The organism is Pedobacter sp., from assembly GCF_040513095.1.
Lineage (GTDB): Bacteria > Bacteroidota > Bacteroidia > Sphingobacteriales > Sphingobacteriaceae > Pedobacter.
Genome location: NZ_JBEVDX010000144.1, coordinates 1 through 57,671, shown reverse-complemented (window position 1 = coordinate 57,671; position 57,671 = coordinate 1). Strand labels below are relative to the sequence as shown.

The following is a 57,671-nucleotide window of genomic DNA, read 5'->3' as shown; positions in this document are numbered from 1 at the left end:
GATTGATGTTCTGGGAATACACCAGCGACCAGAAGGAATATTTGCTGGATGAGGTGAATAAAGCATTTAAGTAATATGGTAGTGTAAATGTTACCTTATTTCCATTGAACTACAGCCAGTTTAAGGAAAAGGTTGAAAACATGACTGATGATAACGTTTACAGTGCAATGCTGATTAACTTATGAACAAGTTGCAGAAAAATATGACCATGCCTCCGCAAAAGAAACCAGGAAATGGCAGCAGGCCCCGCTGATCGTTTGGATGTGGGAAAGCTACCAGATCAGCAGCAAGCTGTATGCAGAGGTGGATCAGATGAAAGACCGGACGCTTGAGGCAGATTACTACGAAAAACATTACCCGATTATCGGGAAGAGATTACAGCAGGCTGGATTACGTCTGGCAGGATTGCTGAACGGCATTCTTTAGGGACAAGTTTTTATTTATCTTTATGCACTAATCATAAATAGGGGAATAGGGCGTTCTGTCATTGTTACCTTATCACGCTGAATCATGAAGAAATTCGTTTTAACCTCTCTGCTCTGTACACTGATCATTACCGCTGTCAGTACTTCTGTTACTTTAGCGCAAACAGCAAATAAAGCTAAAATCGACAGTTTACTCAAAGCCGTTTCGGCCGATAACCAGGCCATGGGCAGTTTAGCCATTGCACATAACGGCAGCATGGTATATCAGAAAGCTATAGGTTACAGCGCTGTTTCCGGTGCAAATCACACCGAAGCAAACCTGAAAACACATTACCGTATAGGTTCTATCAGCAAGATGTTTACTGCTGTCCTGATATTCCAGCTGGTAGAAGAAGGTAAGCTGACACTCGATACAAAACTCGATGCATTTTATCCCCAGCTGCCAAACGCTGGCAAGATCACCATCAGCCAGATGTTATCTCACAGAAGTGGATTATATAATTTCGTGGTAGATACTGCTTACCAGACGTATATGTCCAAACCGCGGACTTCAGAAGAAATGCTGACTGCCTTCGCAGCTCAGCCCTCTGTTTTTGAGCCGGGCAGTAAAGCAGAATACAGCAATACCAATTACGTGCTATTGGGTTATATCGTCGAAAACCTGAGCAAAAAAACTTATGCTGAGGTACTCAAACAAAAGATTGCACGTAAATTGGGACTTTTAGATACCTATTACGGTGGCAAAACAAGTACCCTTAAAAATGAAGCATTTTCATATGTGCCCGGTGATGGCTGGCAGCAGATGCCGGAGACGGATATGAGTATCCCAGGCGGTGCAGGTGCTGTAGTTTCCACGCCGGCTGATCTTGTTAAGTTTATTGACGGTTTATTTGCCGGCAAGCTGATCACTGAAGCAAACCTGAGCCTGATGAAAACACTGAATGATGGTTTCGGAATGGGCTTGTTCCAACTCTCTTTAGGACCAAAAAAGGCCTATGGACACAATGGTGATATTGATGGATTCTCATCAGTAGTGGGTTATTTTCCCGAAGACAAGGTGGCATACGCATACTGCGCCAATGGAATTGATTATCCCCTGAAAGACCTTGTGAATGCTGCGCTGAAGATCTATTTTAATATGCCCTATACCATACCGGTATTTAAAACTCCGGTCTTAACAACTGAAGACCTGGATAAATATGTAGGAAATTACTCCAGCCTGCGGGTGCCGATAAAAGTAGTTGTAACCAAAAAAGGCAATGTGCTGGTTGCACAGGTTACCGGTCAGCCATCATTTAACTTAAAACCTGTGGCAAAGGATAAATTTGCTTATGCCCTAGCCGGGATTGTAATGGAGTTCAGACCGATATTTGGTGAATTCACGCTAAAGCAGGGTGGGGGCGTATTTCCCTTTACCAGGGATGATAACTAATTTGATGAAGCCGGATTTGCCAGCATGCTAAACCGGCCATTTTTCCAAACGGTAAGCGCTGTCCCAGAACATCCACTCGAGTCTTGAAGCCATTACAAAAGCCTTAGTCATTTGTTCCCGCTGCGAAACAGAACATGTTTCCGCAACATCATCACAAATGGCAATTGCCTTATCAACCAGCAAGCTAAATTCTTCGCCTGCATAGGTATTGATCCAATCCTGGTAAGGATTTGAGCCTTCACGCTGGTTTGCATAGATGTAATCACCTACTTTTTTGTAGATCCAGAAACAGGGTAACACTGCTGCCATCGCTACCTCTACCTGATCAAGACTTGCTTTGGTTAGTAAGAACTGCGTGTAATTCTGGCAGGTAGGGGAGGCCTCCGAAGCGCCGGTCACGTTAAACTGCTTAAAATAGCCTTCATGCAAAGATCTTTCCACTACAACGGCTCCTTCTGCAAACCTTATGAAATCCAGCGTGTAAGAATGGTTAAAACATCTTGAGGCAATGAGGGATAAAGCTCTGCTGAATTCTACGAGATAGATGCCGTCCTGCTGCATATAGAACTGAAAACGTTCCAGTAACAAGGTGCCGGATAGCAGTTCCTGGTTAAACGGCATTTCTATAATACTGGTATAAATATTCCCGATTTCATTCCAGGCGCTCTCAGTCCATTTCATGTATATGTAATTTAAAGGGATTAAAAAAATGATTCAAAGGACCGTGTCCATGTCCGGTTTTCACGTCCTTACCATGTAATATTGCATTGTGGACGTAGGTTCTGGCCAGCGCGATTGCTTCCGGCAGCTCTTCACCCAGTGCCAGGTATGCGGCAATTGCCGAAGACAATGTACAGCCTGTCCCATGTACGTTTTCGCTCTCAATAAAATCCGATTCAAAGATCTGTTCTTCGCCCTGCGTGCTGACATATACATCGTAGAGTCTGCGTCCTTTCAAATGTCCGCCCTTCAGCAACACAGCAGTGCATCCGGTTTGTAACAACGCTTTTGCCGCAGTCCGCATCTCTTCCAGATTTGTAATCCGCTGTCCGGTCAGGATTTCAGCTTCGTCCAGATTGGGAGTAACCAGTGTCATCAACGGAAATAATGCTGTCTTTAAGACGGAGACCGTATCTTCCCTGATCAGTTTATCCCCACTGGTAGCTACCATCACAGGATCGAAGATGACCGGTGTATTTTGATAGGCTTGTAAAGTATCACTGATGGCCTCAGCCAGTTCAGTGCTGTGAACCATCCCGATTTTAATGGCAGAGGGTTTAATGTCATCCATTACTGCAACGATCTGGCCCTGTACAATATTAGCAGGAATACTGTGTATACCAGTTACGCCCATTGTGTTTTGTACAGTAATTGCAGTAATTGCCGATGTTCCGAAACAACCGAGTGCAGAAAAAGTCTTCAGGTCTGCCTGAATACCTGCACCGCCACCACTGTCAGATCCTGCAATAGTAAGTACAGATGGATAATGGCTAAACTTCATATGGCTCTTTCAATTTCATTTCTGATCACTGATGCTGCTCTCTCGGGATCATTTGCAGAACAGATTGCAGTAATGATTGCCAGGCAATCGGCACCGGACCGGATGACTTCTGCAGCGTTGCCGGCATGGATGTTCCCTATGGCCACCAGCGGATGTTTAGTGAGGCCTCTGACTTCCCTGATGCCTTCGAGCCCCCATTCTGTTATGGTATCGGTTTTTGTAGCAGTATGAAAAACGGGACTGAGGGCAATGTAATCAGCTACCATCGCATGCGAGGTGCTCAGCTGGTCGATATGTTCCAGTGAATAGCCCAGAATAGATTCCGGCCATTGCATCCTGATCATCACCGGCGATAAATCGGAATTGCCCACATGGATGCCGGCAGTCCGGCCATGCATCGCTACCGACAGCATATCGTTTACGATCAGCGGAATACTGTGTTTATCCAGCAGCTCTTTTAACCGGAGTGTTTTGCTCAGAAAGTCCTTTTCCGGCAATTCTTTTTCTCTTATTTGTACGACATCTACGCCGCCTTTGATGGCCGCTTCGACTACCTTGAAGAAATCTCTTCCAAGGCAGGCACGCTCGTCAGTAACGAGGTATAGCTTATGTTTGAATGGTGGCATATGTTTCTTCCAGCGTGAGTCTTGCGTTAAATTCTTCTTCAGTAAGGGTTGACAGTATATCTAAAAAGTGCATTTGCAGACTTCCGGGGCCAGAAGACACGGCTGCGGCCATTTCACCTGATACCCCCATTAAGGCCATTGCAGCTGTTGTAGCCTCAAACAGGTTTTCAGGGTTCAGGGCACAGAATGCAGCGATCAGCGCTGTTGCTGTACATCCCATCCCGGTTATTCTTGACATCAGGGGATGGCCGTTTCTAAGTGAAATCCTTTTAGCCTGATGAACAACCGTATCAGTAGCTCCGGAAACGCAGATTACTGCACCTGTTGTTGCGTTCAGATGCATTGCGGCTCCTATTGCCTCCTCAGTTTGATGGACGCTGTCTACACCCTTGGTTTGTACACTCACTTGTGCCAGTGCCATAATCTCTGAAGCATTGCCCCTGATCACAGAAGGATGGTATATTCCAATCAGTTCCTTCAGCACTGCATTACGGTAAGGGCTTGCGCCCGCTCCTACGGGATCAAGTATCCAGGGTTTCTTTAAGGCCTCAGCTTGTCTGATGGCAAGGCGCATACTTTCCACCCAATATTCGTCAAGCGTCCCGATATTGATCACCACTGCGCCTGCAATATTCACCATATCTTTCATTTCCTGATGGGCATGTGCCATGATAGGGGATGCCCCGGCAGCCAGAAGGGCGTTTGCCGTATTGTTCATCACCACATAATTGGTAATGCTGTGCACCAATGGTGATGCACCTCTTAAACCCGCTATAGCATTCCAGATTCTCTGTTTCATTGGCTAAAATTTACAGCAATGTGAGGCTTTCTGACCGGAAAAGAAGATAAATTCATTTGCTTTTTCCTACGCCGGTATAAGCCGGATCAGGTGCAAAGTGTGTAATCTCAGTCCGTTTCAGGGGACACCACTAAAGCTATTACAAGTTTAACGATTTTTTGTCACATTAGGTAGGAGTATACAGGGAGATTCGGTAGCAGGATTGCATTGCAAGGCCATGGGAAAGAAATAGCTGCGCTGCGACTGCGCTTTTTCGCCGGAAATAGCGCAGTCGCAGCGCAGATATCCTCTATTTATAGTGCTGCGGTATAAAAACTGCATGCATTCTTTACTCAACTTAGTGGGGACCTGCCTGGTTTTCTGCCAGAACAACCGGACTTCGGAGGCCATGACTGGACTTTGCTGGACACAGGTTTGGAGTATATAAAGCGTTGTATTACTTTAGGTTATAAATCTTAAAAACCAAATATTATGGCCAGAGTAACCGGAAAACACGTCACAGGCGTATTGGGCCCTGTAACGCTAAGAAGATACCGCAAAAAGCAAACGATGTCCATCAGGAGCGGTGAAAAAATTAAGCAGACTGTAGCAACAAAAAAATGCTCCAGTACCTTTGGAAAAGCAAACATGTTGGTCCAGAGTGTCAGAAGCAGATTTGCTCCGTATACAAGGGATTTCTGTGATGGAACGATGTACAACCGTATGAATTCAGTCATGAGTATGATATTTTATGAATCAATTGATACGGAGACAATGGAATTTTCATTTACAAAAAAGAGCTTTGATAAATTGTCTGGTTTTGATTTTAATATCAAATCCCCACTCATCCACAGTTTGCGTGTAAAGCCTGAAGTAAGCCTGGATGAGCATGACATTGTGATCAAAATGGATGAACTAAAAATTCCCGTACAACTGAAATTCCCTGCTAAAAGTCAGTTTTGTAAAATTACCTTCAGTATAGTGCTTTACAGGCTTAAAGAGGCGCTCATGATTGATATACCTGAAGAGCAAAGCCTGGTGATTTCAAAAAACCAGAAAGTTTTTGAGGCGCAGGAGTTCCGGTTTAGGGTTCCCGCCGGCTGTCTTTGCCTGCTGGGTTGTTTTCTTGATTTTTATTGTAACAGTGGTGAATTCCAGCTCCTGCAGAACAACGAAGTATTTAATCCTGCGGCTATCCTCAGCGCCCTGATCAGTACGGGTGAATATCAGAAAATTGATAACCGAAGATGGAGAAAAATGCCAGGATTGGACTGGAAACCCCGCAGAAACAGGTACTGATCAATATGTTAATCCTGCTCAGCTAATTCCCAGTTCATTAAAGCCATTACCCTTTTAAACTCGTCATGCAATGGAGCGGTCAGGTGTAGAGGTTCCATGGTTACCGGATGTCTAAACGAAAGTTCCGAAGCATGCAATAACATGGTTGTCATGTCCCATTGCTCCTTGAAAAACCTGTTCTGTTTATTGCAGCCATGTTTCCTGTCGCCAATGATAGGATAAAAAATATGGGCGAAATGTTTCCTTAACTGGTGCATCCGCCCTGTGGTAGGGCTGGCTTCAACCAGTGAATATCTTGAAGTTGGATGTTGCCCGAGGGGAATATCCAACTCTGCCTGTTTTAAGGTCACAAAGGAAGTAAAAGCATCCTGGATCATGCCGTTTTCCTTCACCAATGGGTAATCAATATCCATGCTGTCGGGAGAGTAACCTCGTACTACAGCTTTGTATTTCTTTTTGACGAGACCTTCCTGGAACTGTTTGTGCATGGCAATTTCCACATCTTTTTCGAAAGTAAAAAGGAGCAGGCCGCCTGTTTTTCTGTCAAGGCGGTGTACCGGACTCACATACCTGTTAACCTGGTCTCTCAGCAGCTGCAGCGCAAATTCTTTGGCATCAGTAGCAATTGAAGAGCGGTGGACCAGCAGGCCATGGGGTTTGTTGATCGCGATTAAATGTTCGTCCTGGTAAACAATATCCAGCATAAATTTTTTTGGCAAAGATAACATTCTGCTACCTTTTAAACATCAAATGCTCAAAAACTGGTTTATTACATCAAAATATTAGTATTTTACTATTTAGTATCATTATAAATAATAACTTTGCGATATTTGTAGTATCTTACGTACTTTATATGCGTTGTGGCACATAAAGAGTGACGATTTAAAACACCATATCTTAAAAGATTTATAAATGTTTCAGAAAGATGACCTGCATCACTTAATAGTTGTGAGGGTTGGATTATCTTCGAATTTTCGTTCTCAAATAGATCTAATAAGATAATAACACTATATATGACATTGACCGACATCAAATTTTCAGAGTTCCTGAAAGATTTTGAAAAAACACTGAAGTACTTATTTCACGAAAAAGAAGATATCAATAAACTGAGTTTAGAACGCGGGCTGCCACCGGAGTTGTTAAATGATATCCTTGCTGAAAGACCGCTTTCGGTAGCAATACCCGAGCAATATGGCGGACGCGGCAGTAAAGTGAAAGAATGCCTCGGTATTTTGGCTGCGGCTTCATATGAGTCTCTTCCTTTGTCGCTCACCTTTGGAATTAATATCGCCTTATTCCTGGAACCGGTTTCCAAATATGCAGATGAATCGGTAAAACAGGGAATTTTCAGCCGCTTCCTGGAAAACCAGAATATGGGCGGACTGATGATCACTGAGCCTGACTATGGCAGTGATGCCCTGAACATGAAAACCATGCACCAGGAAGTTGAAAAAGGTTACCGGATCAAAGGAACTAAACACTGGCAGGGCTTAACAGGTTTAGCAGACTACTGGATCATTGCTGCACGTAAAACACTGGACAATGGTGAACTGGGAAGGGATATCGATTTCTTTATCAGTGATAATACGGTAAAAGAACAAAAAGTTGTTGTAGAAGAGTTATACGACAATGCCGGATTGTATATGATCCCCTACGGTTTAAATAAATTAGACCTGGAAGTTCCGGCAAACTTCAGGTTAACCCCCGAAACAACCGGCATCAAAATGATGCTCGATATTTTACACCGGAGCCGCATGCAGTTCCCGGGAATGGGTATGGGCTTTATCAGGAGAATGCTTGACGAAGCAATTGAACACTGTACCAACAGGATGGTGGGCAATGGTAACCTGATGGCAATTGACCAGGTACAGTACTCCATCTCAAGAATGCAGTCGGCCTACACAATTTGTTCTGCCATGTGTGCCAAAAGCAGCGAAATCAGCGGAATTGCACATAATCTGGCAACAGAGGGTATGGAAGCCAATACCATGAAAGCGGTTGTGACCGACCTGATGCAGGAATGTTCACAGTTGCTGGTACAGCTTTCAGGTGCAAATGGTTACAGAATAAGCCATATCGGTGGCCGTGGGATTATGGACAGCAGGCCTTTCCAGATTTTTGAAGGCTCTAATGAGATGTTGTATGCACAGATTGCCGAAATGATCACCCGTACAATGAAGAAGCAGAAACAACTGCACTTATTTGATTTTCTTAAAGCGCTTGCGCTCACTTCAGAAGCCTGTCTTTATTTTAAAGATGATTTGAGCTTTACCATCAGCCAGGTGCTTTCTCAGCGTAAACTGGTTGATCTGGGTAAAATCCTGGCAAGGATCATTTGTATCAGTTATGTACTTGACCTGGGTAAAAAAGGATTCAGAAATGATCTGGTGCAGAATTGTATTGATACAGTGCGTCATGAAGTTGCCGCCCTGATGTGTTCATTTAAATTTGACAATACTGTTCAGGTTGTAGAAGGTTATACTGACCAAAGCTCATGGCTTAAATTCGCATAAGTAATGATAAAATATCTGAAGCTGGTTATCTCCTGAAATGGAGATAACCGGCTTTGTTGTTTATACGCGACTCTGCGTATTTATTACATAACTTATATGATTTCGTCTGTAGCGGTCAGCTACGCTTCCCCTGATACAAATTTAGGCTTCTGTGGCATCGTAAACAATCACCTTTTCCCAGAGGTGGCTGCAGTTTTTAATAAATTCCAGATGAATAGGGTGGTTCTGGTAAGTGGCTTGTCCGGCAAGATCTTTAAAGAAAATCAGCTCTGATACTGCCCAGCTGTTATCCACCACTTCGCGTTTTTCTGTACTGGCAACCACGCCCACACGAAGTTCATGTACGGTTTCGATTTTAGACAAGGTTTTTACGCCAGCAATGAGCTGATCTCTGTCTGCTGCTGATCCCGGGTTTTTCAACCAGAAAAACACGTGGTGTACTACAGGGTATTTTGTTTCCATATTTTCAAGGGGGAATGCTGATGCTGCTGTTGCAGCCGATAATATTGCAGCGGTTCCAATAAATTTTCTCCGGGTTGTTGTACTCATGATTATATATTTAGCTGCATGAAGTTAATAAATTTTAGTTGAGTACAAAACCGGAGGAGGGATAGCTGCGATCATCAAAAACCTTTTTAACTGTTTCCGGATGTGAAACCCGGTCAAAAACCTGGATAGACCTCGTTTCATTCGTATATAAAGCCCATTGGGAAGCATTGATTTCACCAGGATTTTTTCCCCTGATAAAATTTACCCATGCCTGGTGTATCTGCTTTGCAAGCGTAACTTCTTCTGTGTTGAATGAAGGATGATTTCCTGAAAACCACACATATTCCAATTCGACGCCATGATTGGCTCCGGAGTGGTCCCTGCTGTAATCAAACCTGTAGACCCAAACGGGCGTCCGGTTTGCAACCAGTACCTTTGCCAGCCGATAGGAGTGCATCTGATACATATACTGGGTAAACAGATTGGTTTCGTAACTGAGATGATCGGGTAGAGCCAATGCTTTCCGGTCTGCCGATTTGAGAAACCTGAAGTTGCTGCCAAACCAGTCCTTAAGCACACGGTCATCAGGATGAAAAAGCCTTTTATCAGCATCCAGAAACATTTTGCTCTCTGCACTATTGGTGCCTATCAGGAGTTTGATATCGCGGTTGGGATGGGCCTTAAGATAGAGGTACGGATCTGTTGTAATCACTTTACCGTCCTGTACAGGGCCGAAATAATTGGTTCCCTGGGCACCACTGCATACTTTATTCTGTGCTTCTATCAGCTGTGAAGTACTGAGTGATAACAGCTCGGAAGGATTTTTTAAGCCCAGGGTATCCAACAACCTTTGTCTGATGTTTTTGGCAGTGGTACTGTCCCGGATGCATTGTACTGCTCCGCTTTCAAGGATCAGCTGATGAAAATAATCTTTTGCCTCTGGGGCCACCAGCAGTGTGCTTACAAGTTTTGCTCCGGCAGATTCGCCCATCACAGTAACTTTTGCAGGATCTCCCCCAAATGCGCCTATATTTTCTTTGATCCATTTGAGGGCCATCATGCAGTCAAGTAAACCATTGTTTCCTGAACGCTGATAAGCTGCCTGCTGATCGCCCATATACAGGAAGCCGAAAACACCTAGCCTGTAGTTGATGCTGACCGTAACGATGCTGTCCTGATCTGAGAAGGCATGCCCGTCTTTGCCTTTCCCCGCACCTGAGGTCATGGCACCACCATGCACCCACACCACAACCGGGAGTTTGAATTTTGTAGAGGGCGTGTAGATATTCAGGCTCAGACAGTTCTCGTCGCCCGTGGTACCATTCCCGGTACCGCTGTATTGTGCAGCTATATTGCCAAACTTTTCACAGGATAAGGTATCAGCCCATTGATCAGCCGGTTGAGGCGCTTTGAACCTTAGTGCTCCTGAAGGGTCTTTTGCATAAGGTATGCCTTTGAATACCAAAATTTTGTTTTCCAGGGTTCCACGGATATACCCTTTCCCGGTTTTCAGGACGGTTGTTTGTGACTTAGCTGGTATTGCACAGCAGGAAAAGAAAACTGAGAATAGTCCTGCTTTGAGGATCATCCTGATGAAGTTATGCTCCTTAATTATTTTTTTGGATGTGATTAACATAGGCTCAATAATTTGATCTCTAAAGATCAGTTAAATCCCGGTAATAAGGGCAGGGCTAAGCCTGCCGATAATTTTAAACTAAATAATTTTGTATTTTAGATGAACAACGCAACAACGTGACTGTTTGAGCGGATTTTATTTAAGTTTACGCCAAAATTAAAACCTTATGCCTAAAAGATTACCCTTATTATTGCTTTTAACCTCATTTGCAGGCTATGTACAGGCACAAAATTCGGATAGGCTAAAGTCATCCGCCCGTCAAAACTTTCCGGACAGCACCGTAGTAAAAGTTCATCCTTCCTATGCAGATGTTACTGGTGTACACAATTGGTTTTTTGGAAAAAATTACAGAAAAGAATGGGCGGCAGCAGTAAGGTTGCCCCTGATTAAGATATCAAAAGTATACGGTGGTTTGTTACCGGTAAAAGAGGGTGGGGGTATGCAATCCAAATCCCTGCGTCTGGCCGATAAAAAAGGAAATGAATATGTGATCCGTAGTGTAGAGAAGACGCCTGATAAACTGCTTCCTGAAGGCCTCCGCGAAACCTTTGCACTCGATTGGGTCAACGATGCCATGAGCGGACAGCATCCCTTTTCTGCACTCATAGTGCCACCACTGGCAGCGGCAGCAAATGTAAACCACACCAATCCGGTAATCGGGGTAATTGCGCCTGACGATGCCCTGGGAGAATATAAAAAGGAATTTTCCGGTATGGTGGTACTGCTGGAAGAACGCGAACCGGGAGGCGAATCGGACAATACGCCTAAAATGATAAAGGAGCTGAATGAGGATAATGACAATCACTTTGACGGCAAGCAGTTTCTTAGGGCACGCTTACTTGATCTGCTGATTGGCGACTGGGACAGGCATGAGGACCAATGGCGCTGGCTTGACGTAAAGGACGGCAAGGAGAAAATGTATGAGGCTGTTCCGCGTGACCGTGACCAGGTATTCCACGTTAACCAGGGCTTGTTTCCATCCATTGCAGCCCTGCCATGGATAGATCCCCTGCTGGGCGACTTTGGACCTACTCTTCCGGCTGTAAAATATTCATTGTTTAAAACAAGGTTTATGAAGGGATTTCCGGATGCACAGCTCAGTTATACTGAATATATGCAGGTAGTGAACGATTTTGTGAAAGCTGAAACAAATGAGGTACTGGAAGCCGGACTGAAAATGCTGCCTGCCGAGGTATACAGGATACGGCATGATCAGCTGCTGTCTGAACTAAAACAGCGACGCGATAATATTCCTGCGGCAATGGCCGGATTTTACCGTTTCACCAACAGGATAGTAGATATCAAAACCAGCGATAAAAATGAAAAAGTAACCCTGACAGATGCGCCCAACGGAGCTACAAGGGTGCTTATCAATAAAATTGATAAGGACGGACAGGTAAAGGAAGTTTTGATGGACATGACCTACGATCCTGAAATTACAAAAGAGATCCGGCTGTATGTGTCTGAGGGAGATGACCAGGTAACCGTTGATACAAAGGACCAGCCCATAAAAATCAGAATTGTGGGCGGTGAAGGTAAAAAGTTATACGATGTGAAACAGGCCGGCCGGAAGATCAGGCTGTATGAGCAAAAAGATAATGCCCGCTTCACAGGGGATGCCGGCCGGTTAAAGACCCACCTTTCCAATGATACGCTGAATACGAAATTTATACCCACAAATCTTTATAATGTTTGGGTACCGCTGGCTACAGCAGCCATCAATAAGGACGATGGATTCCTGTTGGGATTGGGACTGAGGTTTATAAAGAAAGATGGTTTCAGAAAACTGCCTTATTCCAGCTCTCAGCAGATCATGGTTACCCATTCTTTTGCCACAGAAGCCTTCCGCATCAAGTACAACGGAGAATGGATACAGGCAGTTGGAAAGGCCGATATTACTTTGCAGGCTGTAGCACAGGCCCCGGACAATACCATGAATTTCTTTGGCAGGGGAAATGAATCTGCGTTGGTTAAAGGGGATAATTACCGGAGATTTTACCGTACGCGATTTGATACTTACCAGGTTGACCCGGCTTTGCGCTGGCACGTGGGTAATGGAAATACGCTGAGTGCAGGGCCTTCCATCCAGTTCTACCACCTGAATTTTGATGACAATGGGGGCAGGTTTATCAACCAGCAGTCGCTGATTAAATCTTACGACAGTGCTACTGTAAACAGGGACAAGGCTCATATAGGATTCCTGGTAAACTTTAACAGTAACCACAGGAACAGCAATATCCTGCCTACAGGCGGTTATTATATGAATGTTACCCTGCAGGGATATACAGGGCTCAACCATTATTCCAAATCATTTCTGCAGATCAGACCAGAGTTTAGCTATTATCAGAAGCTGAATGCCAAAGGCACAATTGTGCTTTCAGACCGTGTGGGTGGTGGCGTAACAGTCGGACAGGCCGCCTTCTACCAGTCGATGTTCCTTGGCGGGCAAGGCAACCTGCTGGGTTACCTGCAATACCGTTTCGCCGGTGAACAAATGGTCTATAATAATCTCCAGGCCAGAGTTAAACTGTTCAATGTAGCAAGTTACATCCTGCCGGGGCAGCTGGGCTTATCCGGTTTCTATGATGCGGGCAGGGTTTGGGAAGAGGGAGAACATTCAGACAAATGGCACCAGGGAACAGGCGGTGGAGTATACTTCTCACCGGCCGGCTTAACGATCATACAGTTGATGGCAGGCCATTCGACAGAAGGCTGGTATCCGTTCTTTTCGATGAACTTCAGGATCTAATGGGATCTGATTGATTTGCGACCGAATGTGTATTTCGAGAATTTTGTATGCAGGTAACCTCTTTTCTGCTGCGCCTGCAGCAATGTCTTTTCGTCATCAGCTCCTTCAAATTTGGGAACAGCAATAGTCTGTGCAGAGTAAATACCTGAATGACCGCTAAAAAAATAGGCCGTAAAACAGGCTATGCCAAACAATAACGCATATTCACCGCCGAAAAGTTCTATTCCCATAAAGGTACAGGCAAGAGGCGTGTTGGTAGCCCCGGCAAATACAGCGATGAAACCCAGGGCTGCAAAAAGGCTTACAGGTGCGTTAAGCAGATGTGAAAGGGTGTTGCCCAGCGTAGCCCCGATATAAAACAATGGGGTTACTTCACCGCCTTTGAAACCAGAAGCGAGGGTAGTGGTGGTGTAAACGGTTTTCCATAACCAGCTCCAGGTATCGGCCCCTGCGGCATGAAATGCCGAGGGTATGGTAATCGCCCCGGGATATTGCGGATCTACGCCAAGACTCAGGTAATCCTGTTTACCGTTCAGATAAGTCAGCCCGATAATAATGAGTCCACCTATGAAGGGAACAAGCCATTTTACAGGAACTGTTTTAGTGAACAGCGCTTTGATTTCGTGTACCAGTCCAGAGAACATAAAACTGCAAAGGCCAAATGCAATAGCGGCCACAATCACTTTCAGTATAAGTAAAAGATCCATAGGCAGCCAGTCGGACATAAAATAACTGGTATGCGGAACAATATCAATATGATAAGCGGTATGATGGATTCCCCATGCCGCAACGGTAATATCCGCTATGATACTTGCTGCCAGTGCAGGGAAGAGGGCATTATACTGTATACGTCCTACGGCCAGCACTTCGAGTGCGAAGATGGCACCGGTGAGAGGTGTGCCAAACACAGCACCAAAACCGGCGGCTATGCCAGCTGTAAGCATCAGCCTTGTATCTGCTTCATTCAATCTGAACCAGCGGCCCAGCGTTGCTGCAATACTGCCGCCGATCTGAACTGCCGTGCCTTCGCGGCCGGCAGATCCACCAAAAAGATGGGTCATTACGGTGGTCACCAGAATTACGGGGGCCATTCTTTTGGGGATACCTTCTCCCGATTGCCTGATTTCTTCGATAATCAGGTTGTTTCCCTTTTCGGAGTTTTTACCCAGACAGGAATAGATGAAATAAATTGCAGTTCCAGCAACAGGCAATAGAAAAAGCAGCCACTGGTGTGTGAACCGGTAATGTATTGCCAGGTTGAGCAGCCACAGGAACAAAGCAATGGTACTGCCGGTGACCACCGCAGCCGGGAATACAAGGATAGTCCAGCGCAATAGCTGTTTAAAAATGACGTAGTATGGGGATTTTTTCACCTGCAAATATATTGTGCACCACAAAATGCACCGCTAATATATGTTTTAATGGTTATATTTGAAGAATAGCCCGTTTCATGTATTTTATATCATTGCTAAAACGACTTCAGGTTAAACTTACCGGAAGTGATGCGACATTTTCATTGGAGGCCCGTATATACCATTGCATCTGCATCGTTGCTTTTATTGCACTGGCTTATAATGTTCCTTTTAATTATTTTGTTGGATTACCGAAGGTTGCATTGGTAAGCCTCATTGTACTGATCGGCTTTGCATGTCTTTACTATGTCTCACGTGTACGGAAAAATTTTACTTACAGCGTGATAGGAATGGGCATTCTTGGCAATGTATTCTTTGCCATCGTTTACTTCTTAAATTCAGGTATTGACGGACCAACCCTTATTCTATTTGCATTATTCTTTTACCTGCAGACTTCTACTGCCCCTAAGAACCAGCAATGGGCATGGCTGCTGGTTAACATAGTAACCGTTGCCGGAGTCTGTATCACAGAATATTATTTTCCCTCGCTGGTGCCATCAACCTATCCAACGCTGATCAGCCGCTTTACAGATAATGTGTCAGCATATATGGTGGTTGTGGTGTCTGTTTTCTTTTCCCTGAGGTACATCAGGCAGAATTACGAATTGGAAAGAAAATCGGCCCTCAACAGGGCATTGGATATTGAGTTGAAGAACATTCAGCTGGAATTATTGAACGGAGAAAAAAACAAGCTTTTTTCTATCGTTGCACATGACCTCAGGAGCCCGCTGGCATCAATACAAAGTTACCTGGAACTGCTTACAGCTTATCCGCTGACTGAACCCGAAAAAAAAGAGATCGAACTTAAATTGTTGTCCCTTACCAAAAATACCTCAAACATGATGGCCAATCTGCTGTCATGGTCTAAATCGCAGCTGGATGGTGTCCGTGTGAATGTCCGCCCGATGGACCTGCTGAAAACGCTGAGGGACATGCTGAAGGTAGAGACAAGTATTGCGCAGGAAAAAGGAATCAGCCTGACGTACCATCTCAATGAAAACATGTTTGTTCTTGCAGATGCAGATATGCTGATGCTGGTGGTCCGCAATCTGATCAGCAACGCAATCAAGTTTACACCCGCAGGCGGCAATATACAGGTGCTTGCTGCTATTGACAGGGATTGTACCATTACTATAGTGGATTCCGGTGAAGGCATCGCTGAAGCCGATCAGAAAGACGTTTTTTCTTTGGAAGCGAAATCTACTTTTGGTACAAACAATGAAAAAGGTGTGGGGCTGGGGCTGATCCTGTGTAAGGAATTTACAGAGTTACAAAATGGGACGATCAGTTTCGTCAGTGCTCCCGGTGAGGGTACCAGTTTTATGGTTTCGATTCCTGTTTTTACCCAAAACCGTACGGCATCTTCACAGCAGGGCGAGCTGAGCGATCAGTTTTAGTCTCTCAAATGATAAGTTTTTATTATTAAAAATATCATAAATCTGCATTCCGGTGTTGTTTTTAAGGTTTTTCTATACTCGTCTGATCATTAAGTGATTATAATTATTTTTTTTGTTTAATTCTGAATTATTAATATATTTGAATAGTCCTCATGACTACATTAATTCTATACGATTGATGCATGGAGCCGGGTAGACTGAACAATGCCCGGCTTTGTTTTTCTTCTTTTTACCATTTAGCCAGTTCATCAAACATATTTTCCATGTACTAGATCTTGTCATGATTTAAGTTATGATCCTTTCCCTATGCGGTTTTTGCTAAAAGCATTTAATGAAAGCCTGGCAACAGTTCGTATCAGGAAACCGAAAAAAAAATCAGGTGATATTTAATTACCCACATCTATCTGAACCGCCGTTCCGCCGATGGGCAGGATCTTTTTCCTTGCGTTTACTAGGTGGTATTCTGGCTGTTGCAATGTTAAGAAAAAAAACAGGCGCACCATTTTCTATTTTACTAACCTAGTTTATCAAATTATAAGTTGATTCAAATTAAATGATATAATTATATAAAATCATGGAATAAAGCGGCAGAAAATACAGTGTGCCAATTCGTAACTGAGCCGTCCTCGTTGATGCAATCATCGAAACGCTTTCAAAAAAAGCAGAGCAGATCAAAGAGTTGCTGAACAAGCAGAATTTCATAGAAGAGAACTGGTTATAAATCGGCAATCATATGATCGCCGGCTTTGTGGATGTCTTTAAAAAGAAGCGGGGATATATCCTCCGACATATCCCCGCTATCTAAATTAACGCTCTCATATATACAGACGCTTAAAAATCTGCATTATTGTATCAGAGCTCAAATTATTTCAAATTATATTTCATTCCTGCCGGTAAAACGTCTTCCGTAGAAGTTACGCTGATTGTAGTGGTCGTGCTCGTAAAAGGTCTGTTCGTCCCAGGTTTGCTGGATGTCGATATCGTCCATAAAGCTATTGCGGACAGCAATTTCGTCCTCAGGCTTAAAAGACTCCCTGATATAATCAGGAGCGGCAGCAAGCTGGGCAATAGTCACTGCAGGCAAATATACTTCATCATCAGTAAGGTGCAGTTCAGCGAGTCCAATAGGGATCAGCACTTTCCTGTTCTCTACACCAAATACCCTTGCCTCAAGATCAGCTATCAGGTATCTGACTTTACGTGTGGCGGGATTGAAAAGCAGGTCCTGTACTTTCCCGATTTTTGAACCCCGTGTGTCTTTTATATGCCATCCCTGAACCTCGGGTTCCCCCTCAGCGATTTCATAATCGCTGTCTTCCAGTTCTACCAGCAGACGGCTGTCGTCTATATTTTCAGTTGCCATAAAAATTTTTTTTAAGGTGCTGTTGCAGTTGAATCACTTACTATTTTATCTGAAGTTTTGTGGTCGTCCTTGTGGATCGCAAAATATACGATTGCCATACCCACCAGGATAATAATCAGCCAAAGCCACCAGAGGCTTTTATTTTTAGGTTGTACATTTAAGGTTGCCATAGTATTGTTTCTACATGTTTAACGATTGATAACCTGTGTAACAGCAAATTGTTTCAGAGAATGAAAAATGGGGACATTTGTGCATATTATTTGCTAGTTTTATACTGATTTTTTTATCTCTTTTCTTTATGGCAAACAATGTAAACATCACTTCCAACGGTATTCAGAAGGTCCTTCGTAATTACAATGAGAAACAGGCGCTGGCAGAATACGTATGGAACGGGTTTGATGCAAATGCCAGGACGGTAGAGATAAGTTATGCCGCAAATGAACTCGGCTTTGTTGATGGTTTGGAAATTGCTGATGATGGCCATGGGATCAATTTCGATAACCTGAGCATTAAGTTTGAGCCTTTCTTTGAATCAGAAAAGGCTTTGCAGCTGCCACTGAATAAAAACAGGTCGGTAATGCATGGTAAAAATGGGGTAGGGAGGTTAACCTTTTTCAAGTTTGCCAATGATGCCGAGTGGCGGACTACATTTTTGCAGCGGGGATCCTTAAAAAGCGGAAGGATCAGCATCGGCGTGCATGCGCTGAATAATTACCAGGCGGGCCTGCTGGATATGCCGCTCAATAATAAAGCGGGTACCCGCGTGATCTTTTCGAACCTAAAGATCTCTGCTGAGGATCTGGAACAGGAAATCATTCCTTACCTGAAGGCCGAATTCTGCTGGTTCCTGGAATTGAATAAAAAGAGCGGCTATACTATTCTTGTCAATGGTGAAAAACTGGATTACACGGGTTATATCCAGGATTACGAAGAAGACCTGCTCATCAGATATGATGAGACTAACACTGTATTTAAACTCAAGTTTGTGCAATGGAAAGAATCCTTACATAAAGAACTTTCCAAAGCGTATTTCATCAACGAAAAAAATGAAGAAATGCACAAGGAGTATACTACCTTGAACAAAAAGGCCGACGAATATTTTCACAGCGTTTACATACAGAGTGAATTTTTTACTGACTTTGATTTCAGCGGTTCAGAACTGGATACACAGGTGAAGCTGTACCAGCGCTCTAAAACTTCTCCCGAGTTTAAATTCCTTTTGAAAAAGGTAAATGAACTGCTCAGGGCAAAAAGAAAGGTTTTTCTTAAAGAGTATTCTTCGAAATTGCTGGAGCGCTTTGAGAAAGAGGGAGTAATTGCAAAGCTGGCTGATCATGCCCTGGGCGACAAGAATAAAAATGACCTGTCAAATCTGATAAAAACAATTTACGAAATTCAGCCAAAGCTGTTTAGTAACCTGAGTATTGATCAGAAGAAAACTATAGTATCCTTACTGGATATGATACTCGCTTCTGACCAACGCCAGCAGATGATGCCGGTGCTGGGAAGTATAGTGGAGATGGAGGAAGAAGAAAAAGCAGAATTGAATATGATTTTAATGGGCTAAGGCTTTTATCTCTTTTTTGCTTAAGATATGGAGTTTAAAAGTTACCGGGCTGCGGGGGCGGTCGTTTACGCCTGCAGGAACAGCATTGATGGCTTCTGCAACAGACAGCCCGCTTACGACCTCTCCAAAAATTGTATAGTCTCCGTCAAGCCCTGGGGTCCCCCCAATTGTTTTATAGGTATCCCGCTGCGCTGCGGAAAAATGACGACCTGTTTTCTTTTCAATGAGGTCAAGCGCTGCATCGGTTTGTTTTTTTCCTTCAACCAGGTAAATCTGATCAAGGTAGGAGCTCTTTTCAGGGTTGTCATTTCTGCCTGCACCAAGCGCTCCTTTTTTGTGAAAGAACTGAGGTCTGATTTCTGCTGCTATACGCTGCAGCGGTACTTCAGGATGGAGTTTTTCCCGGTCCAGTATAGTTTCATCCAATTCACCTCCCTGGCTCACAAATCCTTTAATTACCCTGTTGAACTCCTGATCCCTGAAGGTACCGGTTCTGATCGCCTTTAAAAAGTTGTCGCGGTGTTTAGGGGTTTCATCGTATAACACGACAATGATGTTGCCTTTACTGGTTGATAGCTGCACATAACTGCTTTGTGCAGCAGCGGAGAAGGCGAGAGCCAGAAGGAAAAAACTGAGGTAAAATGTTTTCATTTGTTTATTCTGTTAATGGGGCAGAGCTACGTTTGAAATACAGGTTGATAACAATCATGATCATGCCTGCCATGATTGACACATCCGCGAGATTAAAGATGCCGGTTTTAAAAGCATAAAAGTCTATATGCAGAAAGTCTGTTACAGAACCATAAAGCAGCCTGTCATACAGGTTACCCAGTCCGCCGCCAATTACAAAGCTGATACCCAGCACCAGCAACCTGGGCAGCCGGGGATTTGAGAGCAGATAATAGATACCGTAACCAAGTATAAGGAGCGGAAGCAGGGATAGTAAAACAAATTTTACAGTGCCATCAAGTGAGTCGCCCGTACTCAGGAAGGCACCGGAATTTTCCGTTTTGGTGAGTATCAAATACTTTCCGATCACATCAATGCTTTCGTAATATCCGATGTTCATTCTGGCAGCACGCTTGGTTGCCTGGTCGCAGCCTGCATTGGTGAATATCAGCAGTAAAATGCATATGTTTCTTAATGTGTGGTTCATTGTACTGTAAACATAAAGTCTTTTGCTGATAATTTCCAAATAATAATCTCAAACACAAGCCCCCTATTGTTGTTATTGGCACATCAATATATCATGACATATGAAAAAAAAGAAAGATTCGTTTTTCGAAACGATGGCTACAAAAATTACCTGCTGGACAGGAAGTTCAGCCGCATTTGGAATTGCATTTGCAGTCATCGTGATCTGGGGTATCACAGGGCCGGTTTTTAAATACTCAGACACCTGGCAGCTGGTGATCAATACAGGCACCACCATAATCACTTTCCTGATGGTGTTTTTGATACAAAAATCGCAGAATAAGGATTCTAAAGCTATACAGCTGAAATTAAACGAACTTATAGCCGCAAGCAGGCATGCCAGTAACCGTATGGTTGATATAGAAGACCTGACAGAGGCAGAGCTGGATGTATTGCATAAATATTATCAGCGTTTGTCTGATATATCTGAAGAGGATGATGATATCCACAATTCTCACTCTATAGATGCAGCTGAGGATTTGCAGGAAAGTAAGTTAAATGTGCGCCGAAAAGCTGAGCTGAAAAAATAACCCTTACAAAAAACCCCGTTTTCCATCTCTTAAGCCCATAAAGGGCGGGGGAGATGGAAAACGGGGGATTTTTATTGGTGATGTGTGCTGATCAGCTTATTCTGCTGCAGCCTGCTCATTTACAAAGTTCTCTGCGATACCTGTTAAGGCCTCATCAGTTGCCTTTTCATTTTCTAATGTTTGTGCCAGCAGGTCCGCTACATCAGTATGGCCCATGTTTTCTGCAAAGGTTTTCAGCGTTCCGTAAGTAGCAATTTCATAATGTTCTACTTTTTGTGCTGCCAGAATCAATCCTGCATCCCTGATCAGGGTACCTTTTTCAGTTTCAGAAATAATGCCATCTGCTTCTTCAAGCAAACCAGCCATTGCATCACACTTTTTTGCAGCAGCTTTTTCGTCCAGTAAGGCGAATACCTGCTCCAGGGTTTCAATATGTGTCTGGGTTTCCTGTGTATGTTTTTCAAATGCTGCAGCCAGTTCAGGACTGGTAGCTGCTTTTTTCATTTTTGGAAGTGCTTTTACCAGGTGTTTCTCAGCCCAGTAAATGTCTTTTAATTCGTCAACAAAAAATTCATGAAATTCTGAATTCTCCATTTTACCTGTGTTGCTTACAGGTTTTGCCGTACTTGCTTTTGCCGGAGTTGCTTTTGCCGGAGTTGATTTTGCTGTTGCTTTTGCCGGTGTTTTTTTTACTGTAGTTGCCATAGGTTGATATCTTTTAATTGTTTGTTTTTCAAGATGTGAACTTATAACCCTGCTGTAATCGAAATGTTTGTTATTTTTTCGTTTCTGCTGTTTTAAACATTTGTCCGGCCATCAGCTTGTCGTGGCCATAGAGATCCTCCCTGAAATTCAGCAGGCCGTCTTTATCCACCCATGAAGTAAAATAGGTAATAAACACAGGTACGGGCTGCTTCATGTTAACCCATACTTCTGTCTTTTTATTCATTGCCTGCTCAATTTTTTCAGTGGTCCACTCAGGACGATCTGCCAGCAGGTATTCTGCCAGTTTCTTTGGCTGAGCAAGACGGATACAGCCGTGGCTAAAAGCGCGTTTTTCTTCTGCAAACAATGATTTGGCAGGAGTATCATGCAGATAGATATTATAACTGTTCGGGAAAAGGAATTTTACCCTTCCCAGAGAATTTGCATTACCAGGTTTTTGCCTGATCTGGGGAAGCCCCTCGCTGGTGCCGTACTGTTCCATGTTCTTTTGTGACAGATAATTGCGGTTCCTTCGCATTTCGGGCAGGATTTCTGTGCGGACAATGCTGGGAGGGATATTCCAGTAGGGGCTAAACACAATATTCTTTAACTCATTGCTAAAGATTACTGTCTTGTTTGCGGCCTTTCCAACCACAATACCCATGTTCAGTACTTCCTTGTTTGCTTCAAAGACATGAAGTTTATATTCAGGGATATTCACGAGGATAAATTTGCTTTCAGGGATCAGTGGTGTCCATTTCATCCGCTCCAGGTTGATGATCATTTGCTGAATTCGTGCTTCGGCCGGAACATTAAGGGCATTGATCAGGTTTTGATCTATCCTGCCGCTCTGCAAGGCCCCAAATTGTTTCTGTGCCTTTTTTACGGCCGTTGTTAGTGCTGCGTTGAAAATCGCGGTGGTATCCCCCGGAGAAAGATCTCCAAAGTCTGCAAGACGCTGTTTGATTTTGGTTATGAATATCCCTGTATCTCCAGGATGGTATATCTTATTCCTGCCGGGACTGATCTTCTCCCAGGCGCCTTTCTGCTGAATGCCATACCAGCGCAGCAGTTCTTTATTCAGGGTTTTATAATACCTGTTTACAGGCTCCCAGTTTTCAATACCCTTTCCTTTTTTTGCGACCAGAGAATCCAGCAGCGCAACAGCGTCTAATTTTTTCCTGGGGATATACCATTGCAGTGCTGCCGGGTCAAGTTTCCCTCCGTAGGCATAAGAAACAAAATTAAAAAAATGCTGTGTAAGGGAAAGCTCAAGGGTAATCAGTTCAGGGCTTGCTGTTTTGATCAGTGTGTCTTTATTGATGAGCAATCCCAGTTGCTGGTGCAGGGCCTGGTCGGCATCGGTACTATCGCGGGTCGAAGAAATATATTTCCGGTCGAGTTCATAAAATACCCGGGCCTGTTCCGCAAGGCCTTTTTCAGCTACCCATGCAAACTGGAAATTCCTGCTGTTATAAAAGTTTCTCAGTCGGTTTGCAGAGCTGTCCTCCAATTCATGAGTGGCGATGTAGTCTTCCATCTGCAGACTGTCTACAGCTAGTTTGGTAATGGCATTTACCGGAGTTATGGTGTTATCACGTGGTACTTTAACTTCTTTACGCTGGCACTGCGTTAAAAATGCAGCAAACAAAAATGACAGAAATATAATTCCTGCCGGAGAAGCAAAGCGTTTTTTCGGATTAAGCGTCATCAGCTCAATATACGGCTAAACACTTATTATTTTGTATTTTAATGACAATTTAATTCCCAAAATAGGTGTGGCCGGGAATCAAATATTATATTTGTTCCCACAATATCAATTAACCATATTCATGCATACTAAACAGTTGACCTGGCGTTTTGCCTGGGATTATCCTGCTTTTAGAGTGAAACTGATCTCAGGCATTCTACTGATGGGCCTGATTGTCTATTATTTACAGGATTTTTTCGTGTTTGTACAAAGCAGAACAAACGGGATCCTGGTGCATGACCGGGTATTGGAGATTCTTCCTGCACATGATGTTTCGGTTTACATTTTCCTGGTGCTTTATCCGGCTTCAGGATTGTTTTTCCTGAGGGTAAGAAAAAATACCACACTTTGTATTACAGCGTTATGGGGTTATATCTTCCTCTGTCTGATAAGGATGCTAACCATTTCACTGATCCCGCTGGAGGCGCCGAAACAGCTGGTACACATGACCGATCCGTTTTCTGTCATTTTCTACGGATCAAATATGATCACTAAGGACCTGTTTTTCTCAGGACACACCGCAACGCTCTTCCTGGTCGGCCTCTGCCTGGAGAATAAAAGGGAAAAGATAATCATTTTCTGTGCTACAGCAGTATTGGGTATACTGCTGCTTATTCAGCATGTGCATTACACCGCAGACGTGCTTGCAGCCCCTGTTTTTAGTTATTTCTTCTGGTACATGGGAAAAACGATTGCCCGGATTTAAACGATAATCGCTATTTTGGCGGCTTATTCATACAATTAATGGAAGTCAACAATTTAGAACCTCAGGATCTCTGGCAAAATTTCGTTCAGCTGAATGCAGTTCCGCGGGCCTCAAAAAAAGAGGAACAGGTGATTGCCTTTATGCTTGGCTTTGGCCAGAAGCTTGGACTGGAAACAATTAAAGATTCCATAGGAAATGTGGTTATTAAGAAAGCTGCCACTCCGGGCATGGAAGATCGTAAAACAGTGATTTTGCAATCTCACCTGGATATGGTACACCAGAAAAACAGTGATATAGATTTTAATTTTGATGAACAGGGCATAGCTATGTTCGTAGATGGCGACTGGGTAAAGGCGCAGGGTACTACGCTGGGTGCCGATAATGGTATTGGAGTGGCTACGATTATGGCTGTTCTCGCTTCTGAAACTATTGAACATCCCGCTCTGGAGGCGATGTTTACTATTGATGAAGAAACCGGGATGACAGGTGCAAAGCAACTTGATCCTGCGAACTTCAGTGGTAGTATTTTACTGAACCTGGACACTGAAGAAGATGATGAACTGACCATCGGCTGTGCCGGAGGAATAGATACCAACACACGTTACCACTACCGGCAGGAGCCAGCCGATGCTCAGGGTACGGCCTTTCAGCTCAAAATCAAAGGACTGCTTGGCGGGCATTCGGGCATGGATATCCATAAGGGCAGGGCCAATGCGAACAAGCTCATGAACAGGTTGTTCTATACCCTGTCGCAAACTGTGAATATACAATTACACAGTGTGGATGGCGGAAGCCTCCGGAATGCGATCCCAAGGGAGTCTGCCGCTGTAATTGTGGTGCCCTATGGTCAGAAAGAGTTGTTTGTCCTGCTGCTGAAACAGTTCCGCGAGGTACTTGCTGATGAATACCATACTGCAGAACCCGCATTACAGATCACCCTCGAAGAAACTGCCCTGCCATCCAGGGTAATGACGTTTGTAGATTTTAAAAAGATCGTTAATGCTATCTATGCCGTTCCTAACGGAGTGTTCAGAATGAGTCCTGACATTAAGGACCTGGTAGAAGCGTCTACCAACCTGGCAAGAGTGATCATCAAAGACGGAGAATTTATCACCCAGTCCTTACAGCGCAGCAGTGTTGAAAGTACCAAAGCTGATGTATCCAACGCAGTTAGCGCTGCATTTGAAAATATGGGATGTGATGTGCAGCAGGGTGGGGACTACCCGGGCTGGAAACCTGATCCGGATTCTGCAATCCTCAGACTGATGACAGGGTTATACCAGCAGGCCTTCGGTAAATCTCCAAGAGTGGAGGCTTGTCACGCCGGTCTGGAATGCGGTATCCTTGGCGCTCACCTTCCGGGAACGGATATGATATCCTTTGGGCCAACCATCAGGGGGGCACATTCCCCGGATGAAAGGGTACAGATCTCCTCGGTTAAAAAATTCTGGAGCTATCTTTTAGCGGTCCTGAAAGAAATTCCAAAAGAGGATAAATAAAAAAGAATTGCTATTTTAGGCCTCTTTAAATATAGAATATGATTATTGCACCAAGAATACGTGGATTTATCTGCCTGACTGCCCATCCAAAAGGATGTGAGCAAAATATTGTCAATCAAATTAACCACGTCAAATCAAAAGGAGCTATCAATGGCCCCAAACGCGTGTTGGTTATTGGTTCATCCACAGGATTTGGACTGGCATCAAGAATTACTGCCGCATTTGGATCAGATGCATCTACTGTAGGTGTGTACTTTGAGAAACCTCCTGCTCCGGGTAAAACTGCTTCGGCAGGATGGTATAATACTGCTGCTTTTGAAGCGAAGGCTAACGAAGCAGGTTTGTATGCCAAGAGTATCAATGGCGATGCTTTTTCTGATGACATCAAAAAGCAGGTAATTGACCTGATCAAAGCTGACCTTGGGCAGATTGACCTGGTGATTTACAGCCTTGCCTCTCCGCGCAGGACGCACCCTAAAACAGGTGTAGTATACAATTCGGTACTGAAACCGATCGGACAGGTTTTTACCAATAAAACTGTTGATTTTCATACAGGCCTGGTAACTGATATCTCTATTCAGCCTGCCAATGAAGAAGAAATAGAAAACACTGTTGCTGTAATGGGTGGCGAAGACTGGGGATACTGGATTGAAGACCTGAAAGCCGCAGGCGTACTTGCACAGGGAGCAACAACTGTAGCTTATTCTTATATCGGCCCTGCAATCACTGAAGCTGTATACCGCAATGGAACAATTGGTCGTGCCAAGGACAATCTTGAAGCTACTGCTTTCGAGATTACTGAAAAACTGAAAGATCTGGACGGCAAGGCTTATGTTTCAGTAAACAAAGCCCTGGTAACGCAGTCAAGTTCTGCCATCCCGGTAATACCGTTGTACATTTCGTTGCTGTATAAAGTAATGAAAGATGCTGGTCTGCATGAAGGCTGTATCGAACAAATGCAACGCCTTTTCCAGGAAAGGTTGTATTCAGGTGCAGAAATAGCAACTGATGAAAAAGGCAGAATCCGTGTTGACGATTGGGAAATGCGTGATGATGTACAGGAAGAAGTGGCAAAACTATGGGCAGAATCCGATACAGATACCCTTCCTGAAATCGGAGACCTTCCTGGTTACAAAAAAGATTTCCTGAATTTATTCGGATTTGACGTTGCCGGTGTGGATTACGATGCAGAAGCGGATGAGATGGTAGAAATACCTGGATTGTCCAACAAAGCCTAAACCCCGTCATTGGGGCACAGCTGTGCTTATATCTTTAAACAAAGAAGCCGTATCAGTTTTTACTGATACGGCTTCTTTAGTTATTACTTTTTGTGATTAGGCTTTGTGCTGAAGTGCTAAAGTTTCAATTTCCTTCAATCCTTCAAGTACGCCTGCTCTTTGTTTTTTCAACAAGTCAATATGATCAGCGTGATCTGTATAATCGCTGATATATTCATCATATTTTTCAATAGCAGCTTTTTCGCCTGTAACAATTGCTTCCAGGATAGCTAAATCTTCTTTACTGCTCAGTGCCTGTTTGATGTCAATCCAGGTGCGGTGCAATGCACCAAGAACACCACCGCTTTCATTGTCGGCATCACCACCATGTGTAGCGATATGGGCTCTCAACTCTTCTGCATAAGCAGCACGCTGCGCAGCATATTTTAAAAATACACCCTGCAGTTCGATTTTTTCTGTAGCCTCGGCCGAGGATTCGTATCCTTCTTTCCCGTCGTTAACAATTGACAACAGGTCTTTTAAATCGCTTATAATTTCTTTATTGGTTTCCATAGGTAGATGGTATTAAATTAAATTTTACTTGTATATAACCGGCGCGTTTGAAAATAGTTTTAGAATTTTCCATTCGGCAAGCTTCGCGTATCTGATTAAAAAAATGCTGTCATAACCACATCATATTACTTTTAATCAAAACATAGTCTCAATTTGTATGTTCAAACACCATGGAAAAAATAGAGAAATTATATACAGCAGAAGCATTGGCTACGGGTGGTAGAAACGGACATGTGAAATCATCAGACGGTGTTCTGGATCTTGAAGTAAGAACACCTAAGGAACTTGGCGGTGGGGGCGGAGCATACAGTAACCCTGAGCAGCTTTTTGCAGCGGGTTATGCAGCGTGTTTTGACAGCGCTTTGAGCTTAGTGATCAGGACTGGTAAAGTTGAAGCCGGAGAGACTACAGTGACCGCACATGTGAGCATTGGAAAGACTGGCAGCGGTGGCTTCGGACTGGCTGTCAAGCTGCAGATTTCTATTCCGGGTGTGACACCTGAAGTGGCGCAATCACTGGCAGAAAAGGCGCATCAGGTTTGTCCTTATTCAAACGCTACCCGCGGAAATGTAGAAGTTGAACTGGAGATCGTCTAAGCAGTAATCATCTCCTCGTTATAGGGGATGACAGCTTAAAAATAACATCAAGATTAACTCTGTCATTGCTTTGATAGAGTTAATCAAATTTGTCATTAAAATATATTGATTTAATAATCAGTAATTTATACTGTTTATATCAATGCGAAAAGAATGACAATTTGTCGTTCTCAGGTTTCAGGTGCTGAAGGGTATTATTACCAATACAGGGTGGAACTGTTCTCTGTATGTCAGAACTATGATGACTTAGCTGCTTTCTGTATGTTTATACACATACTTATGCACACCACTTTCCCGTTGTTTATAAGTTATTAACAGAAATTTCAAATTTATGGATTGTATGAGTTTGCCTGTTAACGACTTACGAAATAGATGAAATTTAATCTTTTTTTGTTAGTAATTTTTTGGATCTTCGCCCTCCCAAAACGATGGCATAACAGGCCGTTATTTATATCTAAAAGCTCTAGTTTATTTAAAGAAATATGGAAAAAACTTGTACTGAAGTATGGAATAATTGCCTCCAGATTATCAGGGATAATATCCCGGTCCAGAGTTTCAAAACCTGGTTCGAGCCTATCTCTGCATTAAAACTGGAAGGCAATGTACTGACCGTACAGGTACCGAGTTTATTTTTTTACGAATGGCTGGAAGAACATTATGTGGGACTGTTACGCAAGACAGTGAAGCAGCAAATGGGCGAGGAAGGCCGTCTTGAATATAATATAGTAGTTGACCAGTCATCAAACAGTGGCTCTCCCTATACCACAAGCATGCCTTCAAATGGCAATGGGGCAGCCTCTAAGATTCAGTCTATGCCAGTTCCTGTATCTATAAATAAGGACATCAAAAATCCTTTTATCATTCCGGGTTTAAAAAAACTAAATGTAGATCCGCAACTGAATACCAATTATACTTTTGATAGTTATGTTGAAGGAGACTGCAACCGCCTGGCGCGCTCTGCGGGCTTCGCTGTGGCAGCCAAACCCGGCGCGACATCATTTAATCCACTTATGATTTATGGTGCGGTGGGATTGGGAAAAACTCACCTTGCGCAGGCCATTGGAAATGAGATCAGACGTACATTGCCTGATAAGCTGGTGATCTTCGTATCCTGCGAGAAATTCTGCCAGCAATTTGTAGAATCGTTAAAGAACAATACAATCAATGATTTTGTGAACTTTTACCAGGCTATGGATGTAATCATCATGGATGATGTCCATAATTTTGCCGGCAAAGAAAAAACACAGGACATCTTTTTCCATATTTTCAATCACCTGCACCAATCGGGGAAACAGATCATTATTACTTCTGATAAACCACCGAAAGACTTGTCTGGATTGGAAGAACGTTTGCTGAGCCGCTTTAAGTGGGGGCTTTCTGCTGATCTTCAGATCCCTGATCTGGAAACCCGGATCGCCATCCTCAGGAAAAAAATGTATGCTGACGGAATTGAACTGCCTACTGAGGTAGTGGAATATGTGGCAAACAATATTGACAACAATGTACGTGAACTGGAAGGGGCGATGGTCTCCCTGCTTGCACAGTCCACACTGAACAGAAAAGATATAGACCTTTCCCTGGCTAAATCTATGCTGAAGAACTTTATCAAAAATACAACCAAGGAGATTTCAATGGATTACATCCAGAAACTTGTCTGTGAGTACTTTGAGGTTCCTGTTGATATGGTTAAATCTCCTACCCGTAAACGTGAGATCGTGCAGGCCCGTCAGATTTCCATGTATCTATCCAAGAGCCTGACCAAGTCTTCACTGAAAAGCATTGGTGCATTTTATGGCGGCAGAGACCATTCTACCGTGATCTATGCGTGCCAGACTGTAGAGGACCTGATTGAGACCGATAAAAAATTCAAAGGATATGTAACAGATATCCAGAAAAAGCTTAAGATGAGCTAAATCATTTAAATCACTGATCGTCGTCAGTTTCATTAGCCTGCTAAAGCCTATCTTTAGAAAAAACTCCGCTAATGAAAGTCGCCATTTTTAGTACCCAGTCTTACGACAGGCAATTCTTTGATCAGGTAAATGCTGCATACGGGCATAACCTGCTGTATCTGGAACCAGCTTTAACAGCAAAAACTGCAATACTTGCTGCCGGTTGTACTGCGGTTTGTGTATTTGTGAACGATGTGGTTGATAAAGCGACTTTACATGTACTTCATGAATCAGGCGTTACCACCCTGGTTTTACGCTGCGCGGGATTCAATCAGGTAGACCTTGAAACTGCTAAAAGTCTGCATATAAATGTCTTCAGGGTACCTTCATATTCGCCTGAAGCGGTTGCAGAACATGCTGTTGCCATGATTATGACACTCAACCGTAAAACGCACAAAGCTTACAACAGGATCAGAGAAGGCAATTTCTCCCTCGAGCGCCTCATTGGTTTTAACCTGCATGGTAAAAAGGTAGGCCTCATTGGCCTGGGGCAGATTGGGCTGGCATTCGCTAAAATCATGCAGGGTTTTGGAACCGAAGTTTACGCCTATGACCCTGTAGTCAAAGATGTTCCTTCTTATATCCGGATGACGGATTATGACACCCTGATTTCCTCAGCAGCTATTATTTCTATTCACTGTCCGCTCAATGAGCAGACCAGGCATATGGTAAATAAGGAAAGCTTTGTGAAGATGAAGGATGGAGTAATGCTGATCAATACCAGCAGGGGTGCAATCCTGGACAGCAATGCTGCGATCGAAGCACTCAAACAAGGAAAACTGGGATATCTTGGTATAGATGTTTATGAGCAGGAAGACAAGTTGTTTTTCAGGGATCTTTCTGAAAGCCTGATTGCTGACGAACAGATCCTGCGGCTGATGAGTTTTCCAAATGTTCTGATCACGGCACATCAGGGATTCTTTACTACTGAAGCACTTACTGAGATTGCAGAGACTACCCTGCAAAATCTGACAGATGCTGAGAGCCTGCGCTCAAACCTGAACCAGCTGTAGGCGCTTAAGAACTGCAGGACAACGTAGAACTGCCGGGTTGCGTTACTGCCCATTCTGGTCTGAGTTTAAAGAACTCGTCATGGTCTGCCGAATAAGGGGTTTTCATGGCCTGCTGCAATTTAAGAAAGAGGCTGTTTTCTCCTTTTTCCATTTCCTGAATTGCCTGGTGAAGCAGGTAATTTCTAAGGATAAAACGCGGGTTACTGGCTTTCATTATTGCTTTTGAATCAGCAGCTGTGATTGCATTGTTTCCGATCCTGGTCTGATAGCTTTGGATGCTGAGGATTAACTTATCCAGCGAAGCTGTATCGGGATCCTGGTAAAATGAAGACTGGAAATGTGATACAATTTCTTCTCCGTTATCAGCGGTAGCGGGCAGGGAGATCAGCAGCTGGAAAAAGATAGTCATGTCAGGTTTAATCCTGTCCAGCGTTTCTTCCAGGTCGTCAATCAGCTGATGGTCTGCTTCTTTTAACTGATCGAGGCCCAGTTTGGCAGCCATCATAGTATAGTACTTGGAAAGGTAGATTGTTTTGTATTCTTCGAGTATAGCTGACAGTTCATCAGTATTTTCAAAGAGCGGCGCTATTGCACTTGCAAGGCAGCCCAGGTTCCAATAGGCAACAGTATGCTGACGGCCAAAAGCATATCTGCGGCCAGGTAGATCTGTTGTGTTGGGTGTGAAGTTAGGATCGTAGTCGTCCAGGAATGAATATGGGCCATAGTCGATGGTAAGACCGAGGACAGACATATTATCTGTATTCATGACGCCATGTACAAAGCCCACTCTAAGCCATTCAACAATCAGGGCAGCTGTTTTGTCGAGCACTTCTTTAAACCATGTAATGGTTTTATCCGGGCCTGTAATATGCGGATAGAAATGATCTATTGTCCAGTCTGTAAGTTTTTGCAGCTGTGCAGTTTCCTGTCTTGCGGCCAGCATTTCGAAACTTCCGAAGCGTAAAAAGCTTGGAGCAGTACGCATCACAATGGCACCTGGTTCGTAGGCTGTCCTGCCATCATAAAACATGTCGCGCAGAACCTGGTCGCCTGTAGCTACAAGAGCGAGTGCCCTGGTGGTTGGTATGCCAAGGTAGTACATTGCTTCGCTCATCAGGTATTCGCGGATAGAGGAACGGAGAACCGCACGGCCGTCGCCCCGGCGTGAATAGGGCGTAGGGCCTGCACCTTTCAATTGCAGTTCGAAGGTTCCTTTTGAAGGGGAAGGCCATTCCCCAAGCGTAATTGCACGGCCGTCGCCCAGCTGCCCTGCCCAGTTACCAAACTGATGCCCGGCATAGCAGTTAGCATAGGGGTACATGCTGGGGGTAACCAGGTTTCCGCCAAGGATAGCAATGTCCTGTTCATTTGGTTCACTGATCCCTAACTCAGCAGCAAGTTCATCTGACCAGGCCAGGAGTGCTGGTTGATGGACAGGGGTAGGAATCGCTTTACTGTACATAACACCTGGAGTTTGTCTCGGCTGCAGATTTCCACTCTGATCGCCCTCAAAGGTTGAAACATATACTTTTTCGAAAGCTTTTGTACTCAAGTTATCCATAGCACGAAGATAAGGCCTATTTGATTGAGAAGGGTTATGATACTGTCAAATCAGCATCAGAGATTTATTCTTCCCTGTGAAATTGAATGGAATGAACGGCAAATTCCTTTTGTAATAACATCCTGAGCTGTTATTTTTACTACGGTTAAATTAATTAATAATTTAATATGATGATGCTAGCAGAACTTGAGACTATTCCCGTAACTACAAATCATTGTGATAATCCAGATTGTCACCAATGTGCCGAAGCAAAATTTGTACGTGATCTTCAGGAGCGTAACAATATATCCTTCAGACGATTGTATCAGCTGTATGCCTCTCCTTTATTGGGCATCATCCTCAGGGTCGTACCTGCAAGAGAGATTGCTGAGGATATCTTACAGGATTCCTTTGTGAAGATCTGGAAATCGATCGACACATTTGATCCTGAGAAGGGTAAACTTTTTACCTGGATGGCCAGGCTGGCACGTAACTCTGCGATAGATTATAAGAGAGGGAAGTCGTTCTCGAAAAGCACCAAAAATGAAGATATCGACAGCGTTTTTTGCCAGGTTGATAGTTATCATTATGTACCTGACAGAACGGACTCAATAGGGGTAAGGGAACTGATGTGTGTGCTTACAGCATCACAAAAACAAATCCTTGACCTGGTATACTTTCATGGCTATACGCAGGCTGAAGTATCGGATGAACTGCAAATCCCCCTGGGGACGGTAAAATCTAAGATCAGGCTGGCTGTAAAAGAACTCCGGGGTTATTTCGTGTAGCCTGATCTTAGCATATTTATTAACTGTTATTACCTATTTATAAACTTCTATTTGCCCAACTCCAAGCTGGACTTTGCCGCCATTTCCGGGAACTGCCTGTTTGGATACCAGTCTGATATACCTGGCTGAAGTGCTTTGCGGTAATGCAATGCGCTGCAGGATAGGGTTGGCTTCGATATTGGAGAACTCACCACTGCTGATACTTTTCCATGTGCTGCCATCTTCACTCACCAGCAACTCATACTTTTGAATTGCACCGGCAGATGATTTCTCCTGCTCCGGCAGGTAACTCAATGCCGAAAAGCTAAGGGGATAACCCATATCAATGGTGATAGAGTTGTTATCATTAAGCACCTTCCAGGATGTTTTATCGTATACATTGTTGTTTTTAGCTGCAGTTACTTCCTTGATTTCCGGTGCCAGGTACAGGCCAATTTCACTCAGGGCAATACTTACAGGTGCATATATATGGATACGGATTTTAGCTGTGCTTTCTTCTTTAGCCAGGCGGATGATCCTGTTGGCACCAATGCTGGTAGCTTTTGCAAGTTTAACCCACTGGTTGTTCTTAAATGCTTCTACTTCAACACTGTCTATACGCTGACCAAGTTTAATGTTTTCACGAAGCTGAATAATAGAGAAAGTGACTGGCTTTTTGAAATCGAGGTTAACTGTTGCCTGCTGCACTTTATCATCCGTTGCCCAGTAGCTGTAACGGTCTGCATCTGTTAAATTGGCTGTACCGTATTCTTTTTGCTGTTTTCCACGCACATTACTAACACTGATGCTAGCTTGTTTAGCCAGGTTGACGCTAAAAACTTCTTTCAGGTATTTGCCAAATGCAGCCAGTGCGGCCACATCATTAGGATGCAGTATGCCTTCTGTGGTAGGGGAAAGTCCAAGATCAAGTGCTCCACCGCGTCCTACAGAATTACAATAGATATTAAAAAGCTGTGCTGTTGTTTTTAACTGGTTATCCTGCTCAGGGTGATAAAACCATCCTGGTCTCAGTGCTACGTCGCCCTCAAAAGGAATCCATTTCTCGCCGCCCCGGGTACCGCTTCCAAGATTGTAGTCATCCATATATCCGGGCATCGGGGCTTTCCCCTCATTACCTTTAATTGTAATGGTAGACCAGCTTGTTTCAGGTGCAAGTCCTTTTTCGTTTCCAACCCAGCGCACATCGAGTCCGATATCACTAAAGATAGATGCATTGGGCTGCAGCTTTCTGGTGATCGCCCAGGTATTCATCCAGTCGTAATAAGAAGACTGATCAACTTTTCTCTTTTCGTTCTTTCCGCCATAAAAACCGTCACCACCATTGGCACCGTCATGCCAGCTCATGAATAAGTCGCCATAATTGCTGTACAGCTCGGTAATCTGCTGGCGGTAAACGTTCACATATTCCGGACTGCCGTAAGTAGTATTGCTCCGGTCCCATGGAGAGCAATAGATCCCGAATTTCATTCCTTCCTGTTTTGTTGCCAGCTGAAACTCTCTGACCATATCTCCCTTGCCGTTTTTCCAGGGACTTTCACTGATATTGTATTTGGATGTTTTTGTTGGCCATAAGGCAAATCCATCATGGTGTTTGGCAACATATACTATTCCTTTAAATCCTCCTGATTTCGCGGCAGCAACAATCTGGTCTGCATTAAACTTTGAAGGGTTGAAAATAGCGGGATCTGCATCGCCATAACCCCATTCCTTGTTCTGGAAGGTTGTTGGCGTAAAATGAATGATACAGTACATTTCTGTTTCCTGCCATTTGAGCTGTCTTGCGCTTGGCAGTGCTCCATAAGCTGCGGGAGCCTTCACTTGTGCTTGTGAAGCGGCAGCTGCGGCAAGGATTGCTGGTATAATTAATAGGTTACTCCTTTTAAATATGTTCATTTTATAGTTTTGGTGGTTTAGCGTTCCGAAAGTACAATTCTTTATCTATTTATCCCAACTTTCGCTGCGGCCTGCCCGGAGCTTGCTTTAAGTAAATAAAACTTATTCATCTTGCAATTGTTAAACCAACTCAAATATGAACTTATGAAAAACATTAAAACTCTGATTACTATGGCAATGGCGGGAATGATTTTTGTCGCCTGCAGTGGAAACAAGAAAGAAACTTCAGGTGCTGATTCTGCGGCTACCACTACAATGACGGATAGCACAGCTTCGGATACTGCTTCTCTTTCCGATACCAGTGTAAAACCTGCTGACAGCACCCATTCGTTCAGAAACGACAGGGGAACTGATAGTGTAAGTGCCGGCAAATCAGTTCCTGCAAAACCTTAAACCTGATTTATCATCTTTTTGTCAGCTTTGTGCCGAAATCTTTATCATGAATAATCCTTTTCATTTGTATGTTGTCATATAGACACAAATGAAATAATTATGAAAACTCTAAGGTTTAAATCAGTAATAGTACTGGCAGCTCTGCTGATCATCAGCGGATTTTCTACAGAAAGTGTTTTGGCACAAGGCCGCGGTGGCCGTGGCGGCGGCGGGGGTGGTGGTTCCCGTGGCGGTGGCGGCGGTTCTGCGCACATGAGTAGTGGTGGCGGATCACGCGGCGGCGGTGGCGGTAGTGCACGTATCAGCAATGGTGGTGGCTCACGTGGGGCTGCAAGTGCCTTCGGCGGACAGCGGGGTAATACCAGTGCTTTCAGTGGAGGACGTGGTGGAAGAGGTAGTTTGGCGATCAGAGGTGGATCATCGTTCCGTGGCGGTAACAGGGGATTTGGTGGCCCGGGTAGAGGATATGCAGGCAGAGGCCGCAGCGGTTTTTACGGGGGTTCTCGCTTTGGTGTGCACGGATACTACGGCCATGGTTTTGGCAGACCATATTATGGTTACTATAACTACTACAGACCATATTTAGGTTTTAGCCTTAGTGTTTTGCCATTCGGATATTATCCTTTCTTTTACGGGGATGCACAATACTACTATTCAAGCGGTTTGTACTACAGACAGTATGATAATGAATACAAAGTTGTAGTACCTCCGGTTGGTGCAGAAGTTCCTTCTGTTCCTGAAGAGGCAGAGGAAGTAACTATCAACGGACAAACTTATTACGAATATAAAGGTGTATACTATAGCCCGGTTGAAAAAGCAGATGGTAAAACAGCCTACATTATTTCTGGAAAAGACGGTGTGCTGAATACTGATAACGGTGATGTCAATGCCGGAAGCGGTGCAAGACTTGGCGATATTGTAGATCAGCTCCCTGAAAATACGAGAGAAGTTACTGTAAGAGGTGAGAAACTTTATGTTTCTGAAGATGGGGTTTACTATGAGGCTGTGCAGGATGGAGATAAAGTCACTTACAAGGTTGTAGGGATCTAGGTTCTGCTTTAAATTTTTGGTTTAAAAAATGGTTTATATTACATTGATGCTGCCTGCCGCTGAAGGGCGCCAGAAGGCATCAATGTAATATAAACCATTTTTTTTAAAAGATTATCTGAACAGATGTACTAGACGATCTTCTAAACCTTGCGCGTTAAAACCATGCATGGGTGCTACTGGATGCCGATTTGCAGGTGTACTACTAAAGGTGCAATTGCAGGGTTGCAATTGGAGGCGAGAGCACAGGGGCGTAATTGGAGGCTGAATTGCAGGGCTGCAATTGGAGGCGAATTGCAGGCGTGTTACTGGAGGCTCAATTGCAGGGTTGCAATTGGAGGCGAGAGTACATGGGCGTAATTGGAGGCTAAACTGCAGGGTTGCAATTGGAGGCGAAATTGCAGGCGTGCTACTGGAGGCTAAATTGCAGGGCCGCAATTGGAGGCGAATTGCAGAGGGTGCAACTGGAGGCGAAATTGCTGAGTTGCAATTAGAGGTTAAATTGCAGGGTTGCAATTGGAGGCGAATTGCAGGTGTATTAATAAATATATATTTTAGGTAATATTGCTTTTAAAAGGGAGATTATGATCAACTGGGGTATAATTGGATGCGGAGATGTCACTGAGGTTAAAAGCGGGCCTGCGTTTAATAAGATAGCGGGGAGCCGTTTGGTTGCTGTAATGCGTAGAGATGCGGATAAGGCAGCTGATTATGCCAGGCGGCATAATGTTCCGAAATGGTATAGCGATGCTGATGATCTGATGAACGATGATGAGATTGATGCTATATATATAGCTACACCACCTGCCTTCCATTTATCTTATGCGATGCAGGCTTTAAAAAAGGGCCTGAATGTTTATGTAGAGAAGCCGGTTACTTTGAATGCTGCAGAAGCGGAGGTACTGGCTGCTGCGGTAAAGGAAAGCGGTGCCAGATTGGTGGTAGCGCATTATCGCCGTGCTGTACCTTTGTTTTTGAGAATAAAGGAATTGATTGAGAGTGGGATAGTGGGTGATATCCGAACGGTGCAGATCAGGATGTGGCAGGCAGCAGTTCCGGAGCTGGTGGCGGATACCGCGGATAACTGGCGGCTGCAGCCCGGGCTTTCGGGCGGGGGCTATTTTCATGACCTGGCACCGCATCAGATAGATCTGCTGTTATTCTATTTTGGAGAGGCAGTGAAGTACCAGGGCTATGCGCTTAATCAATCGGGACTAAGCGCGGCAGATGATCATGTTTGCGGGCAGGTCGTTTTTCGCAATGGTATAGTGGTGAATGGTTCCTGGTGTTTTAATGTTGGGGAGCAGCAGCAGACGGATCTTTGTGAGATCATTGGTACGGAGGGAAGCATCAGCTTTGCTTTTTTCGGTAAATATGTGACCTGGAAAACATCAGGTGAGGAAAAAACCGAAATATTTGTACATCCCCAGCATATTGAACAACCTATGATCGGCCAGGTAGTTGATTACTTTAATGGTCTGAACGACAATCCCTGTTCTATAGAAGAAGCAATAAAAACGATGGAGATTATGGATGGTTTTGTAAAATAGGGGCAGGACAGGACAGGTTGCGAGTGCTGAACAATATAAATAGTTTTAGAGCACCAAATAATAAACCAGTGTCCTATGTCCAAAATCCTACTTTTCGCTAACATTTCTGGCAAAAAATTATTAGCACTCTTTTTCTTTTCTCTTTTTAGTATAACTACACTTCTCGCACAGGAAAGTGTCACAGTTAATGGGAAGGTGTCTGATGAAAAAGGGCTCGCTCTGCCAGCAGTTTCTATTAAAATTAAAGGTACTACACAAGGCGTGTCTACCGACGCCAATGGTATTTATGCCATTAAAACTACGATCGGCGCAACACTCGTATTTCAGTATATCAGTTATTTGCCGCAGGAAGTGGTTGTTACCAAGGCGGGCCTGATCAATATCAAACTTCTTGAAGCCAATACCAAACTTGATGAAGTTGTGGTGGTTGGTTATGGTACGCAAAAGAAAGGTAACGTAACCGGTGCCATTGCTACATTTAAAGCCGACAAACTGGAAGAACGACCTATTGTAAGGGTTGATCAGGCTTTGGTAGGCCAGATGGCAGGTGTATCAGTAAAACAAACCAGTGGAACCCCCGGAAAAGCTTTCAGCATCCAGGTAAGGGGAACAGGTTCAATTTCAGCAGGAAATGAACCTTTATATGTCCTTGACGGTTTTCCCCTCGCTTCGGCAAGTCCGAATGGATCAGGAAACTTTTCGACAGGAAATCCCCTGGATAACATTAATCCCAACGATATTGAATCTATACAGGTACTGAAAGATGCCTCGGCAGCTGCGATCTACGGATCAAGGGCAGCCAATGGTGTTGTACTCATTACTACTAAAAGAGGTAAGAGCGGTAAGCCGACGATCACTTTAAATACTTATGCAGGTACGGTTGAGCGCAGTAAAAAACTGGACATGCTGAATGGTGCTGAATGGATCGACAGGGCTACTGAAATGATCAACGCCCAGTGGGTAGCTTCAGGAACAGGCAGAACAGCAAGTCAGACGACTGATCAGCGACGCGCTATTTTAGGTCTTGCTCCGGGTGCATTCAACGTAACCTATATGCTGGACGACCGCTGGGCACAACCGGGTTACGGCGGACTCAACGTTATCGACTGGCAGGATGAAATCTTCAGAACAGGCTTAACACAAAACTATCAGCTGGGTGCAAGTGGTGCCACTGAAACTGTGAACTATTATGTTTCGGGCAACTATGTGAAACAGCAGGGTATGGTTGTGGGAATGGACTACGAGTCGTATTCTGCAAGGGCAAATGTGGAGATCAAAGCGAATGACAATTTGAAATTCGGCGTGAACCTGGCACCTACCTATTCGGTAACCAATGATCCGGGTGTAGAAGGCAAGGACAATATCCTTCACCAGGCACTCTCTATGTCACCTATCCAGCAGGACATGGCGGGCAATGTAAACGTATTTAACTCTACACAGTATATCTGGGCAGTATCTACCAATGATCCCCTGGCGAAACTGAACAATACAATCGGAATGACCAAGAAATTCCGTACACTGGGAACAGTATTCGGGGAATATAAAATCCTGGATGGCCTTACCTTTAAGACTACTGTCAATCTCGATAATACCGACAATACTTCAAAAAGTTATACTCCATATACCATCACAGGTTCATTATCTACAAGAACAACATCACCAAATCTGGGCACATCAGGTTCTTATGGAGGATACCGCAAACGTACGTTCGTAAATGAAAATACGCTGTCGTATGTAAAGACATTTAAAGAAAAACATGACCTGTCAGTTTTGGTTGGACAGGCGTACAACTCAGATAAAATTGAAAACGTAAATCTTTCCTCAGTAGGAGGTTTTGGCGTAGGTGGAATTACCACGCTGGGAAGTGCATCTGCGGTAAACGGAAGTACCAATGAGGCAATGAACGTATTGCTGTCTTATTTTGGAAGGTTGCAGTACAGCTTTGACCAGAAATATTTATTCTCGGCCAGTATCAGGAGAGACGGATCATCCCGTTTTGGCACCAATAACCAATATGGAATTTTCCCATCGGTATCTGCCGGATGGAATATTGCTAAAGAAAGCTTCCTGAAAGACAGCAAAAAAATCAGTGAACTGAAACTGAGAGTAAGTTATGGTGAATCCGGAAATTACAATATCGGTGATTACAGCAGCAGAGGTTTGCTGGGCAGCAATAACTATACCTTCAATGGTGTGCCGGCATATGGACAGGCACTGATTGGTGTGGCCAATCCAAACTTGAGCTGGGAGAAATCAAAAACGACAGACATAGGTCTGGATATCGGATTGTTCCAGAACCGTATTACAGCATCGGTTGATTACTACAATAAATTAAACACCGACCTCTTGCTGAATGTTCCTATTCCTGAAGTAACAGGTTTTGGTACTCAGCTCAGCAATACAGGTAGTGTAAGAAACAAAGGTCTGGAGTTTGAAGTGAGCAGCAGAAACTTAACCGGTGCATTCCAATGGAATACCTCAGTTAATGTAAGTCATAATTCAAATAAGGTAGTTTCACTGGCTGCAGGACAATCACAGATTCTGATCCCATCAAGCTTTGATGTATCGCACAGTTTATTGAGAGTAGGCGAGCCAATGTACAGCATTTATGTAGTACGTCAGGAAGGTATTCTTACACAACAGGACATCAACAATAAGGTTGCGCTTTTTGGCAGCCAGACCGTAGGTGATCCAAAATACAAAGATGCCAATGGCGACGGTGTAATTGATGCGAATGACCGTGAGATCGTTGGTCATCCGAATCCGGACTGGACTTTTGGGGTAACAAATACATTCCGCTATAAAGGATTCGACCTGACGGTACTTGTACAGGGACAAACAGGCGGGTCTATCTATTCACTGCTTGGGCGTGCTCTGGGTAGAACAGGACAAGGTGTTCCGGATAATGCTCTTGGTTTCTTCAGAGACCGCTGGCGCTCTCCTGATAGTCCGGGTGCCGGTGAAGTTGGAAAAGCTTATTCAACTTTCGGCCGTATCAAAAATACAGACTGGTTGTATTCTTCGAATTATGTACGTGTACGTAACATTACTTTGGGTTATGACCTGGGCAAACAGTTTCAAACCAAAGCTGTAAAAGGTGCAAGGATCTACGTGACAGCAGAGAACTTCTTTGGACGTGACAGTTACAAAGGGGGTTTCAATCCTGAAGCCAGTAACACCAACCTGAGCGGTAGCGACATCTTCCCGGAAGCGGGTGATTATGGCGGACTTCCTTTGCCTAAATCCTTAATCCTGGGTCTGAACTTTACATTTTAACGAAAGAAATCATGAAGAAATTTATATATACATTACTGGCCGGTGCTGCCCTGATCACTTCCTGCAAGAAATCTCTTGATCAGCAACCGATATCAAACAATACCACAGATACCTATTTTTCTGCACCAAATGACTTTCTGCAAGGCATCAATGCAGTATATAACGACCTTCGTACCTATCCTGACAGGCTGCTTAATCTATCGGAGACACGTTCTGATAACTTATATGCAGTATCTGAAGGTGGTGTGCGCGACTGGGAAGGTATCAACAGCTTTTTCAAGACAATCGCTGCAAATGCGTATGTGGAAGAAGCATGGCTGAAAGATTTTAACGGTATTTCAAGAGCTAACACCCTGCTTGATCAACTTGCTAAAAATGGTGCTGCAGTTATTCCTGATGCAACGCTACGAACCAGATATGAAGCAGAAGCAAAGTTTCTGCGTGCATTTTATTACTTCGACCTGGTAAGGACGTTTGGAAAGGTGCCTGTGATTGATCACCCTGTACTGACAGATGAAGCACTGACCATACCGAGAAGCCCGGTTGCGGATGTTTACAAACTGATCCTTTCGGATCTTCAGTTTGCTGCCGACAATCTGCCTTTAGCTTCTGCTTATGCTGTTACAGACAAAGGCAGGGCATCTAAACATGCTGCAAAATCGCTGCTGGCGCTGGTTTACATGACACGTTCGGGACCAACTTACAGTATCGAGGGACCTGGCCTAGGTTTAAATGAGTGGAGTCTGGCTGTTGCACAGTTAAATGATGTAATCAGCAGCGGACAATATACTTTCCTCACCAACACAGGTACAGCTACAACAGCATACAGCAGCATTTTTTCATATACCAATGAGAATAACAGAGAAGTGGTTTTCAATATTGAATTTGCTACAGGATCCAATCCACAGCTGGGAGCTACTTATCCCTGGTTACTGGTACCGGATGGTTATTTCCAGTCACTGGGACAGCCTAACCAGGGCGGTCTTGAAATCAGACCGATTTCCAATAACCTGCTGAGTTCTTATGAAGCCGGGGATATACGTAAAACCTTCTCTATCCAGGCGGGTTATGCCATTCCGAGAGGAGTAACCGAAACCAGGTCATTTTTTAAAAAATATATTGATGTGACCAAAGTACCTGCTTCAAGAACTGACTGGCCGATCAACTTTATAGTACTCCGTTATACAGATATCCTGTTACTGAAAGCAGAGTGTGTGCTTCATGGTGCTGCGGGATCACAGGCTACAGATGTTGATGCTGTAGTGAACAATGTTCGCCTCAGGGCTGGCCTTGCAGGCAATCAGGTGAATGTAACACTGCCACAGCTAATGGAAGAACGCAGGAAGGAATTTGCTGCTGAAGGTACGCGCTGGCATGACCTGGTACGCAGTGGACTCGTTACTACGGTAATGCCTGCATGGATTGCTGCTGATGATGTGAGAAAACAGATCCAGCCATTTACACCTAATTATATTATCTATCCTGTGCCGCAAAGCCAGATGGATGTGAAAACCGGATTATACAGTCAGAATAGCGGTTATTAAATCATGCTGTTCCGCACAGAAAAAATATTCTGCCGGTCTTTGATCTTATTGCTCTTGTGTGGCTGCTCTGCAGCTGCACAGGAGCTTTATCCTTTAAGGCTTCAGCAGCAGCCCTGGCATGGAGAGGAAAGGACACTGCGCTATCATCCCGAAGGGGAAGATTTTGTTATCCGCAATGGCAAGCGCAGGTTTAACCGTGCATTATACGGAACTCATTCTGCTTTCAGGGTAGAAGCGGGCGATCTTCCCGAGTTTTCCATGTATATGCCCGGTATGGGCGGCAACCTGCAGATAGGTATTATCCGTGGAGATAAAAGTACCTGGCTCATCAAAGCGGAGGACATCACAGCGAGATACACGCCCGGAAAAATGAGCTATGAAATCCGTGATCCTTTACTGGGGAAGGGAATCCTGCATGTAGTGATCCTGGCACTGGCTGATAATGAAGGGTTGATCCTAAAAACCTGGATGGATGGTCCCCTGCAGAATATCCGGCTGGTTTATGCCTTTGGAGGAGTCAGCGGCAAAAAATTCAGCCGTTCAGGCGATATGGGTCCGGATCCTGAATCAAGTTTCTACCTTGATCCCGAAAATTGCAGGGATAACAGGTATCAGCTTAAGGATGCTTCTTTCCAACTTAAATATGGTAAAAATGAAGCGGCTTTATCCGGGGTTTTCCCTGGTCAGTTAAAACTTGCTGATGCCGGATCGCTGGACAAACCTATTGAATTTAGTCAGAGCAGCAGTTCAGGTAAACCAGTCCTTAGCTGTATCAAAACTATCGCCGCTGGTCAAAGTCAGTATATTCTGATAAAGGAAGGAGCAAGTACATCAGGATACAGCAGCCTGGCCGGCATCTTTCATGCAGCAGAAGCTTCAAGGCAGAAAATTGCCGGACGCATCACAGTAAATACACCAGATCCTTATATCAACACCATTGGAGCTGCGATCAGCATTGCCTCGGATGCCATTTGGGAGGAACCATCCTATATGCACGGCGCGGTAGGCTGGAGAATGCGGCTTAACGGCTGGCGCGGTCCCTATACCGCTGACCCGCTGGGCTGGCATGACCGGGCAAGATCACACTTTGAATCCTATGCAAAATCTCAGGTTTTATTGCCTCTGACCGGGCAGGTAATTCCCGATACGGCCTTTCGTCTCGCCAGGCATCTGGAAAAAATGGGGACATCCATGTTCAGTTCCGGTTATATCAGTCGCGATCCTGAGGGCAAATCCATTCGTCCGCATCATTATGATATGAACCTCATCTATATAGATGAACTGCTCCGGCATTTCAACTGGACGGGTGATCTGAAATTTGCAAGGCAAATGTGGCCCATCCTCAAACGGCATCTGGAATGGGAAAAACGCAATTTCGATCCTGACAATGACGGTTTGTATGATGCCTATGCCGTAATATGGGCAAGTGATGCACTTTATTACAGCGGTGGTGCCGTTACACATTCGTCGGCCTATAATTACCGCGCAAATGTGATGGCTGCCCGCGTAGCCTCGCTACTCGGAGAACCTGCTGATACCTACAAAACTGAAGCCGCAAAGATTTTAAAAGCAATGAATGCCAGCCTCTGGATGCCGGGGCCGGGAACCTATGCTGAATACAGGGATGCACTTGGACTAAAAGCCCAGCATCCTTCTGCTGCCTTGTGGACGATTTACCATAGCATCGATTCGGATGTTCCTGATGCTTTCCAGGCTTATCAGAGCCTGCGTTATATTGACGATGCAATTCCTCATATTCCCGTAAAGGCAAAAGGTTTGGATAAGGAAGCGTATTATACTTTATCTACCACCAGCTGGATGCCCTATACCTGGTCTCTCAACAATGTGGCAATGGCGGAATCCATGCATACGGCTCTTGCCAACTGGCAGGCCGGCAGAAATGAGGAAGGGTTTAAACTGTTCAAAAGCGAGCTTCTGGCGGATATGTATCTGGGCGGAAGTCCTGGTAATTTTGTACAGATCTCACATTATGATGCGGCAAGGGGCGAAGCTTACCGGGATTTTGCCGATCCTATTGGGATTTCCTCGAGGGCATTGGTGGAAGGACTGTTTGGAATTGTGCCTGACGCATTAGCCGGTCAGTTTACTATACGACCCGGTTTTCCGGAATCCTGGGACCATGCTTCGATCAATACACCCGATATCTACTTTGACTTTAAAAGAAAGGGTAAGACAGACCGGTATATGATCGTCCCGGCTTTTGAGCAGGCTTTATCCACCAGACTACAGGTAAAAGCACATGGACAGTCGGTCAGCAGTGTAAAACTTAATGGAAGCCCGGTAGCATGGAAAAGTATTCCCGCTGCTGTTGGATTGCCTGTGATTGAAATTGATATCCCGCTCAATACTGTTAAACAAATTGGGATAGAAATCGTATGGCAGGGAGAACCTTTCCAAAAGATACAGCTGGAAAGGCAATATGCTATTGGCGATCAGCTCCGGCTGAATGCAGGGGCAAATGTATCGGTAATTGGTTTGAATGATCCGCAGAAAGTCTTTACAGCAGCAAAATTTAAAGGATCTTCTTTTACCGCTCAGCTGAGCGGAACCGAAGGCAGCAAAACAGCTTTTATACAACTCAAAACAAATGGTTTTACCTGCTGGTATCCGCTGTGTTTTGATTTATCCCAACCTGTATCCTTCGTTCAGGCGGCATCACAGGAAAAGAATAAACTGGTATTTGATGTAATCAATAACCGCTCTGTTCCTGTACAGGGAGTTTTGTCCGTTAATGGTTTCGAAAAGAAGATCACCGTTGCCGGCAAGGGACAGCAGGAAATAAGCATTGAAGGCGAAATGGTCAAAACCGGCACAAATGAAATCCGTTTTACTACTGCTAACAAAGAGATATTTAAAGGAAGCGTAGTTAACTGGAATGTGGAACATGGAACCGTTCAGCAACGTTCAGTAGATCTCTCTTCCGGGTTTAACGCCAGTGTTACCCAGATCTTTAAAAACAAATATTTATCGCCGCGCCCGCAACTGGGGCCAACACTGCAAATACCCTGGCAGGGGATTGGCGACTGGCCGCATTCGCTGGAAAGCGCAGCTATAGATGACAGCGGCTTGCGTAAGCTGGCCGGGAAAACAAATGAGATCAGCCTTCCGCAAGGCATCCGTTTTAAAACACCCGGAGATGTGCCTCAACGGGGCGATACCGATCATTATAACATCATTTTCAGTTCGCGCTGGGATAACTATCCTGCAGAAAAGGAAATCCCGCTTTCAGGAAAAGCAGATCACGCTTATCTGCTGATGGCAGGATCTACGAATCCGATGCAAAGCCAGTTTGACAACGGCAAAATTATCGTTACGTATGCTGATGGATCTTCATCAGTGCTGATATTGCATAACCCTGAAACATGGTGGCCAATTCAGGAAGACTACTATACGGATGGCTTCGCGTTTAACCTGAAGCAGCCGCGGCCGCTGAGGATTCACTTGAAAACCGGAAAGGTTGATTTGGGTCTTTCAACTGTAAATGACCAGGGAAAAACTACAGAAGTTACAGCTGATGGTGTAAAGCTCGCCGGACAGTCAGATCCCTCCAAAGCGGAACATCTGCAGATACCCGGCGGTGCAGCTACTGTTCTGGATTTGCCGCTCGATAAAAATAAAGAACTAAAAAGCCTTCGCCTGGTTACCCTTGCAAATGATGTGGTGATCGGGCTGATGAGTGTTACCCTAACTTTATAACAATGATAACCAATAAATATATTCTGTGCTGTTTACTGCTGCTAACCATTGGTACTCTGAATGCCCAGACCAGGGATGAATGGGTTAAAAAAGTTGGGGCAAGAACAAAACCTGCAAAAAAGGAAATCTTTAAAGTTGCTGCCGGCAAAGACAGCACACAGCTGCAAACCATTGCGATACAGAAGGCGATTGATGCCTGTGCTGCTGCAGGCGGAGGCATTGTGACTTTTGATCCGGGGGTTTATCTTACAGGGTCCATTTTTCTAAAAGATGGGGTGCAGCTCAGCATAGCGAAAGGTGTAAAAATAAAAGGCAGTGAGGACATCAGGGATTATCCTGAAATAGACAGCCGTATTGCAGGTATTGAAATGAAATGGCCTGCCGCACTGATCAATGTGATCGACCGTAAAAATGTGGCGGTTACAGGTGATGGATTGGTTCATGCCCAGGGAAAAGTATTCTGGGAGATGTACTGGAAAATGCGGAAAGAATATGACGCCAAAGGCTTACGCTGGATTATTGACTACGATGCAAAAAGACCGCGGACAGTGCTCATATCAGGCTCTACAGATGTAACACTCAGTGGCCTGACTTTACAGCAGGCTGGTTTCTGGACGGTACAGGTATTGTATTCAAATCATGTGACCGTAGACGGATTGTTGATTCAGAACAATGTAGGAGGCCATGGGCCGAGTACTGACGGTGTTGATATAGATTCCTCTTCGTGGGTACTGGTAGAAAACTGCGATATCGACTGTAATGATGATAATTTTTGTATCAAATCTGGCAGGGACTGGGACGGCCTCAGGGTAAACCGCCCTACAGAATATGTGGTGATCCGGAAATGTCTTGCCCGCAGAGGCGCCGGTTTGCTGACGCTCGGAAGTGAAACTTCGGGAGGTATAAGGCATATTGTGGCGACCGGGCTTAGGGGTAAAGGCACAAAAAATGCACTCAATATGAAGTCGGCCGTTACAAGGGGAGGGACTGTAGAAGACATCTATTTTGAAAATATTGCAATGGATAGTATAGGTACATTTTTACAGGTGAATATGAATTGGAACCCGGCATACAGCTATTCTAAATTACCGGATGGATACAATGAGGCTACCATACCCGCACACTGGAAAAAGCTGCTGACGAAAGTAGAGCCTGCCGCTAAAGGTATCCCCGTTTTTAAAGATGTATACATTTCCAATATCAATATTAAAAGCGCTAAAACCGGAATCAATGCAAACGGTCTGGCTGAATCCAAACTAATAGGTTATCACCTTAAAAATGTGACGGTTACGGCTGAAAAAGCAGGACTGATCGATCACGCGAAAGGCTGGGAGTTTAAGAATGTAAAAATTATCGCCGATGATCACGGAAAACCGGTCTTGAGCGATACTGCTGATATGAATATACCATTATAAACGATACCAAACGTGAGTTAAAATTATTTGAAGATGAAAATGAGTTATCAGTTTCCAGGATTGTTTAATAGAAAGTTTGCTTCTTTGGTCCTCATGTTAGCCGGTCTGTTCTTATGGATGTTGCCCGCTAAAGCACAGCGGCAGATGGAAAACCTGGGGCGCGGCATCGTTGCTGTCTACAAAGGAAATGATTCTGTATACCTGGGATGGCGGATGCTGGGCACAGATCCTGAAGACATAGCTTTTAATGTGTACCGCAAAACAGGGAAAAATCCTGCGGTAAGAATAAATAGCGCGCCTGTTACCAAAACCACTGACTTTGTGGATACCCGCGTAGACCTTGATCTGGCAAACAGTTATACGGTAAAGGCCATTATCCGGGGGAAAGAACAGGAAGAATGCAAGCCTTTTGTTCTTCCGGCAAATGCAGCAGTCAGGCAATACCAGACTGTAAACTTAAAAACTCCGGCAGGTTATAAGCCAAATGATGTTTCCGCAGGTGACCTGGATGGGGATGGCGAATATGAGATCGTCCTGCACCAGGCTGGCCGTACAAAAGATAATTCACAGAGTGGTATAACTGATCCGGCAATCTTTCAGGCCTATAAAATTGACGGCACGCTGCTCTGGGAAATTAACCTGGGCATCAATATCCGGGATGGTGCGCATTATACCCAGTTTATGGTGTATGACCTGGATGGGGATGGAATTGCAGAATTTGCCTGTAAAACTGCCGATGGAACCAGGGATGCTGCAGGAACAGTAATTGGCGATGCCAAAAAGGACTGGAGAAATGCTGATGGGAAAATCCTCGACGGGCCTGAGTACTTTACAATCTTCAACGGTAAAACGGGAAAGATCATGTCTACCGTCAACTATCTGCCGGCAAGGGGAAATTTAGCCGGCTGGGGAGGTCATGGCGGCAGTGGAGGAAATGATACGAAAGGGAACAGGATAGACAGATTTTTAGCGTGTATAGCTTATCTGGATGGGAAACATCCCAGTATAATCATGTGCCGTGGTTATTATGGCCGTACCGTGCTGGCAGCCTGGGATTGGAAAGATGGCAAACTGAGCTCCCGCTGGGTATTTGATTCTAAAGATGCCGAAAACCCATATTCAGGTATGGGCAATCATAACCTGACTGTTGCAGATGTAGATGGTGATGGCAGAGATGAGATTGTTTACGGTTCAATGTGTGTTGACGACAATGGGAAAGGCTTGTATACCACAGGACTGCGCCATGGTGATGCACTGCATGTGACCGATCTCGATCTGGAACATCCAGGGATGGAAGCTTTTGGTATCCATGAGATCGAAGACGATACCAAAGGCCCCGGAGCTGCGATGTATGATGCCCGGACTGGGAAAATCCTCTGGAGAGGCTCAGAAAATACTGATGTAGGCAGGGGAGTGGCTGAAAATATTGATACTACGCTTACCGGGGCACAATTATGGTGGTCGGGCTCCAACGGACTGTTTGATACAAAAGGAAAGCGGGTAGGGGACAGCCCTTCTTCCACTAACTTTGTAATCTGGTGGGACGGCGATCTTTCGCGCGAACTGCTGGACAGTAATCATATCGATAAATATAAGGGATCCAGACTGTTAACAGCCACAGGATGTGTATCCAATAACGGCTCCAAGGCTAACCCTGCCCTGACTGCCGATCTGTTTGGCGACTGGCGCGAAGAGGTGATCTTCAGGACCGAAGACAATCAGCAGCTGAGGATTTATACAACAACAATCCCGGCACAGCAAAGATTATATACGCTGATGCATGATCCTCAGTACAGGCTCAGTATAGCCTGGCAGAATATTGGATACAATCAGCCCCCGCATCCCGGATTTTACCTGGGCAAGGGCATGAAAAAAGCGCCGGTGCCTAATATTATTACTCCAAAATACAAATAGAACTTACCGAAACATATGCATATGAAAACATCAAACAAAAAATATCTCGGCCTGGCGCTCCTTGCTGTTTTATCACTCTCTACCGCTTTTACCCTATTAAAAGATAAACCTACACTGTATGTTATCGGTGATTCTACCGTAAAAAACGGTTCAGGAAAAGGGATCAACAGTATGTGGGGCTGGGGGGACTTTATCGGTGATTATTTTGATAAGGGAAAGATCAATATTGAGAACCGCGCCCTTGGCGGAACAAGTTCAAGAACATTTATAACCAAAGGACTTTGGGACAGCGTACTGGTAAAAATAAAGCCCGGCGATTTTGTGATCATGCAGTTTGGCCACAATGACGGGAGCCCCCTGGACGATACAGCAAGGGCCCGCGGAACAATTAAAGGTATCGGTACAGAAAGCAGGGATATTTATAACCCGATCACAAAAAAACAGGAAGTAGTATATACCTATGGATGGTATCTGCGCAAAATTATAAACGAAGCAAAAGCAAAAGGTGCAACAGCCATCGTTTGCTCACCCATCCCGCGAAGTGACTGGAAGGATGGCAAGGTACTGCGTTCTGAACAGGGGTATGGCGGCTGGGCAGAGCAGGTGGCCAAAGCAGAGGGTGTATATTTTGTTGACCTCAATAAAATCACAGCAGATAAATACGATATCTCTGGCGAGTCTGTAGTGAAGGCTTATTTTCCGGGCGACCATACGCATACAAATACTGAAGGCGCAAAGATCAATGCAGCATCCGTTGCTGAGGGTTTACAGTTGCTGAAAAAGTGCCCCCTAACAAAGTATATGCTTAAAAAGTAGCTGCAAATGAAAAGAAGATATTTTATCTCTGGAATGGCGATGCTCTCGGCTGCAGGTCTTTTGCCTGAGATAGCTATTGCTGGTGACAGTAATCCTGTTAAAGCGGCTACAAATCCAGCTGAAGGCACAGGCAATGTTTCTGAGTTTTCCAAACACCTGACTCCCCTGGGCAGGGCTTTGGAAATGGAAGGTTATTACGTCTGGTGCAACAGTCCGGTTGAAGCTGAGGACGGCAGAATACATCTGTTTTTTTCAAGATGGGTGGCCACAAAGAAAATGGGCGGATGGATCAATGGCTCAGAAATTGGACATGCTGTAGCTGAGTCCCCGGAATCAGAATTCAGGTTTAAGGAGGTGATCCTTGCTCCCCGGGGGCCAGGTTTCTGGGATGCCACTACCTGCCATAACCCATTGATCAAAAAGGTAGATGGTAAATACTGCCTCTTTTTTATGGGCAATTCCAATGGAAAGACCAATACCAAAAGGATAGGTCTGGCTACTGCAGATTCTCTGGATGGTCCATGGAAGCGGCCGGATCAGCCCTTGCTCGAAGCCGGCGAAACAGGTGCATGGGATGATCATTGTACTACCAATCCCGCTTTTATCAAACATCCGAACGGCCAATACTGGCTGTACTATAAATCCTGGAACACCAGCGAATATGAAAATTCTACAGATCCCATAATCCGTGGAAACCGGAAATACGGACTCGCAATCGCTGACAAACTGGAAGGTCCGTATAAGAAATATGCGGGTAATCCGGTGATTGACTTCTCCCATAAAGGAGGGAACAAACAGTTTGAAGATGCGTTCATCTGGCGGGAAAAAGGAAAGTTTAAGATCATTGCTCGGGATATGGGCATATTTAACCATGAGGACGGCCTGATTATGGAATCCCGGGATGGTATAAAGTGGGCGGAGCCGCAGATCGCTTATTATGATGCTGCACATTATATTACACAGCCAGCTCCACCTTCTTATCTGAAAAAATACGGACGTTTTGAACGCCCGCAACTGCTCTTTCAAAAGGGAAAAGCAACCTACCTGTTTACAACATCACAGGGAGGGAAATACATGACAGCTTCACCATTTATATTCAGGATCACATGAAATTAAAAACAGGATCATTGGCTGTGTTTATGCTGCTGTGTTACACCAGTTTGCAGGCTCAGAAAATAGACCGGCCAGCCCTTGTGGGCCGCCACAATGTAAAAGTAGATCAGATTGATTCACTCTCTTCGTTGTCGGTTGGGAATGGAAAGTTCGCTTTTACGGTAGATGCCACGGGTTTACAGACTTTCCCTGAAAGTTACAGAACAGGTATTCCTTTGGGTACTCAGTCGGAATGGGGCTGGGATACTTTTAAAGATACTGCAGGGTACAACATATCCGAGTCCTTAAGGGATTATCAGCAGTACGGGCGAAAGGTGAGTTATGTAGTGCAAATCAAAAAGCCGGAAAGAAACAAGATGGCTTCAGACTGGTTCCGCCAGAATGTACACCGTTTACAATTGGGTTGCCTGGGTTTTGAGATAGACCTTAAAAACGGTAAAGCTGCTGGGCCATCCGACATTAAAAATATTCAGCAGGAACTTGACTTGTATAAAGGAGAGATCAAAAGTTCATTTACTGTAGAAAATCAACTGGTAGAAGTGCTGACTGTGTGCCATCAGACAGATGATATTGTGTCTGCACGGGTAAAATCCAGTCTCATAGCTCAGGGAAGACTAAGAGTAAAACTGCGCTTTCCATATCCTACGGGAGACTGGGCAGATGTAGGAGATAACTTTAGTTCATCTGAGAAACATCGCTCTGCGGTGATCAAAACTCAGGCTGAGGGGGCGCTTATCAGTCACCAGCTGGACTCGGCCTCGTATTTCGCTGCCTTACACTGGACCGGGAAAGCATTGCTGTCTGAAAAAGGTAAACATGCCTTTGTACTGTTACCAGATAAAAGTTCTGCGGTTTTCGACCTGAGCGTATCGTTTACGCCACAAAAGCCGGTAAAGGCTATTCCCTTGTTTAGTGCTACTGAAAGTAACAGTATTTCGGCATGGAAATCATTCTGGCAAAGTGGCGGAGCGGTAGACCTTTCAGGGAGTACAGATCCGCGTGCAAAAGAACTGGAACGCCGCATAGTACTTTCGCAGTACCTTACCAAAATTCAGTGCGCCGGTTCCACGCCTCCGCAGGAGACCGGTTTAACCTGCAACAGCTGGTACGGCAAACCGCACCTGGAAATGACCTGGTGGCATATGCTGCATTTTGGTATGTGGGGACGGCCTGAACTGCTGGAAAAGAGTGCCGACTGGTATTTCAAGGTAGCTTCAGGGGCTAAAAAGCTGGCTGCGCGTCAGGGATTTGATGGGCTGCGCTGGCAGAAGATGACTGATAACAATGGTAATGAAAGCCCCTCTTCGGTGGGCGCATTGCTGATCTGGCAACAGCCCCATATCATCACATTTGCAGAAATGGATTACCGTGCCCATCCAAACAGACAGACACTGGAAAAATATAGGGAACTGGTTTTTGGTACCGCTCAGTTTATGGCTTCTTTTGCGCATTATGATGAAGCAAAAGGCCGTTACATGCTGGGGCCGGGACTGATCCCTGCACAGGAAAGGTTCAAAGCCGAAGAAACTTTTAATCCAACTTATGAACTGGCTTACTGGAACTGGGCCTTAAAAACCGCACAGGCCTGGCGCGGACGCCTTGGGCTGCCGCCTGAGAAAAAATGGGATGATATCCTGGCGAAATTGTCTCCTCTGCCTCTGCAGGACGGTGTATATCTTGCTGCGGAAAGCGCAAAGGATTCTTATTCCAATCCGGAGTTTAAAACTGACCATCCTTCTGTACTGGGTGCTTATGGCATGCTGCCGGAAACGAGCCTGCTGGATAAACAGGTGATGCGCAAAACATTCGACCTGGTCTGGAATGTATGGAGCTGGGATAAAACCTGGGGCTGGGATTTCCCGATGACAGCGATGACAGCTGCACGCCTGGGATTGCCTGAAAAAGCAATTGATGCTTTGCTGATGAACGTGAAGACCAATACTTATCTTGCAAATGGCCATAATTACCAGGATGAGCGCCTGCGCCTGTACCTGCCGGGAAATGGTGGCCTGCTCACTGCGGTAGCCATGATGTGTGCGGGATGGGACGGAGCTACAGAAAGCAACCCCGGATTTCCAAAGGACGGTACCTGGAAAGTAAAGTGGGAAGGACTTCAAAAAATGCCCTGATCATAACATCGTTACAGGAAAACAGGATACAACAGGTTGCCGTTGACAGCGATTTGACTTATTATAGGGCTGAAAACCAGATATAGCTGCTGATGAAGCAGAATACCAATTGATATGAACAAAAAAAACCGTCCATTTTATGCAGCGCTCCTTACCGGGCTCATAATGATCCTTTTCATTGGCAATATGGCTGATGCCCAGACGATTTCTCTCGCCGGAAAATGGCGTTTCAAGACTGATGCTGCGGATGAAGGTGCCGCTCAGAAATGGTTTAACGTACGCTTGCCAGAAGAAGTAACCTTGCCAGGGTCAATGGCAGAAAACCTGAAAGGTGATGACATTACTTTACAGACAAAATGGACTGGCAGTATCTATGACAGCTCATACTATTTTAATCCCCGGCTTGAAAAGTACCGTCAGCCCGGCAATATCAAAATACCCTTCTGGCTCAGTCCTGCGAAACATTATGTAGGCGCAGCATGGTATCAGCGCGAGGTAAATATCCCGGCAGGATGGAAAGGAAAAAGAATCCTGCTGGAACTGGAATATGCCCATTCTGAAACTACTGTATGGGTTGATCAGGCAGAAGCAGGATCGCAGTATACTTTTGTTACTGCACAGAAATATGACCTGAGCCAGCAGCTCAGCCCCGGAAAACACAGGATTACCATCCGCATCGATAACCGTATCAAAGCAATAAACGTTGGGCAGGATTCCCATAGCCTGACTGACCATACCCAGGGAAACTGGAATGGTATAGTAGGCAGGATCCGGTTAACTGCAGGATCACATATTCAGTTTGATGATATCCAGGTTTATCCTGATTTAAAAAGCAAAACGGCAAGGATTGCTATCTCCCTGAAAGGGCCTGACTGCAGTGGTCGTATCACTTTAAATGCGCGCAGTTTCAACACAGCTGTTAGTCAGGAAGTTTCTCCGGTCAGCTCCGTTTTCAGGATTGTTAAGGGCGCAGGGAATTTAGAAATCACACTTCCGATGGGTGAAAAAATGCAAACTTGGGATGAGTTTGATCCGGCCCTGTATAAGCTTTCAGTTGTGTTAAGTACTGCGGCTGAAAAAGTAGGAAAAGAAATCAGCTTTGGGATGCGTGAGTTTAAAGCTTCGGGAAGGCAGTTTGAGATCAACGGGCGTCCTGTGTTTTTACGGGGAACAGTAAACAACTGCGAATTTCCTCTAACGGGATATCCGGCAATGGATGAGGCAGCCTGGACAAGAATCTTTAAAATTGCAAAAGCCCATGGATTGAACCATATGCGTTTTCATTCCTGGTGTCCGCCCGAAGCTGCTTTCATTGCGGCCGATAAAGCTGGTTTCTACCTGCAGCCTGAAGGGCCAAGCTGGGCCAACCACGGAACTTCTATAGGCGATAACAAACCAATCGACCAGTTTATATATGATGAAACTAACAGGATGGAAAAAGCCTATGGTAATTATGCTTCATACTGCATGCTGGCCTATGGCAATGAACCCAGAGGCAAACAGGTAGAGTACCTTACAAAATTTAACGACTACTGGAAAAAGAAGGATTCCAGGAGATTATACACCGGGGCATCTGTTGGTGGAAGCTGGCCGGTGATCCCCAACAACGAGTACATGGTAAGAGGCGGTGCCCGCGGACTGAGCTGGAACGAAAGACCGGAAAGTATGGCGGATTACAGCGCGTTGATCTCCAAATTTACAGTACCCTTTATAGCGCATGAAATGGGTCAATACTGCGTGTTTCCTGATTTCAAGGAGATAAAAAAGTATACCGGTGTATACCGTGCTAAAAACTTTGAACTTTTTGAGGAAGATCTGAAAGACCACGATATGGCGGATGAAGCTGAGCGTTTTCTGATGGCATCAGGGAAGTTACAGGCGCTGGCTTATAAGAATGAAATAGAAAAAGCTTTCCGCAGTCCCGGGTATAGCGGATATCAGCTCCTTTCCCTGAACGATTATCCCGGTCAGGGTACAGCATTGGTTGGTGTACTGAATGCTTTCTGGGATGAAAAAGGATATATCTCCCCTGAGGAATTCCGGAGATTCTCCAACAGTACAGTTTTACTGGCAAGGATTCCACAATTCGTTTACCAGAATGATGAGACTTTTGAAGCGGCGGTTGAGGTGGCACATTATGGACAAAAACCAATTTCAGCGGCTAAAGTAGGATGGAAGATCACAAATTCTGCTTCCGCTGTGCTGGCTTCAGGAAGTTTTGACAATAAAAACATCCCGATAGGAAATTGCTTCGCTCTTGGTAAGGTCATCTTCGCATTGACAGGCATTAAGGCAGCTGAGCAGTTGCATCTTGAAGTGAAGATCGAAGGAACTGAATTTGCCAATGGATGGGATTTCTGGGTATACCCTGCGAAATTGCCAGCCATTAAAACTGATGTTTATTACTGCAGGGAGCTGGATCAGAAAGCAGAAGAAATACTCCGGAATGGAGGAAACGTGTTTTTAAATGCTGCAGGTAAAGTAATCAAGGGAAAAGAAGTGGTTCAAACTTTTCAGCCGGTATTCTGGAATACCTCCTGGTTTAAGATGAGGCCTCCGCACACGCTGGGGATCCTGGTTGATCCTAAAGCTGCGGCCTTCGCTGATTTCCCTACAGCTTTTCACAGCGATATGCAATGGTGGGAGATTGTGAACAATGCCCAGGTGATGAACCTGGAAGATTTTCCGGCAGGTTTCAGGCCATTGCTGCAATCTATAGATACCTGGTTCCTGAACAGAAAACTGGCGGTAGTGTATGAAGCCAGGGTAGGAAAAGGTAAATTGGTAGTATCCAGTGCAGATTTATCAGCAGAAAAAGGTCCTGCGGCCAGACAGTTGTTCTACAGCCTGCAGAAATATATGCAGTCGGACGCCTTTAACCCAGCGTTTCAGGTTGAACTTTCTGTAGTAAAAGATGTATTCCTGACGGGTTCCAAAATCGTTTTTAAAACATATACCAGGGACAGTCCTGATGAATTAAAGCCTAAACCTGCCAAACCTCAATAATTAAACAATATATTAAACACAAATATTTCCCCCTCAAAATGGAATAACATGAACAACACAATGAAATTAAACAGCACTCTTTTTCTGGCCCTGATGATCACTTTCATGCATTCCTATGCACAGAAAGCTCCTGCAAAAAAATCAGTTCTGGCAGCAATGGAATCTACCAATGCTTATTTTATGAAGAAATGGCCTGATCCGGGTGCAACCATCACTACGAACACCACCCGTCCCAGTAATATCTGGACAAGGGCCGTGTATTACGAAGGACTGATGTCACTGCATACCGTTGAGCCATCCAAAGAATATTATGACTATGCGGCCGACTGGGGCGAGAAACATAAATGGGGACTGCGTGGTGGAGTAAGCACGCGTAATGGTGATAACCAGGCCTGCGGACAAACCTATATCGATCTGTACAATCTTGATAAACAGCCAGAGCGTATTAAAGACATCAAAGAATCAATGGATCTGATGATGAAATCCGTTAAGATTGACGACTGGACATTGATCGATGCCATGCAAATGGGAATGCCTGTATTCGCTAAACTCGGCGCTTTATATAATGATAACGCCTACTATGAGTACATGTATCAAATGTATATGCA

The 57,671-nt window shown here is 44.6% G+C and carries 45 protein-coding genes, 1 pseudogene and 1 riboswitch (1 of these 47 running past the window's edge); of the genes and pseudogenes, 29 read left to right on the top strand and 17 right to left on the bottom strand.

The genetic code is table 11. The features are described from left to right. From ABWY16_RS16275 to ABWY16_RS16265, 3 genes and pseudogenes are all read left to right on the top strand, one after another. Positions 1 to 74, top strand: the 3' end of a protein-coding gene (locus ABWY16_RS16275; RefSeq protein ID WP_353905707.1) for a glycoside hydrolase family 18 protein. It extends 1,084 nt beyond the left edge of the window; the window shows 74 of its 1,158 coding nt (coding positions 1,085-1,158); its start codon lies beyond the left edge, outside the window; it ends in the stop codon at positions 72 to 74. A 130-nt stretch (positions 75 to 204) separates the two neighbouring features. Further along, positions 205 to 426: pseudogene (locus tag ABWY16_RS16270) on the top strand (S1/P1 nuclease); the annotation flags it as partial. A gap of 84 nt (positions 427 to 510) precedes the next feature. After that, positions 511 to 1,857 carry a serine hydrolase domain-containing protein gene (locus ABWY16_RS16265; protein WP_353905706.1) on the top strand — a complete coding sequence of 449 codons (1,347 nt, stop codon included), beginning with the start codon at positions 511 to 513 and terminating at the stop codon, positions 1,855 to 1,857. A gap of 27 nt (positions 1,858 to 1,884) precedes the next feature. Here ABWY16_RS16265 and tenA read toward each other — a convergent pair whose 3' ends face one another. The 4 genes from tenA to thiM are packed head-to-tail and all read right to left on the bottom strand — an operon-like array spanning position 1,885 to position 4,783. Further along, positions 1,885 to 2,538 carry a thiaminase II gene (gene tenA / locus ABWY16_RS16260; RefSeq protein ID WP_353905705.1) on the bottom strand — a complete coding sequence of 218 codons (654 nt, stop codon included), beginning with the start codon at positions 2,536 to 2,538 and terminating at the stop codon, positions 1,885 to 1,887. Further along, positions 2,525 to 3,358 carry a bifunctional hydroxymethylpyrimidine kinase/phosphomethylpyrimidine kinase gene (gene thiD, locus ABWY16_RS16255; RefSeq protein ID WP_353905704.1) on the bottom strand — a complete coding sequence of 278 codons (834 nt, stop codon included), beginning with the start codon at positions 3,356 to 3,358 and terminating at the stop codon, positions 2,525 to 2,527. Before thiD ends, tenA begins: the two co-directional genes overlap by 14 nt. Continuing rightward, a complete protein-coding gene (thiE, locus tag ABWY16_RS16250; RefSeq protein WP_353905703.1) occupies positions 3,355 to 3,984 on the bottom strand; it encodes a thiamine phosphate synthase in 630 nt (209 codons plus the stop codon). Before thiE ends, thiD begins: the two co-directional genes overlap by 4 nt. Next, positions 3,965 to 4,783, bottom strand: a complete 819-nt coding sequence (thiM, locus tag ABWY16_RS16245; protein WP_353905702.1) for a hydroxyethylthiazole kinase — start codon at positions 4,781 to 4,783, stop codon at positions 3,965 to 3,967. The genes thiE and thiM overlap by 20 nt, the downstream gene beginning before the upstream one ends. Positions 4,784 to 4,829: 46 nt before the next feature. Beyond that, a riboswitch (TPP riboswitch) is annotated at positions 4,830 to 4,925 on the bottom strand. 329 nt (positions 4,926 to 5,254) lie between these two features. Here thiM and ABWY16_RS16240 point away from each other — a divergent pair. Further along, the gene (locus ABWY16_RS16240) at positions 5,255 to 6,061 is read left to right on the top strand and encodes a hypothetical protein (protein WP_353905701.1); all 807 of its coding nucleotides are present in this window, start codon (positions 5,255 to 5,257) and stop codon (positions 6,059 to 6,061) included. 8 nt (positions 6,062 to 6,069) lie between these two features. On the opposite strand, the gene ABWY16_RS16235 is transcribed toward ABWY16_RS16240, so the two are convergent. Beyond that, a complete protein-coding gene (locus ABWY16_RS16235) occupies positions 6,070 to 6,765 on the bottom strand; it encodes a pseudouridine synthase (RefSeq protein WP_353905760.1) in 696 nt (231 codons plus the stop codon). 309 nt (positions 6,766 to 7,074) lie between these two features. On the opposite strand from ABWY16_RS16235, the gene ABWY16_RS16230 reads away from it, so the two are divergent. Beyond that, complete coding sequence (locus ABWY16_RS16230; RefSeq protein ID WP_353905700.1) at positions 7,075 to 8,574, top strand: acyl-CoA dehydrogenase family protein; 1,500 nt, start codon at positions 7,075 to 7,077, stop codon at positions 8,572 to 8,574. Between the two features lie 141 nt (positions 8,575 to 8,715). Here the strand turns inward: ABWY16_RS16230 and ABWY16_RS16225 are convergent, their stop codons facing one another. Both ABWY16_RS16225 and ABWY16_RS16220 read right to left on the bottom strand, forming a co-directional pair. After that, positions 8,716 to 9,123: a Dabb family protein gene (locus ABWY16_RS16225; protein ID WP_353905699.1), complete on the bottom strand. Its 408-nt coding sequence runs from the start codon at positions 9,121 to 9,123 to the stop codon at positions 8,716 to 8,718. A 34-nt stretch (positions 9,124 to 9,157) separates the two neighbouring features. Further along, the gene (locus tag ABWY16_RS16220) at positions 9,158 to 10,699 is read right to left on the bottom strand and encodes a carboxylesterase/lipase family protein (RefSeq protein WP_353905698.1); all 1,542 of its coding nucleotides are present in this window, start codon (positions 10,697 to 10,699) and stop codon (positions 9,158 to 9,160) included. Between the two features lie 166 nt (positions 10,700 to 10,865). Between ABWY16_RS16220 and ABWY16_RS16215 the strand changes: the two genes are divergently transcribed. Beyond that, positions 10,866 to 13,448: a BamA/TamA family outer membrane protein gene (locus ABWY16_RS16215; RefSeq protein ID WP_353905697.1), complete on the top strand. Its 2,583-nt coding sequence runs from the start codon at positions 10,866 to 10,868 to the stop codon at positions 13,446 to 13,448. Here the strand turns inward: ABWY16_RS16215 and ABWY16_RS16210 are convergent. Then, positions 13,445 to 14,821 carry a voltage-gated chloride channel family protein gene (locus ABWY16_RS16210; protein ID WP_353905696.1) on the bottom strand — a complete coding sequence of 459 codons (1,377 nt, stop codon included), beginning with the start codon at positions 14,819 to 14,821 and terminating at the stop codon, positions 13,445 to 13,447. The two genes, ABWY16_RS16215 and ABWY16_RS16210, sit on opposite strands and share 4 nt — an antisense overlap. 77 nt (positions 14,822 to 14,898) lie before the next feature. Here ABWY16_RS16210 and ABWY16_RS16205 point away from each other — a divergent pair, with 77 nt between their 5' ends. Further along, positions 14,899 to 16,257, top strand: coding sequence for a sensor histidine kinase (locus ABWY16_RS16205; RefSeq protein WP_353905695.1), 1,359 nt, complete (start codon positions 14,899 to 14,901; stop codon positions 16,255 to 16,257). Positions 16,258 to 17,131: 874 nt separating this feature from the next. Here the strand turns inward: ABWY16_RS16205 and ABWY16_RS16200 are convergent. Both ABWY16_RS16200 and ABWY16_RS16195 read right to left on the bottom strand, forming a co-directional pair. Beyond that, complete coding sequence (locus tag ABWY16_RS16200; protein WP_353905694.1) at positions 17,132 to 17,620, bottom strand: PRC-barrel domain-containing protein; 489 nt, start codon at positions 17,618 to 17,620, stop codon at positions 17,132 to 17,134. Between the two features lie 11 nt (positions 17,621 to 17,631). Further along, complete coding sequence (locus ABWY16_RS16195; protein ID WP_353905693.1) at positions 17,632 to 17,790, bottom strand: hypothetical protein; 159 nt, start codon at positions 17,788 to 17,790, stop codon at positions 17,632 to 17,634. Between the two features lie 128 nt (positions 17,791 to 17,918). On the opposite strand from ABWY16_RS16195, the gene ABWY16_RS16190 reads away from it, so the two are divergent. After that, entirely contained in the window at positions 17,919 to 19,187 is a 1,269-nt protein-coding gene (locus ABWY16_RS16190; protein WP_353905692.1) for an ATP-binding protein, read from the top strand. On the opposite strand, the gene ABWY16_RS16185 is transcribed toward ABWY16_RS16190, so the two are convergent. Both ABWY16_RS16185 and lspA read right to left on the bottom strand, forming a co-directional pair. Then, complete coding sequence (locus ABWY16_RS16185; protein WP_353905691.1) at positions 19,176 to 19,838, bottom strand: peptidylprolyl isomerase; 663 nt, start codon at positions 19,836 to 19,838, stop codon at positions 19,176 to 19,178. The genes ABWY16_RS16190 and ABWY16_RS16185 overlap by 12 nt on opposite strands. 4 nt (positions 19,839 to 19,842) lie before the next feature. Further along, on the bottom strand, positions 19,843 to 20,343 hold the full coding sequence (lspA, locus tag ABWY16_RS16180; protein ID WP_353905690.1) for a signal peptidase II: 501 nt from the start codon (positions 20,341 to 20,343) through the stop codon (positions 19,843 to 19,845). A gap of 100 nt (positions 20,344 to 20,443) precedes the next feature. Here lspA and ABWY16_RS16175 point away from each other — a divergent pair, with 100 nt between their 5' ends. Further along, a complete protein-coding gene (locus ABWY16_RS16175) occupies positions 20,444 to 20,911 on the top strand; it encodes a low affinity iron permease family protein (protein WP_353905689.1) in 468 nt (155 codons plus the stop codon). Positions 20,912 to 21,007: 96 nt separating this feature from the next. Here ABWY16_RS16175 and ABWY16_RS16170 read toward each other — a convergent pair whose 3' ends face one another. After that, positions 21,008 to 21,616, bottom strand: a complete 609-nt coding sequence (locus ABWY16_RS16170; RefSeq protein ID WP_502930999.1) for a YciE/YciF ferroxidase family protein — start codon at positions 21,614 to 21,616, stop codon at positions 21,008 to 21,010. 70 nt (positions 21,617 to 21,686) lie between these two features. Beyond that, positions 21,687 to 23,327, bottom strand: coding sequence for a L,D-transpeptidase family protein (locus ABWY16_RS16165; RefSeq protein WP_353905688.1), 1,641 nt, complete (start codon positions 23,325 to 23,327; stop codon positions 21,687 to 21,689). A 121-nt stretch (positions 23,328 to 23,448) separates the two neighbouring features. On the opposite strand from ABWY16_RS16165, the gene ABWY16_RS16160 reads away from it, so the two are divergent. Genes ABWY16_RS16160 through fabV form a run of 3 tightly spaced genes read left to right on the top strand, consistent with a single transcriptional unit; the run spans position 23,449 to position 26,809 of the window. Next, positions 23,449 to 24,072, top strand: coding sequence for a phosphatase PAP2-related protein (locus ABWY16_RS16160; protein WP_353905687.1), 624 nt, complete (start codon positions 23,449 to 23,451; stop codon positions 24,070 to 24,072). Between the two features lie 38 nt (positions 24,073 to 24,110). Next, positions 24,111 to 25,571: an aminoacyl-histidine dipeptidase gene (locus tag ABWY16_RS16155; RefSeq protein ID WP_353905686.1), complete on the top strand. Its 1,461-nt coding sequence runs from the start codon at positions 24,111 to 24,113 to the stop codon at positions 25,569 to 25,571. Between the two features lie 38 nt (positions 25,572 to 25,609). Further along, positions 25,610 to 26,809 carry an enoyl-ACP reductase FabV gene (fabV, locus tag ABWY16_RS16150; RefSeq protein WP_353905685.1) on the top strand — a complete coding sequence of 400 codons (1,200 nt, stop codon included), beginning with the start codon at positions 25,610 to 25,612 and terminating at the stop codon, positions 26,807 to 26,809. Positions 26,810 to 26,905: 96 nt separating this feature from the next. Here the strand turns inward: fabV and ABWY16_RS16145 are convergent, their stop codons facing one another. Continuing rightward, positions 26,906 to 27,361, bottom strand: coding sequence for a ferritin-like domain-containing protein (locus tag ABWY16_RS16145; protein ID WP_353905684.1), 456 nt, complete (start codon positions 27,359 to 27,361; stop codon positions 26,906 to 26,908). A 170-nt stretch (positions 27,362 to 27,531) separates the two neighbouring features. Here ABWY16_RS16145 and ABWY16_RS16140 point away from each other — a divergent pair, with 170 nt between their 5' ends. The 3 genes from ABWY16_RS16140 (at position 27,532) to ABWY16_RS16130 (ending at position 30,922) form a co-directional block, all read left to right on the top strand. Further along, positions 27,532 to 27,957: an organic hydroperoxide resistance protein gene (locus ABWY16_RS16140; RefSeq protein ID WP_502930998.1), complete on the top strand. Its 426-nt coding sequence runs from the start codon at positions 27,532 to 27,534 to the stop codon at positions 27,955 to 27,957. Positions 27,958 to 28,439: 482 nt separating this feature from the next. Next, entirely contained in the window at positions 28,440 to 29,870 is a 1,431-nt protein-coding gene (dnaA, locus tag ABWY16_RS16135; protein ID WP_353905683.1) for a chromosomal replication initiator protein DnaA, read from the top strand. Between the two features lie 71 nt (positions 29,871 to 29,941). Next, entirely contained in the window at positions 29,942 to 30,922 is a 981-nt protein-coding gene (locus tag ABWY16_RS16130) for a 2-hydroxyacid dehydrogenase (RefSeq protein WP_353905682.1), read from the top strand. Positions 30,923 to 30,926: 4 nt separating this feature from the next. Here the strand turns inward: ABWY16_RS16130 and ABWY16_RS16125 are convergent, their stop codons facing one another. Next, positions 30,927 to 32,483 carry a protein adenylyltransferase SelO gene (locus ABWY16_RS16125; RefSeq protein WP_353905681.1) on the bottom strand — a complete coding sequence of 519 codons (1,557 nt, stop codon included), beginning with the start codon at positions 32,481 to 32,483 and terminating at the stop codon, positions 30,927 to 30,929. Positions 32,484 to 32,650: 167 nt separating this feature from the next. Between ABWY16_RS16125 and ABWY16_RS16120 the strand changes: the two genes are divergently transcribed. Then, positions 32,651 to 33,250 carry an RNA polymerase sigma factor gene (locus ABWY16_RS16120; RefSeq protein ID WP_353905680.1) on the top strand — a complete coding sequence of 200 codons (600 nt, stop codon included), beginning with the start codon at positions 32,651 to 32,653 and terminating at the stop codon, positions 33,248 to 33,250. Between the two features lie 33 nt (positions 33,251 to 33,283). Here ABWY16_RS16120 and ABWY16_RS16115 read toward each other — a convergent pair whose 3' ends face one another. Next, positions 33,284 to 35,143 (bottom strand): alpha-L-fucosidase, encoded by a 1,860-nt coding sequence (locus ABWY16_RS16115; RefSeq protein ID WP_353905679.1) that lies wholly within the window; start codon positions 35,141 to 35,143, stop codon positions 33,284 to 33,286. A 144-nt stretch (positions 35,144 to 35,287) separates the two neighbouring features. Here ABWY16_RS16115 and ABWY16_RS16110 point away from each other — a divergent pair, with 144 nt between their 5' ends. From ABWY16_RS16110 to ABWY16_RS16050, 13 genes are all read left to right on the top strand, one after another. Then, complete coding sequence (locus ABWY16_RS16110) at positions 35,288 to 35,536, top strand: hypothetical protein (protein WP_353905678.1); 249 nt, start codon at positions 35,288 to 35,290, stop codon at positions 35,534 to 35,536. A gap of 99 nt (positions 35,537 to 35,635) precedes the next feature. Beyond that, the gene (locus tag ABWY16_RS16105; protein ID WP_353905677.1) at positions 35,636 to 36,586 is read left to right on the top strand and encodes a DUF6515 family protein; all 951 of its coding nucleotides are present in this window, start codon (positions 35,636 to 35,638) and stop codon (positions 36,584 to 36,586) included. A gap of 581 nt (positions 36,587 to 37,167) precedes the next feature. After that, positions 37,168 to 38,133 carry a Gfo/Idh/MocA family protein gene (locus tag ABWY16_RS16100; RefSeq protein ID WP_353905676.1) on the top strand — a complete coding sequence of 322 codons (966 nt, stop codon included), beginning with the start codon at positions 37,168 to 37,170 and terminating at the stop codon, positions 38,131 to 38,133. Between the two features lie 75 nt (positions 38,134 to 38,208). After that, positions 38,209 to 41,409: a SusC/RagA family TonB-linked outer membrane protein gene (locus ABWY16_RS16095; RefSeq protein WP_353905675.1), complete on the top strand. Its 3,201-nt coding sequence runs from the start codon at positions 38,209 to 38,211 to the stop codon at positions 41,407 to 41,409. 11 nt (positions 41,410 to 41,420) lie between these two features. Then, positions 41,421 to 42,953 (top strand): RagB/SusD family nutrient uptake outer membrane protein, encoded by a 1,533-nt coding sequence (locus ABWY16_RS16090; protein ID WP_353905674.1) that lies wholly within the window; start codon positions 41,421 to 41,423, stop codon positions 42,951 to 42,953. 39 nt (positions 42,954 to 42,992) lie between these two features. After that, a complete protein-coding gene (locus tag ABWY16_RS16085; RefSeq protein WP_353905673.1) occupies positions 42,993 to 46,670 on the top strand; it encodes a DUF4450 domain-containing protein in 3,678 nt (1,225 codons plus the stop codon). A 2-nt stretch (positions 46,671 to 46,672) separates the two neighbouring features. Further along, positions 46,673 to 48,085 carry a glycoside hydrolase family 28 protein gene (locus ABWY16_RS16080; protein WP_353905672.1) on the top strand — a complete coding sequence of 471 codons (1,413 nt, stop codon included), beginning with the start codon at positions 46,673 to 46,675 and terminating at the stop codon, positions 48,083 to 48,085. 33 nt (positions 48,086 to 48,118) lie between these two features. Then, the gene (locus ABWY16_RS16075; protein WP_353905671.1) at positions 48,119 to 49,999 is read left to right on the top strand and encodes a rhamnogalacturonan lyase; all 1,881 of its coding nucleotides are present in this window, start codon (positions 48,119 to 48,121) and stop codon (positions 49,997 to 49,999) included. Between the two features lie 21 nt (positions 50,000 to 50,020). Beyond that, a complete protein-coding gene (locus tag ABWY16_RS16070; protein WP_353905670.1) occupies positions 50,021 to 50,815 on the top strand; it encodes a rhamnogalacturonan acetylesterase in 795 nt (264 codons plus the stop codon). A 6-nt stretch (positions 50,816 to 50,821) separates the two neighbouring features. Further along, positions 50,822 to 51,925, top strand: a complete 1,104-nt coding sequence (locus tag ABWY16_RS16065) for a glycoside hydrolase family protein (RefSeq protein WP_353905669.1) — start codon at positions 50,822 to 50,824, stop codon at positions 51,923 to 51,925. Next, positions 51,922 to 54,057 (top strand): hypothetical protein, encoded by a 2,136-nt coding sequence (locus tag ABWY16_RS16060; protein WP_353905668.1) that lies wholly within the window; start codon positions 51,922 to 51,924, stop codon positions 54,055 to 54,057. The genes ABWY16_RS16065 and ABWY16_RS16060 overlap by 4 nt, the downstream gene beginning before the upstream one ends. Before the next feature lie 114 nt (positions 54,058 to 54,171). Beyond that, positions 54,172 to 57,063 carry an exo-beta-1,4-galactosidase gene (locus ABWY16_RS16055; RefSeq protein ID WP_353905667.1) on the top strand — a complete coding sequence of 964 codons (2,892 nt, stop codon included), beginning with the start codon at positions 54,172 to 54,174 and terminating at the stop codon, positions 57,061 to 57,063. Between the two features lie 48 nt (positions 57,064 to 57,111). After that, a partial coding sequence (locus ABWY16_RS16050; RefSeq protein ID WP_353905666.1) for a glycoside hydrolase family 88 protein occupies positions 57,112 to 57,671 on the top strand: 560 nt, incomplete at its 3' end.

What these genes read in the sequence shown, in the direction of transcription:
- ABWY16_RS16100 (WP_353905676.1), top strand. Translation starts at nt 37,168, where the DNA reads ATGATCAACTGGGGTATAATTGGATGCGGAGATGTCACTGAGGTTAAA.
- tenA (WP_353905705.1), bottom strand. Translation starts at nt 2,538, where the DNA reads ATGAAATGGACTGAGAGCGCCTGGAATGAAATCGGGAATATTTATACC.
- ABWY16_RS16125 (WP_353905681.1), bottom strand. Translation starts at nt 32,483, where the DNA reads ATGGATAACTTGAGTACAAAAGCTTTCGAAAAAGTATATGTTTCAACC.
- ABWY16_RS16075 (WP_353905671.1), top strand. Translation starts at nt 48,119, where the DNA reads ATGAAAATGAGTTATCAGTTTCCAGGATTGTTTAATAGAAAGTTTGCT.
- ABWY16_RS16185 (WP_353905691.1), bottom strand. Translation starts at nt 19,838, where the DNA reads ATGAAAACATTTTACCTCAGTTTTTTCCTTCTGGCTCTCGCCTTCTCC.
- lspA (WP_353905690.1), bottom strand. Translation starts at nt 20,343, where the DNA reads ATGAACCACACATTAAGAAACATATGCATTTTACTGCTGATATTCACC.
- ABWY16_RS16195 (WP_353905693.1), bottom strand. Translation starts at nt 17,790, where the DNA reads ATGGCAACCTTAAATGTACAACCTAAAAATAAAAGCCTCTGGTGGCTT.
- ABWY16_RS16090 (WP_353905674.1), top strand. Translation starts at nt 41,421, where the DNA reads ATGAAGAAATTTATATATACATTACTGGCCGGTGCTGCCCTGATCACT.
- ABWY16_RS16140 (WP_502930998.1), top strand. Translation starts at nt 27,532, where the DNA reads ATGGAAAAAATAGAGAAATTATATACAGCAGAAGCATTGGCTACGGGT.
- ABWY16_RS16265 (WP_353905706.1), top strand. Translation starts at nt 511, where the DNA reads ATGAAGAAATTCGTTTTAACCTCTCTGCTCTGTACACTGATCATTACC.
- ABWY16_RS16215 (WP_353905697.1), top strand. Translation starts at nt 10,866, where the DNA reads ATGCCTAAAAGATTACCCTTATTATTGCTTTTAACCTCATTTGCAGGC.
- ABWY16_RS16225 (WP_353905699.1), bottom strand. Translation starts at nt 9,123, where the DNA reads ATGAGTACAACAACCCGGAGAAAATTTATTGGAACCGCTGCAATATTA.
- ABWY16_RS16240 (WP_353905701.1), top strand. Translation starts at nt 5,255, where the DNA reads ATGGCCAGAGTAACCGGAAAACACGTCACAGGCGTATTGGGCCCTGTA.
- ABWY16_RS16160 (WP_353905687.1), top strand. Translation starts at nt 23,449, where the DNA reads ATGCATACTAAACAGTTGACCTGGCGTTTTGCCTGGGATTATCCTGCT.
- ABWY16_RS16110 (WP_353905678.1), top strand. Translation starts at nt 35,288, where the DNA reads ATGAAAAACATTAAAACTCTGATTACTATGGCAATGGCGGGAATGATT.
- ABWY16_RS16220 (WP_353905698.1), bottom strand. Translation starts at nt 10,699, where the DNA reads ATGTTAATCACATCCAAAAAAATAATTAAGGAGCATAACTTCATCAGG.
- ABWY16_RS16095 (WP_353905675.1), top strand. Translation starts at nt 38,209, where the DNA reads ATGTCCAAAATCCTACTTTTCGCTAACATTTCTGGCAAAAAATTATTA.
- ABWY16_RS16060 (WP_353905668.1), top strand. Translation starts at nt 51,922, where the DNA reads ATGAAATTAAAAACAGGATCATTGGCTGTGTTTATGCTGCTGTGTTAC.
- ABWY16_RS16065 (WP_353905669.1), top strand. Translation starts at nt 50,822, where the DNA reads ATGAAAAGAAGATATTTTATCTCTGGAATGGCGATGCTCTCGGCTGCA.
- ABWY16_RS16145 (WP_353905684.1), bottom strand. Translation starts at nt 27,361, where the DNA reads ATGGAAACCAATAAAGAAATTATAAGCGATTTAAAAGACCTGTTGTCA.
- ABWY16_RS16070 (WP_353905670.1), top strand. Translation starts at nt 50,021, where the DNA reads ATGAAAACATCAAACAAAAAATATCTCGGCCTGGCGCTCCTTGCTGTT.
- dnaA (WP_353905683.1), top strand. Translation starts at nt 28,440, where the DNA reads ATGGAAAAAACTTGTACTGAAGTATGGAATAATTGCCTCCAGATTATC.
- ABWY16_RS16105 (WP_353905677.1), top strand. Translation starts at nt 35,636, where the DNA reads ATGAAAACTCTAAGGTTTAAATCAGTAATAGTACTGGCAGCTCTGCTG.
- ABWY16_RS16230 (WP_353905700.1), top strand. Translation starts at nt 7,075, where the DNA reads ATGACATTGACCGACATCAAATTTTCAGAGTTCCTGAAAGATTTTGAA.
- ABWY16_RS16080 (WP_353905672.1), top strand. Translation starts at nt 46,673, where the DNA reads ATGATAACCAATAAATATATTCTGTGCTGTTTACTGCTGCTAACCATT.
- ABWY16_RS16115 (WP_353905679.1), bottom strand. Translation starts at nt 35,143, where the DNA reads ATGAACATATTTAAAAGGAGTAACCTATTAATTATACCAGCAATCCTT.
- fabV (WP_353905685.1), top strand. Translation starts at nt 25,610, where the DNA reads ATGATTATTGCACCAAGAATACGTGGATTTATCTGCCTGACTGCCCAT.
- ABWY16_RS16205 (WP_353905695.1), top strand. Translation starts at nt 14,899, where the DNA reads ATGTATTTTATATCATTGCTAAAACGACTTCAGGTTAAACTTACCGGA.
- ABWY16_RS16120 (WP_353905680.1), top strand. Translation starts at nt 32,651, where the DNA reads ATGATGATGCTAGCAGAACTTGAGACTATTCCCGTAACTACAAATCAT.
- ABWY16_RS16155 (WP_353905686.1), top strand. Translation starts at nt 24,111, where the DNA reads ATGGAAGTCAACAATTTAGAACCTCAGGATCTCTGGCAAAATTTCGTT.
- ABWY16_RS16190 (WP_353905692.1), top strand. Translation starts at nt 17,919, where the DNA reads ATGGCAAACAATGTAAACATCACTTCCAACGGTATTCAGAAGGTCCTT.
- ABWY16_RS16235 (WP_353905760.1), bottom strand. Translation starts at nt 6,765, where the DNA reads ATGCTGGATATTGTTTACCAGGACGAACATTTAATCGCGATCAACAAA.
- ABWY16_RS16170 (WP_502930999.1), bottom strand. Translation starts at nt 21,616, where the DNA reads ATGGCAACTACAGTAAAAAAAACACCGGCAAAAGCAACAGCAAAATCA.
- thiD (WP_353905704.1), bottom strand. Translation starts at nt 3,358, where the DNA reads ATGAAGTTTAGCCATTATCCATCTGTACTTACTATTGCAGGATCTGAC.
- ABWY16_RS16165 (WP_353905688.1), bottom strand. Translation starts at nt 23,327, where the DNA reads ATGACGCTTAATCCGAAAAAACGCTTTGCTTCTCCGGCAGGAATTATA.
- ABWY16_RS16055 (WP_353905667.1), top strand. Translation starts at nt 54,172, where the DNA reads ATGAACAAAAAAAACCGTCCATTTTATGCAGCGCTCCTTACCGGGCTC.
- ABWY16_RS16130 (WP_353905682.1), top strand. Translation starts at nt 29,942, where the DNA reads ATGAAAGTCGCCATTTTTAGTACCCAGTCTTACGACAGGCAATTCTTT.
- thiE (WP_353905703.1), bottom strand. Translation starts at nt 3,984, where the DNA reads ATGCCACCATTCAAACATAAGCTATACCTCGTTACTGACGAGCGTGCC.
- thiM (WP_353905702.1), bottom strand. Translation starts at nt 4,783, where the DNA reads ATGAAACAGAGAATCTGGAATGCTATAGCGGGTTTAAGAGGTGCATCA.
- ABWY16_RS16175 (WP_353905689.1), top strand. Translation starts at nt 20,444, where the DNA reads ATGAAAAAAAAGAAAGATTCGTTTTTCGAAACGATGGCTACAAAAATT.
- ABWY16_RS16200 (WP_353905694.1), bottom strand. Translation starts at nt 17,620, where the DNA reads ATGGCAACTGAAAATATAGACGACAGCCGTCTGCTGGTAGAACTGGAA.